The organism is Silicimonas lutimaris (genome assembly GCF_047314965.1).
In the GTDB taxonomy this organism is placed as follows: domain Bacteria; phylum Pseudomonadota; class Alphaproteobacteria; order Rhodobacterales; family Rhodobacteraceae; genus JAVJUV01.
The window spans coordinates 111463-165607 of record NZ_JBLBVK010000051.1 but is presented as its reverse complement, the minus strand read 5'-3'; the positions used below and the strand labels follow the sequence as shown (position 1 = coordinate 165607).

Annotated in this window: 58 protein-coding genes and 1 riboswitch (2 of these 59 running past the window's edge); of the genes, 32 read left to right on the top strand and 26 right to left on the bottom strand. The window is 63.6% G+C overall.

The window, feature by feature from the left end:
• From ACKLNI_RS13105 to ACKLNI_RS13095, 3 genes are all read left to right on the top strand, one after another.
• Nucleotides 1–88, top strand: partial view of a DMT family transporter gene (locus tag ACKLNI_RS13105; protein WP_413719523.1) — the 3' portion only. The gene continues 851 nt to the left of window position 1, outside the view; 88 of the gene's 939 nt are visible here — the last part of the coding sequence; its start codon lies beyond the left edge, outside the window; its stop codon occupies nt 86–88.
• Between the two features lie 85 nt (nt 89–173).
• On the top strand, nt 174–602 hold the full coding sequence (locus tag ACKLNI_RS13100; RefSeq protein WP_413719522.1) for a hypothetical protein: 429 nt from the start codon (nt 174–176) through the stop codon (nt 600–602).
• A gap of 1 nt (nt 603) precedes the next feature.
• Nucleotides 604–897: a DUF1294 domain-containing protein gene (locus ACKLNI_RS13095; protein ID WP_413719521.1), complete on the top strand. Its 294-nt coding sequence runs from the start codon at nt 604–606 to the stop codon at nt 895–897.
• A gap of 12 nt (nt 898–909) precedes the next feature.
• Here ACKLNI_RS13095 and ACKLNI_RS13090 read toward each other — a convergent pair whose 3' ends face one another.
• Nucleotides 910–1779 (bottom strand): branched-chain amino acid aminotransferase, encoded by an 870-nt coding sequence (locus ACKLNI_RS13090; protein WP_413719520.1) that lies wholly within the window; start codon nt 1777–1779, stop codon nt 910–912.
• A gap of 141 nt (nt 1780–1920) precedes the next feature.
• Between ACKLNI_RS13090 and ACKLNI_RS13085 the strand changes: the two genes are divergently transcribed.
• Complete coding sequence (locus ACKLNI_RS13085) at nt 1921–2427, top strand: MarR family winged helix-turn-helix transcriptional regulator (protein WP_413719519.1); 507 nt, start codon at nt 1921–1923, stop codon at nt 2425–2427.
• Nucleotides 2424–3125, top strand: coding sequence for a response regulator (locus tag ACKLNI_RS13080; protein WP_413719518.1), 702 nt, complete (start codon nt 2424–2426; stop codon nt 3123–3125). Before ACKLNI_RS13085 ends, ACKLNI_RS13080 begins: the two co-directional genes overlap by 4 nt.
• Here ACKLNI_RS13080 and ACKLNI_RS13075 read toward each other — a convergent pair.
• Nucleotides 3122–3631: a hypothetical protein gene (locus ACKLNI_RS13075; RefSeq protein ID WP_413719517.1), complete on the bottom strand. Its 510-nt coding sequence runs from the start codon at nt 3629–3631 to the stop codon at nt 3122–3124. The genes ACKLNI_RS13080 and ACKLNI_RS13075 overlap by 4 nt on opposite strands.
• A gap of 82 nt (nt 3632–3713) precedes the next feature.
• Nucleotides 3714–4328, bottom strand: coding sequence for a LysE family translocator (locus ACKLNI_RS13070; RefSeq protein WP_413719516.1), 615 nt, complete (start codon nt 4326–4328; stop codon nt 3714–3716).
• A gap of 64 nt (nt 4329–4392) precedes the next feature.
• Here ACKLNI_RS13070 and ACKLNI_RS13065 point away from each other — a divergent pair, with 64 nt between their 5' ends.
• From ACKLNI_RS13065 to ACKLNI_RS13045, 5 genes are all read left to right on the top strand, one after another.
• Nucleotides 4393–5319 (top strand): histone deacetylase family protein, encoded by a 927-nt coding sequence (locus ACKLNI_RS13065; protein ID WP_413719515.1) that lies wholly within the window; start codon nt 4393–4395, stop codon nt 5317–5319.
• A complete protein-coding gene (locus tag ACKLNI_RS13060; protein ID WP_413719514.1) occupies nt 5316–5558 on the top strand; it encodes an exodeoxyribonuclease VII small subunit in 243 nt (80 codons plus the stop codon). Before ACKLNI_RS13065 ends, ACKLNI_RS13060 begins: the two co-directional genes overlap by 4 nt.
• Nucleotides 5555–6427 carry a polyprenyl synthetase family protein gene (locus tag ACKLNI_RS13055; protein WP_413719513.1) on the top strand — a complete coding sequence of 291 codons (873 nt, stop codon included), beginning with the start codon at nt 5555–5557 and terminating at the stop codon, nt 6425–6427. Before ACKLNI_RS13060 ends, ACKLNI_RS13055 begins: the two co-directional genes overlap by 4 nt.
• A 13-nt stretch (nt 6428–6440) precedes the next feature.
• Complete coding sequence (gene dxs / locus ACKLNI_RS13050; protein ID WP_413719512.1) at nt 6441–8366, top strand: 1-deoxy-D-xylulose-5-phosphate synthase; 1926 nt, start codon at nt 6441–6443, stop codon at nt 8364–8366.
• Nucleotides 8367–8441: 75 nt separating this feature from the next.
• Entirely contained in the window at nt 8442–9110 is a 669-nt protein-coding gene (locus ACKLNI_RS13045; protein WP_413719511.1) for an ankyrin repeat domain-containing protein, read from the top strand.
• Here the strand turns inward: ACKLNI_RS13045 and ACKLNI_RS13040 are convergent.
• Together ACKLNI_RS13040 and ACKLNI_RS13035 are read right to left on the bottom strand one after the other, a co-directional pair.
• Nucleotides 9107–9877: an ion transporter gene (locus ACKLNI_RS13040; RefSeq protein ID WP_413719510.1), complete on the bottom strand. Its 771-nt coding sequence runs from the start codon at nt 9875–9877 to the stop codon at nt 9107–9109. The genes ACKLNI_RS13045 and ACKLNI_RS13040 overlap by 4 nt on opposite strands.
• Nucleotides 9878–9931: 54 nt before the next feature.
• Complete coding sequence (locus tag ACKLNI_RS13035; protein WP_413719509.1) at nt 9932–10777, bottom strand: SDR family oxidoreductase; 846 nt, start codon at nt 10775–10777, stop codon at nt 9932–9934.
• A gap of 159 nt (nt 10778–10936) precedes the next feature.
• Here ACKLNI_RS13035 and ACKLNI_RS13030 point away from each other — a divergent pair, with 159 nt between their 5' ends.
• The 7 genes from ACKLNI_RS13030 (at nt 10937) to ACKLNI_RS13000 (ending at nt 17985) form a co-directional block, all read left to right on the top strand.
• Nucleotides 10937–11875 carry a PLP-dependent cysteine synthase family protein gene (locus tag ACKLNI_RS13030; RefSeq protein ID WP_413719508.1) on the top strand — a complete coding sequence of 313 codons (939 nt, stop codon included), beginning with the start codon at nt 10937–10939 and terminating at the stop codon, nt 11873–11875.
• Between the two features lie 74 nt (nt 11876–11949).
• A complete protein-coding gene (locus ACKLNI_RS13025; protein WP_413719507.1) occupies nt 11950–13749 on the top strand; it encodes an adenine deaminase in 1800 nt (599 codons plus the stop codon).
• The gene (locus ACKLNI_RS13020) at nt 13746–15227 is read left to right on the top strand and encodes an AMP nucleosidase (protein WP_413719506.1); all 1482 of its coding nucleotides are present in this window, start codon (nt 13746–13748) and stop codon (nt 15225–15227) included. The genes ACKLNI_RS13025 and ACKLNI_RS13020 overlap by 4 nt, the downstream gene beginning before the upstream one ends.
• Nucleotides 15228–15498: 271 nt before the next feature.
• Nucleotides 15499–15786 (top strand): HU family DNA-binding protein, encoded by a 288-nt coding sequence (locus ACKLNI_RS13015; protein ID WP_413719505.1) that lies wholly within the window; start codon nt 15499–15501, stop codon nt 15784–15786.
• Nucleotides 15787–15915: 129 nt separating this feature from the next.
• Nucleotides 15916–16782, top strand: coding sequence for a DMT family transporter (locus ACKLNI_RS13010; RefSeq protein ID WP_413719552.1), 867 nt, complete (start codon nt 15916–15918; stop codon nt 16780–16782).
• A gap of 67 nt (nt 16783–16849) precedes the next feature.
• Nucleotides 16850–17563, top strand: a complete 714-nt coding sequence (locus ACKLNI_RS13005; RefSeq protein WP_413719504.1) for a cytochrome c biogenesis CcdA family protein — start codon at nt 16850–16852, stop codon at nt 17561–17563.
• 11 nt (nt 17564–17574) lie between these two features.
• The gene (locus tag ACKLNI_RS13000) at nt 17575–17985 is read left to right on the top strand and encodes a thioredoxin family protein (protein WP_413719503.1); all 411 of its coding nucleotides are present in this window, start codon (nt 17575–17577) and stop codon (nt 17983–17985) included.
• Here ACKLNI_RS13000 and ACKLNI_RS12995 read toward each other — a convergent pair.
• Nucleotides 17982–19109, bottom strand: coding sequence for an MFS transporter (locus ACKLNI_RS12995; RefSeq protein ID WP_413719502.1), 1128 nt, complete (start codon nt 19107–19109; stop codon nt 17982–17984). The genes ACKLNI_RS13000 and ACKLNI_RS12995 overlap by 4 nt on opposite strands.
• 148 nt (nt 19110–19257) lie before the next feature.
• Nucleotides 19258–20358: a chorismate synthase gene (gene aroC / locus ACKLNI_RS12990; RefSeq protein WP_413719501.1), complete on the bottom strand. Its 1101-nt coding sequence runs from the start codon at nt 20356–20358 to the stop codon at nt 19258–19260.
• Between the two features lie 115 nt (nt 20359–20473).
• Nucleotides 20474–20575, top strand: a riboswitch (TPP riboswitch).
• A 36-nt stretch (nt 20576–20611) separates the two neighbouring features.
• Between aroC and thiB the strand changes: the two genes are divergently transcribed.
• Genes thiB through ACKLNI_RS12975 form a run of 3 tightly spaced genes read left to right on the top strand, consistent with a single transcriptional unit; the run spans nt 20612 to nt 23818 of the window.
• Nucleotides 20612–21601 carry a thiamine ABC transporter substrate binding subunit gene (gene thiB / locus ACKLNI_RS12985; protein WP_413719500.1) on the top strand — a complete coding sequence of 330 codons (990 nt, stop codon included), beginning with the start codon at nt 20612–20614 and terminating at the stop codon, nt 21599–21601.
• Nucleotides 21577–23145, top strand: a complete 1569-nt coding sequence (locus ACKLNI_RS12980; protein WP_413719499.1) for a thiamine/thiamine pyrophosphate ABC transporter permease ThiP — start codon at nt 21577–21579, stop codon at nt 23143–23145. Before thiB ends, ACKLNI_RS12980 begins: the two co-directional genes overlap by 25 nt.
• Nucleotides 23132–23818, top strand: coding sequence for a thiamine ABC transporter ATP-binding protein (locus tag ACKLNI_RS12975; RefSeq protein WP_413719498.1), 687 nt, complete (start codon nt 23132–23134; stop codon nt 23816–23818). The genes ACKLNI_RS12980 and ACKLNI_RS12975 overlap by 14 nt, the downstream gene beginning before the upstream one ends.
• On the opposite strand, the gene arfB is transcribed toward ACKLNI_RS12975, so the two are convergent.
• The 6 genes from arfB to ACKLNI_RS12945 all read right to left on the bottom strand — a co-directional run bounded on the left by arfB (nt 23815) and on the right by ACKLNI_RS12945 (nt 28827).
• Entirely contained in the window at nt 23815–24228 is a 414-nt protein-coding gene (gene arfB / locus ACKLNI_RS12970; RefSeq protein WP_413719497.1) for an alternative ribosome rescue aminoacyl-tRNA hydrolase ArfB, read from the bottom strand. The two genes, ACKLNI_RS12975 and arfB, sit on opposite strands and share 4 nt — an antisense overlap.
• Nucleotides 24229–24481: 253 nt before the next feature.
• Nucleotides 24482–25102: a queuosine precursor transporter gene (locus ACKLNI_RS12965; protein ID WP_413719496.1), complete on the bottom strand. Its 621-nt coding sequence runs from the start codon at nt 25100–25102 to the stop codon at nt 24482–24484.
• 74 nt (nt 25103–25176) lie between these two features.
• Nucleotides 25177–26040, bottom strand: a complete 864-nt coding sequence (locus ACKLNI_RS12960; RefSeq protein ID WP_413719495.1) for an esterase-like activity of phytase family protein — start codon at nt 26038–26040, stop codon at nt 25177–25179.
• The gene (gene mepA / locus ACKLNI_RS12955) at nt 26016–26879 is read right to left on the bottom strand and encodes a penicillin-insensitive murein endopeptidase (protein WP_413719494.1); all 864 of its coding nucleotides are present in this window, start codon (nt 26877–26879) and stop codon (nt 26016–26018) included. The genes ACKLNI_RS12960 and mepA overlap by 25 nt, the downstream gene beginning before the upstream one ends.
• Nucleotides 26876–28243, bottom strand: coding sequence for an MFS transporter (locus ACKLNI_RS12950; protein ID WP_413719551.1), 1368 nt, complete (start codon nt 28241–28243; stop codon nt 26876–26878). The genes mepA and ACKLNI_RS12950 overlap by 4 nt, the downstream gene beginning before the upstream one ends.
• A 50-nt stretch (nt 28244–28293) precedes the next feature.
• Nucleotides 28294–28827, bottom strand: a complete 534-nt coding sequence (locus ACKLNI_RS12945) for an acyl-CoA thioesterase (RefSeq protein ID WP_413719493.1) — start codon at nt 28825–28827, stop codon at nt 28294–28296.
• A gap of 136 nt (nt 28828–28963) precedes the next feature.
• Between ACKLNI_RS12945 and ACKLNI_RS12940 the strand changes: the two genes are divergently transcribed.
• The 3 genes from ACKLNI_RS12940 (at nt 28964) to yaaA (ending at nt 32283) form a co-directional block, all read left to right on the top strand.
• The gene (locus tag ACKLNI_RS12940; protein ID WP_413719492.1) at nt 28964–29257 is read left to right on the top strand and encodes a YggT family protein; all 294 of its coding nucleotides are present in this window, start codon (nt 28964–28966) and stop codon (nt 29255–29257) included.
• Nucleotides 29258–29368: 111 nt separating this feature from the next.
• Nucleotides 29369–31423 (top strand): DNA helicase RecQ, encoded by a 2055-nt coding sequence (gene recQ / locus ACKLNI_RS12935; RefSeq protein ID WP_413719491.1) that lies wholly within the window; start codon nt 29369–29371, stop codon nt 31421–31423.
• Nucleotides 31424–31497: 74 nt separating this feature from the next.
• Nucleotides 31498–32283 carry a peroxide stress protein YaaA gene (gene yaaA, locus ACKLNI_RS12930; RefSeq protein ID WP_413719490.1) on the top strand — a complete coding sequence of 262 codons (786 nt, stop codon included), beginning with the start codon at nt 31498–31500 and terminating at the stop codon, nt 32281–32283.
• 3 nt (nt 32284–32286) lie between these two features.
• Here yaaA and ACKLNI_RS12925 read toward each other — a convergent pair whose 3' ends face one another.
• From ACKLNI_RS12925 to ACKLNI_RS12915, 3 genes are all read right to left on the bottom strand, one after another.
• Nucleotides 32287–34647, bottom strand: a complete 2361-nt coding sequence (locus ACKLNI_RS12925; protein WP_413719489.1) for an ATP-binding protein — start codon at nt 34645–34647, stop codon at nt 32287–32289.
• Between the two features lie 74 nt (nt 34648–34721).
• Nucleotides 34722–35213: an asparaginase domain-containing protein gene (locus ACKLNI_RS12920; RefSeq protein ID WP_413719488.1), complete on the bottom strand. Its 492-nt coding sequence runs from the start codon at nt 35211–35213 to the stop codon at nt 34722–34724.
• Between the two features lie 87 nt (nt 35214–35300).
• Complete coding sequence (locus tag ACKLNI_RS12915) at nt 35301–36476, bottom strand: acetyl-CoA C-acyltransferase family protein (RefSeq protein WP_413719487.1); 1176 nt, start codon at nt 36474–36476, stop codon at nt 35301–35303.
• 193 nt (nt 36477–36669) lie between these two features.
• On the opposite strand from ACKLNI_RS12915, the gene ACKLNI_RS12910 reads away from it, so the two are divergent.
• Nucleotides 36670–37851 carry a glycine C-acetyltransferase gene (locus ACKLNI_RS12910; RefSeq protein ID WP_413719550.1) on the top strand — a complete coding sequence of 394 codons (1182 nt, stop codon included), beginning with the start codon at nt 36670–36672 and terminating at the stop codon, nt 37849–37851.
• An 85-nt stretch (nt 37852–37936) separates the two neighbouring features.
• Nucleotides 37937–38974 carry an L-threonine 3-dehydrogenase gene (gene tdh / locus ACKLNI_RS12905; RefSeq protein ID WP_413719486.1) on the top strand — a complete coding sequence of 346 codons (1038 nt, stop codon included), beginning with the start codon at nt 37937–37939 and terminating at the stop codon, nt 38972–38974.
• On the opposite strand, the gene ACKLNI_RS12900 is transcribed toward tdh, so the two are convergent.
• Entirely contained in the window at nt 38971–39936 is a 966-nt protein-coding gene (locus tag ACKLNI_RS12900; RefSeq protein WP_413719485.1) for a LysR family transcriptional regulator, read from the bottom strand. The two genes, tdh and ACKLNI_RS12900, sit on opposite strands and share 4 nt — an antisense overlap.
• Nucleotides 39937–40074: 138 nt before the next feature.
• Between ACKLNI_RS12900 and ACKLNI_RS12895 the strand changes: the two genes are divergently transcribed.
• From ACKLNI_RS12895 to ACKLNI_RS12885, 3 genes are all read left to right on the top strand, one after another.
• Entirely contained in the window at nt 40075–40512 is a 438-nt protein-coding gene (locus tag ACKLNI_RS12895) for a cupin domain-containing protein (RefSeq protein WP_413719484.1), read from the top strand.
• Nucleotides 40513–40538: 26 nt separating this feature from the next.
• Nucleotides 40539–40922: a hypothetical protein gene (locus tag ACKLNI_RS12890; protein WP_413719483.1), complete on the top strand. Its 384-nt coding sequence runs from the start codon at nt 40539–40541 to the stop codon at nt 40920–40922.
• A 412-nt stretch (nt 40923–41334) separates the two neighbouring features.
• A complete protein-coding gene (locus tag ACKLNI_RS12885) occupies nt 41335–41901 on the top strand; it encodes a DsbA family protein (protein ID WP_413719482.1) in 567 nt (188 codons plus the stop codon).
• A gap of 30 nt (nt 41902–41931) precedes the next feature.
• Here the strand turns inward: ACKLNI_RS12885 and ACKLNI_RS12880 are convergent, their stop codons facing one another.
• The 6 genes from ACKLNI_RS12880 to ACKLNI_RS12855 all read right to left on the bottom strand — a co-directional run bounded on the left by ACKLNI_RS12880 (nt 41932) and on the right by ACKLNI_RS12855 (nt 48449).
• Entirely contained in the window at nt 41932–42492 is a 561-nt protein-coding gene (locus tag ACKLNI_RS12880) for a DUF2585 domain-containing protein (RefSeq protein ID WP_413719481.1), read from the bottom strand.
• An 85-nt stretch (nt 42493–42577) separates the two neighbouring features.
• Nucleotides 42578–43384: a crotonase/enoyl-CoA hydratase family protein gene (locus ACKLNI_RS12875; RefSeq protein WP_413719480.1), complete on the bottom strand. Its 807-nt coding sequence runs from the start codon at nt 43382–43384 to the stop codon at nt 42578–42580.
• A 23-nt stretch (nt 43385–43407) separates the two neighbouring features.
• Nucleotides 43408–44511: a dimethylsulfoniopropionate demethylase gene (locus tag ACKLNI_RS12870; protein ID WP_413719479.1), complete on the bottom strand. Its 1104-nt coding sequence runs from the start codon at nt 44509–44511 to the stop codon at nt 43408–43410.
• 232 nt (nt 44512–44743) lie between these two features.
• Nucleotides 44744–45493, bottom strand: a complete 750-nt coding sequence (locus ACKLNI_RS12865; protein WP_413719478.1) for a metallophosphoesterase family protein — start codon at nt 45491–45493, stop codon at nt 44744–44746.
• Between the two features lie 133 nt (nt 45494–45626).
• Complete coding sequence (gene serA / locus ACKLNI_RS12860; RefSeq protein WP_413719477.1) at nt 45627–47222, bottom strand: phosphoglycerate dehydrogenase; 1596 nt, start codon at nt 47220–47222, stop codon at nt 45627–45629.
• Between the two features lie 72 nt (nt 47223–47294).
• A complete protein-coding gene (locus ACKLNI_RS12855) occupies nt 47295–48449 on the bottom strand; it encodes a phosphoserine transaminase (protein WP_413719476.1) in 1155 nt (384 codons plus the stop codon).
• A gap of 139 nt (nt 48450–48588) precedes the next feature.
• Here ACKLNI_RS12855 and serB point away from each other — a divergent pair, with 139 nt between their 5' ends.
• Nucleotides 48589–49452: a phosphoserine phosphatase SerB gene (serB, locus tag ACKLNI_RS12850; RefSeq protein WP_413719475.1), complete on the top strand. Its 864-nt coding sequence runs from the start codon at nt 48589–48591 to the stop codon at nt 49450–49452.
• 3 nt (nt 49453–49455) lie between these two features.
• On the opposite strand, the gene ACKLNI_RS12845 is transcribed toward serB, so the two are convergent.
• The gene (locus tag ACKLNI_RS12845; protein WP_413719474.1) at nt 49456–50448 is read right to left on the bottom strand and encodes an asparaginase; all 993 of its coding nucleotides are present in this window, start codon (nt 50446–50448) and stop codon (nt 49456–49458) included.
• A gap of 198 nt (nt 50449–50646) precedes the next feature.
• Between ACKLNI_RS12845 and ACKLNI_RS12840 the strand changes: the two genes are divergently transcribed.
• Both ACKLNI_RS12840 and rlmN read left to right on the top strand, forming a co-directional pair.
• Nucleotides 50647–51132: an invasion associated locus B family protein gene (locus ACKLNI_RS12840; protein ID WP_413719549.1), complete on the top strand. Its 486-nt coding sequence runs from the start codon at nt 50647–50649 to the stop codon at nt 51130–51132.
• A gap of 123 nt (nt 51133–51255) precedes the next feature.
• A complete protein-coding gene (rlmN, locus tag ACKLNI_RS12835) occupies nt 51256–52446 on the top strand; it encodes a dual-specificity RNA methyltransferase RlmN (RefSeq protein WP_413719473.1) in 1191 nt (396 codons plus the stop codon).
• 16 nt (nt 52447–52462) lie between these two features.
• Here rlmN and ACKLNI_RS12830 read toward each other — a convergent pair whose 3' ends face one another.
• The gene (locus tag ACKLNI_RS12830) at nt 52463–52699 is read right to left on the bottom strand and encodes a GlsB/YeaQ/YmgE family stress response membrane protein (protein ID WP_413719472.1); all 237 of its coding nucleotides are present in this window, start codon (nt 52697–52699) and stop codon (nt 52463–52465) included.
• A 45-nt stretch (nt 52700–52744) separates the two neighbouring features.
• Nucleotides 52745–53590: an LOG family protein gene (locus ACKLNI_RS12825; RefSeq protein ID WP_413719471.1), complete on the bottom strand. Its 846-nt coding sequence runs from the start codon at nt 53588–53590 to the stop codon at nt 52745–52747.
• Nucleotides 53591–53661: 71 nt separating this feature from the next.
• Between ACKLNI_RS12825 and ACKLNI_RS12820 the strand changes: the two genes are divergently transcribed.
• Nucleotides 53662–54145, top strand: partial view of a threonine/serine dehydratase gene (locus tag ACKLNI_RS12820; RefSeq protein WP_413719470.1) — the 5' portion only. The gene runs 440 nt beyond the window's last position; the window shows 484 of its 924 coding nt (coding positions 1–484); the start codon lies at nt 53662–53664; its stop codon lies beyond the right edge, outside the window.

Genomic DNA, 54145 nt, shown 5'->3' with positions numbered 1-54145 from the left:
CGGCGCCGGCGTGCTGGTGATCCTGCGCGAACGGTATCTCCATATCCAGCGCGGCAAGGCCCGGAAGATCGTCACCAAGTACGGGTGATGAGCGGTGGTAGCTTCGCGGTGGATTAATTGCCGGGTTCGGGGCAGACTGAAGACATTGAATCAGGGGTATTCCGGGGGATGGCATGGGATACGACCTCTATATTACGCGCAAGGAAGACTGGTCGGATAGCGAAGGTCCTGAGATTTCACTTGATGAATGGGCGTCGTATATTCTGGCCGACAAGGATCTGGAGATCGACCGGGACAGGGCGGCCGCGGTTGATCCTCGGGTTGCATCCGAGGCCAAGGAACCGACGCATGCCCGCTGGCTTCTTTGGCCGGATCGCGAACCGGGAGCGAGGGAGGCTTGGGTCTGGCTGGAACGCGGCAATCTCGTCGCGGCGGAACCCGACGCGGCTTTCCGGCGCAAGCTGTTCCTGATCGCTGATGGGCTGAATGCGCACCTGATGGGGCAGGAGGGCGAGGTTTACAACTCGAATGGTGATCCGGAAAAGGGCCGATCCCGCCTTGCCCCAGATGGGCGGAAGCGACCCTGGTGGAAGTTCTGGTAGGGTGGGCGGACTTGGACTGGGCGCCGCCGCGCTCCTTCTGATCAACCTGCTGACCTACGGCGCCTTCGCCTGGGACAAGAGGTGTGCAACCACCGCCCGCCGCCGGGTGCCCGAGGCGACTTTGCTGCAACTGGCGCTTATCGGCGGGTCGCCGGCGGCGAAGCTCGCGCAAAGACACTTGCGGCACAAAACCCGGAAAATGCCATTCGCCGCTCGATTGAACGGTATCGTCGCTGTTCAGGTGTTTCTGCTGGTCGCCACCGCGCTCTGGACTTTGATTTCGGCGAGCGCGTAACGGGCTGGTCCGCTATGCGCGGACCAGTTTCTCGTAGCCTTCGGCGATGTCGCGCGCCAGCGCACCCACCTCGAAGTTATAGTCGCCGATCTGGCCGACCGGCGTGACTTCGGCCGCCGTGCCGGTCAGCCAGCACTGTTGGAAGCCCTCCAGTTCCTCGGGCATGATGTGGCGCTCGTGGACCTTGATCTGGCGATCCTTCAGCATGCCGACCACGGTCTGGCGGGTAATGCCGTTGAGAAAGCAGTCCGGCAGTGGCGTATGCACTTCGCCGTCCTTGACGAAGAAGATGTTCGCGCCTGTCGCTTCGGCGACATAGCCGCGATAGTCGAACATCATTGCGTCCGCGCAGCCCTTGGCCTCGGCGGCGTGCTTGGAGAGCGTACAGATCATGTAGAGACCGGCGGCCTTGGCGTGGCTGGGAATGGTCTCGGGGCTGGGACGCTTCCACTTGGAGATGTCCAGCTTGGCGCCCTTGAACTTGCTGTCGCCATAGTAGGCGCCCCACTGCCACGCGGCGATGGCTGTGCGCACGGGGTTGCGGACCGAGGAGACACCCATGTCTTCGCCCGAACCACGCCACGCAACCGCGCGCACATAGGCGTCCGTCAGTCCGTTGGCCTTCATGACCTCGTATTTCGCGGCTTCAAGCTCGTCGACCGTATAGGGGATCTTGAAATCCAACTGGCCTGCCGAGAAATGAAGCCGTTCCGAATGCTTGCGGCTTTCGAAGATCTTGCCGGCGTAGGCCCGCTCGCCCTCGAACACCGAAGAGGCATAGTGCAGCGCATGCGTGAGAAGATGCACGTTCGCGTCCCGCCATGGCACCAACTTGCCGTCCATCCAGATCCACCCGTCGCGATCGTCGTATGCGCCAGCCATGCCAGGCCTCCGTTTGCAAAAGTTGCGCGATTAAGTCCGCATCGGTCATAAAGTTGCGGAAAATCTGGGAATCGCTACCAGTTGCATCTTGGAATGTCAACAAGGCTGACATAAAGTCCGCAAGGAAAGCAGGGAGGTTCCATGCCAGACAGCGGAAGCGGTTCCAGCGGCGAAAGTCTGCTGTTCCTGACGGACGATCAGTTGCGGAAAGGTATCGAGGCAATGTTCTTTGCCTATCGTGGCTTTACCGCCGATCCGGACCGGATCCTCGCTGAAAAAGGATATGGACGCGCACACCACCGCGCCATCCATTTCATCAACCGGTCACCGGGAACCACAGTGAACAACTTGCTGTCGATCCTCGGTGTGACCAAGCAATCGCTCAATCGTGTCCTGCGCGCCCTGGTCGAGGATGGTCTGGTCGAAAGTCGGGTCGGTGCGCGGGACAAGCGCGAACGTCACCTGTTCCTGACAGAGGTTGGCGAGGCTCTGGAAAGAGAACTGTCGACGGCCCAGCGTGACCGCATGCGCGCGGCGTTTCGCGAGGCCGGCCCCGAGGCGGTTGCGGGATTTCGGCAGGTTCTGGAAGCCATGATGGACAAGGACCTTCGCCGTCACTACACCCGCCTCAAAGAGAGCAACGGATGAACGAACCCGACGCACACCTGCTGATCGTCGACGACGACGAGCGTATCCGGAGCTTGCTGCAAAAGTTTCTGATCCGGAACGGCTTTCTTGTCTCTGCGGCGCGTGACGCCGCCCATGCGGAGCGTATCCTGTCCGGTCTGGATTTCGACATGATCGTCCTGGACGTGATGATGCCCGGCGAGGATGGCGTGAGCTTCTGCAGGCGACTGCGCGAAAAGCGCGACCTGCCGATCCTGCTGCTGACTGCCAAAGGCGAAACCGAGGACCGCATCAAGGGGCTTGAGGCAGGCGCGGACGACTACCTGGCAAAACCGTTTGAGCCCAAGGAACTGCTGTTGCGGATCAACTCGATCCTGCGCCGCGTTCCGCCCAGCGAACCGCAGACCATCGCGCCGAAGGTACTGTCCCTCGGACCGCTTCGCTACGATATCGAGAAGGGCGTGATGTGGAGTGGTGACAAGACCGTCCGCCTCACCGCCACGGAAGCGCACCTGATGCGCATTTTCTCGGCATGCCCGGGGAAAGCTCTGTCACGCACCGAGCTTGTCGAGAAACTGGGTCGCGACGGGGGGCAGGCGCAGGAGCGCGCCGTGGACGTCCAGATCACGCGCCTGCGCCGCAAGCTGGAAGCCGACCCCAAACAACCGCGCTATCTGCAGACTGTGCGCGGTGCAGGATACATGCTGGCGCCGGACTAACTGTTTGTCTCGACCAGGCGGATGTTGGGATTGGCCCGGCGAAGTGACGCGGCGAACCTCTCGTATTTTTCCGATACATCTGGACGCCAGTTGCCCTGCGCAAAAGCGAACGACCGTCCGTCGCGCAGGACAAGACATGCCGTGTACCAGAAGCCGTCGTTGTCGGTCGTGTTGAATTCGATGCGGTCAACCTCGCCCACATCGGCGCGCGTGTGGTCTCGCCGTCCCGGCCGGCTTTCGATCACATGCAGGACGCCGGTCGCCGGATCAAACGAGATCTGCCGTGTCCGTGCCGCTCTCAACCGACCCGCCATGAAGGGAACCGCGACAAGAAAGACTAATGTGAAGGGAAGTGCGAAATAGACCGGCACCACCTCCGAACCCAGACGCCACAGGGCAACGATGGCGAATGGGAAGGCGATCAGGAAGACCAGAAAAATTGCTGCCTCAGGCCAATCCTTGCCATCGCGAAAGATGATTGGAGTGCGATCCGAATGCTCTGTCATGGCTCGCGTGATAAATCCCAACCATGACAGTTTCGTGACAGCCGGCGCGCAGCATAAAACGCGTGTGGCGCCGAAACCGCATTCAGGTCAGTGCCAGCTTCAAGCCCAAGAGAGCAAGGATACCCCCGAAAACCCGGTCGATGGCGCTTTTCATTCCGGCGTAGATCGCGCGGCTGCGTTCAAGCGAGAATATCCGGGCTACGCCGGCGGTGCACACGATCTCGTTCATGAACATGGTAAAGAGCAGCAGCGCGATGGCTTGGGGCGAGGCGTCCGGGGGCACGGTTCCCAGGAAGACGGCCCCGAAGAACAGGGCGGGTTTGGGGTTCGACAGCTGTGTCGCAAGGCCAAGCCTCAGGGCCGATAGCGGCGTACGCGCCGCGCCGCTGGCGGTGGCTTCAGGCAGCGGCTCAGAAGCGTGTCTCCACATCTGAAGGGCGATCCACATCAGGAACAGGCCGCCGGCGATCTTGAAGGTCCAGAACAGTGCTGGCGCCGCCTGGAACAGCAGAGCCAGTCCCGACAGCGCAGCCAGAGCCCAGACCATGATGCCGATCCCGAAGCCCAGGGACAGGAAGGCGGCCGAGCGCATCCCGTCTGTAACGCCAACCCTGGCGGCAAGAAGAATGGTGGGGCCGGGTGAGGCGGCGGCCAGAAGATGAATGAACCATGCGGCCAGGAATGCGCTTGCGGTCATGCGGCATCTCGGATCTTGGTTTGAAACACCTTGCTTTGCCCCGGCGATTTTGTGAACACAAGACATGACCCTTATCTTTTCCCATGATGCCGCGCTTTCCCATGTGACGCCTCCGGGCCATCCGGAACGCGTGGCCCGGATCGAAGCTGTCTGGACCGCTTTGCGACAGTTGGACGGTCTGGACTGGCGCGAGGCACCTCTTGCTGACCGTGCCGAAGTGCTGCGCTGCCATCCCGAAAGCTACCTGGAGCGAATCGAGGCGGCGATACCCGAGCAGAGTTATGTCTCGCTCGATGCTGATACCCATGTCTCGCCCGGTTCGCTGGACGCGGCGCTGCGCGCGCTTGGCGGATGCGCGGCCGCCGTGGATGCGGTCATCGCGGGCGAGGCGCGAAACGCCTTCGTCGCTATGCGTCCGCCCGGTCACCACGCCGAGACCGAGACGGCCATGGGTTTCTGCCTGTTCGGCAACGCCGCGATCGCGGCCAAGCGGGCGCTGGATCACCACGGACTGTCCCGCGTCGCCGTTCTGGATTTCGACGTGCACCACGGAAACGGAACGCAGGACCTCCTCTGGAACGAGGAACGGACGCTGTTCTGCTCGTCCCACCAGATGCCGCTTTATCCCGGCACGGGTGGCCCGCACGAGACAGGGGCGCACGACAATGTGGTCAACGCCCCGCTTGCGCCGATGACGGGCGGTACCGAGATGCGCCGAGCCTGGGGTGACATCATCCTGCCCGCCGTCGACGACTTCGCGCCCGAACTCATTATCGTCTCGGCCGGCTTCGACGCCCATGCGCGCGATCCTCTCGCAAACCTGAACTGGCTTGAAGAGGATTTCCGCTGGATCACCGAGGCGATCTGCGATGTCGCAGAGGCCCACGCCGGCGGGCGCGTGGTCTCGACTTTGGAAGGCGGCTATGATCTTGAAGCTCTCGCCGCCAGCGCGGCCGAGCATGTGCGGGTTTTGATGGAGCGAGAGGCATGAGCGACAAGGCAGTCAAGGACATGAGCTTCGAGGAAGCCATGAAGGAACTGGAATCGGTCGTGGCAAAACTCGAATCCGGTGACGTACCGCTGGAAGATTCGATCAAGCTCTACGAGCGCGGTGCCGCTCTGAAGGAACATTGTCAGGCAAAGCTGTCCGAAGCCGAGGAGAAGGTCGCCCAGATCACGCTCGACAGCGATGGCAACCCGAAGGGAACCACCCCGGTCGATATCCAGTGAGTTTCGAAAGCGATCTGAAGACCCACGCCGCCCGCATCGGCGCGGCGCTGGACGGCTATCTTGGCGTCTTCGGCGACGATCCGGTGGCGCAGGGCATGCGCTATGCCACAAATGGCGGCAAACGTTTGCGTGGTTTCCTCGTGATGTCCTCTGCCCAGCTCTTCGACGATCCGCGCGAAGGGCATCTTCTGGCCGCTGCGGCGATTGAGTGCATCCACGCCTATTCGCTGGTGCATGACGATTTGCCCTGCATGGATGACGACGACCTCCGGCGCGGTCAGCCGACCGTTCATCGCAAGTGGGACGAGGCGACGGCGGTTCTGGTGGGCGACGCGCTTCAGACCTTTGCGTTTGAACTGCTGGCGCGTGATGCGGTGCACCCCGACCCGCGTGTCCGGCTCGACCTTGTGTCCAGCCTTGCCAAGGCATCGGGTGCGCAGGGGATGGTCCTAGGGCAGGCGCAGGATATCGCAGCCGAGACGGCGGGACGTCCATTGACGTTGGACGAGATCACCGAACTGCAGGCGAACAAGACCGGGGCGCTGATCCAGTGGTCGGCCGAGGCGGGCGCAGTCCTTGGCGGTGCCGATCCCGGGCCCTTGCGGGCCTATTCCACGGCGCTTGGACTTGCTTTCCAGATCGCGGATGACATTCTGGATGTCACCGGCGACGAGACCAAGACGGGCAAGCGCGTCGGAAAGGATTCAGATGCCGGTAAGGCGACGTTCGTATCCTTGCTGGGCCTTGATGGCGCGCGTCGGAAAGCGCGGGATTTGGTCGCAGAAGCCGTTGACGCGCTCTGCTTATATGATGCACGAGCGGACAACTTGCGTCAGGCAGCTATGTTTGTAGTTTCGCGCGAGTTCTGAGACCGGAGTAGGCATGTCCGAGAGACCGACAACACCAACGCTGGACCGGGTCGTTTCCCCGGCCGACATGAAGCGTCTTTCGGACGACGAGTTGCGGCGTCTGGCCGATGAACTGCGCGCCGAGACGATCAGCGCCGTCAGCGAGACCGGCGGCCATCTTGGCGCGGGTCTGGGCGTGGTCGAACTGACCGTTGCGCTTCACGCGGTGTTCGACACGCCGCGCGACAAGCTGATCTGGGACGTCTCCCACCAGTGCTATCCGCACAAGATCCTGACCGGACGGCGCGACCGCATCCGGACCCTTCGCCAGAAAGGTGGTCTCAGCGGGTTCACGAAAAGGTCGGAAAGCCCATATGACCCCTTTGGCGCAGCGCATTCCTCGACCTCGATCAGCGCCGCGCTTGGTTTTGCTGTCGCGCGTGACCTGGGCGGCACGACCGAGACGGGTCTCGGAGACGCCATCGCGGTGATCGGCGACGGGGCCATCTCGGCTGGCATGGCATATGAAGCGATGAACAATGCCGGACATCTCGGCAAGCGGCTGATCGTCATCCTGAACGACAACGAGATGTCCATCGCCCCGCCCGTCGGCGCGATGTCGTCCTATCTTTCGCGGCTATATGCGGTCGACCCGTTCCAGGAACTGAAATCGGCTGCGAAAGGTGCGGTTAGCCTGCTTCCCGAGCCGTTCCGTGAAGGCGCCAAGCGGGCGAAGGATCTGCTGAAGCACACCGTGGTCGGCGGGACGCTCTTCGAGGAACTGGGGTTCAGCTATATCGGACCGATCGACGGGCATGACCTCGACCAGCTTCTGCCGGTCCTGCGCACGGTCAAGGCGCGCGCCACCGGGCCGGTTCTGATCCACGTGCTCACCAAGAAGGGCAAGGGCTATGCGCCGGCGGAAACGGCCGACGACAAGGGACATGCGACGGCCCGGTTCGATATCGTTACCGGAGAGCAGAAGAAGGCCCCGTCGAACGCGCCCTCCTACACCAAGGTTTTCGCCAAGGCTCTGATCGACGAGGCCAGCCGCGACGACAAGATCGTCGCCGTGACCGCCGCGATGCCCGATGGCACGGGGCTCGACCTGTTCGCCAAACAGTACCCAAGCCGGTGCTTCGACGTGGGTATCGCGGAACAGCACGGCGTCACCTTTTCGGCGGGACTTGCCGCGGGGGGCATGAAGCCCTTCTGCGCGATCTACTCCACCTTCCTCCAGCGCGGCTACGATCAGGTCGTCCACGACGTTGCGATCCAACGCCTGCCGGTGCGCTTCGCCATCGACCGGGCGGGACTGGTCGGCGCGGACGGGGCGACCCATGCCGGCGCGTTTGACGTTGCCTTCATGGCGAACCTGCCAGGCATGGTCGTGATGGCCGCCGCCGACGAGGCGGAACTGGTGCACATGGTCGCGACGGCAACAGCGCACAACGACGGCCCGATCGCCTTCCGTTATCCTCGGGGCGAGGGTGTGGGCGTCGAGATGCCCGAACGGGGCGAGGTGCTGGAAATCGGCAAGGGCCGCATGATCCGTAAAGGCTCGGGCGTGGCGATCCTGTCGTTCGGAACCCGTCTTCAGGAAGTCGAGAAGGCCGCCGAGGCTCTTGGCCAGAGGGGGATCAACCCAACCATTGCCGACGCGCGCTTTGCCAAACCGCTGGATCGCGAGCTGATCCTGTCGCTTGCCGCCGAGCATGAGGCGCTGATCACAGTCGAGGAAGGCGCGGTTGGCGGGTTTGGCTCTCATGTCGCGCAGCTTTTGGCAGACGAAGGCGTTTTCGACACCGGCCTGAAGTTCCGCTCGATGGTTCTGCCCGACATCTTCATCGACCAGGCCAGCCCGCACGATATGTACGATGTCGCGGCCATGAACGCCGAGCATATCGAGGCCAAGGTTCTTTCGGTTCTCGGCGTGTCGGACATCTCGAAGCGGGCTTGACGTTTGGGGCATCTGCCCCTTCTCCGGGCGCGCCGAGCTTGACCCAGAGGGGCATTGTCCGGAACAATCGATGCCATGAAACCGCTCGCGCTTTTCCTGGCATTCGCTCTCTCGACGCTGCCCCTCCACGCGCAGGTCGCCCCGTCGGCCGCGCAAATCGCCGCCTATTCCGGCCTGCATCGCGCGGCGCATGAAGATGACACCGCAGAGATTGCGCGCCTGGTCGCGGCGGGTGCGGACCTGGAGGCGCGGGACGGCCGGGGCAGAACCCCGCTTCATGTGGCGGCCTTCGCATCGAACGACGCGGCGCTTCGGGCATTGGCCGAAGCGGGTGCTGACATGAACGCGCTCGAGGGCCAGGCTTATGACGCGGTCACCATAGCTGCGGTCGCCGACGACCCCGAGTTGATGTCACTGGCCATCGAACTGGGTAACGATCCGGGCCTGACCACCAGCCCCTATGATGGAACCGCCCTAATCGCTGCCGCGCACCTGGGGCATGACGAGGTGGTACGCCGGCTGATCGCGGCGGGTGCACCGCTGGATCATGTGAACAACCTTGGCTGGACGGCGCTTATAGAAGCGGTCATCCTTGGCGATGGCGGCCCCCGTCACCAGCGCGTGGTCAAGGCGCTTCTGGACGCCGGAGCGGACCGCGAACTGGCTGACCGGCAGGGGCGCACGCCGCTGGATCTCGCCAATATGTCCGGGTACGCCGCTATAGCTGAAATGTTGCGTGACTAGGACCGGTCCAGTTTCTTCTCGATCGCTTCCAGCCGCCGGAGGATCTCCTCGCGGTACTCGCCGGTCGCGGCGACCTCTTCTTCGGCATGGGCGTCCTGCATCGAGTTCACGATCAGACCGACAACAAGGTTCACAACCGCGAATGTCGTGATCAGGATGAACGGGACGAAGAACGCCCAGGCGAAGGGATAGACCTCCATCACAGGGCGCACGATCCCCATCGACCAGCTTTCCAGCGTCATGATCTGGAACAGTGAATAGGCCGACAGGCCCAGCGTTCCGAACCAGTCCGGGAACGAGGCCCCGAACAGCTTGGTCGCGATGACCGAGGCGATGTAGAAGATCAGCGCCATCAGCGCAAAGACCGAGGCCATGCCGGGCAGGGCGTTGAACAGGCCCTCGATCACCCGGCGCAGGCGCGGCACTGCCGACAACAGGCGCAGCACCCGAAGGATCCGCAAGGCCCGCAGCACCGACAGGCCGCCGCCTTCCGGCACATAGGATATGCCGACCACCGCCATGTCGAAGATGTTCCACCCGCTTCGGAAGAACGAGGGTCCGCGTGCGTAGAGCTTCAAGAGCAGTTCGACCGTGAAGATCGCAAGGCAGAGCCGGTCCAGCGCGATGATCGCCGGTCCGGCCATCTCCATCGCCGAGGACGAGGTCTCGAGCCCGAGGATGATGGCGTTGAAGACGATCACGCCGATGATCACGGCCTGCACGTCGCTGCGGTCAAGAAAGGTCCCGAGGCGGGATCGGAATGTCATCTGGCTGTCCCCTTTGCAGCCCAGATAGGTGCAAGGGGCGCGCGAACAAGCGGCCTAGCCCTGTTCCGCCGCCAAAACCGCCGCCAGACCCTCGCGGAACGTCGGATAGAGCAGCTTTACGCCCAGTTCTTCCTTGATCCGGTCATTCCTGACGCGTTTCGATTCCGCGTAGAAGGACCGCGCCATCGGTGACAGCTCTGCATCTTCGAAGTCGACGGCGGGGGGAACAGGAAGGTCCAGCAGTTCCGCGGCATGCGAGATGACATCCTGAGGCGGGGCCGGATCGTCGTCGCAGAGGTTGTAGATCGAACCGGGGTTCGGGCGTTCGATGGATGCGGCCAGCACCTGTGCGATGTCGTCCACGTGGATGCGGCTGAAGACCTGGCCGTCCTTGATGATCCTACGGGCGGTGCCATTGCGTACCTTTTCGAACGGGCCGCGGCCGGGGCCGTAAATTCCGGCAAGCCGGAAGATGTGAAGCGGCAAGCCCAGCGCCTGCCAGGCCGCTTCGGCATCGACACGCGCCTGTCCCCGCCGTGTCGAAGGCAGCAGTTCCGAGCCTTCGTCCACCCAGTCGCCCTCCCGGTCGCCATAGACGCCGGTTGTGGAAAGATAGCCTACCCATTCAAGATGGGTCGCCGCCCTCAGCGCCTCGCCCGCCTCGGCCAGAACCGGGTCGCCGCCGTCGTCGGGCGACACCGAGCTCAGCACATGTGTGGCGCGGTTCAGTGGCAGTGGATTGCCTGGCCAGATCACTGGCTCCACCCCCTCGGCGGCCAGCTGCATGGCCTTCTCACTCGAACGGGTGGTGCCGATGACATGCCAGCCTTCGGCGATCAGCAGCCGCGCCAGCGCGCGGGCGGAAAAACCGTGGCCGATGGAAAGAAGTGTCGGGGTCATGGGGCCAAGACTTGGCATGAGGTGGCCGGGACGCAAGAGCCTTTCGCGGGTTTTGCGTCGATTTTCAACGCGCCTCCCGGCAGGACGCGAATGCGTGCGGAACGAATCCATGCCCGGTTTCGGGCCAAGCGGTGCTAGGCTGATATCGGAGGACTTGCCATGGACATGCTCGGCGGAGGGTTGGCGGCCATCGGAAACACGCCACTGGTCCGGCTTGGACGGCTCGTGCCGGATGGTGCAGCAGAGGTCTGGGTCAAGCTCGAAGGCGGAAACCCCACAGGCTCCTACAAGGACCGGATGGCGGTGTCTGTCCTGATGAGCGCACTGGAGCGGGGCGACATTTCCGCTGGCGACACGATCGTCGAATTCACCGGCGGCAGCACCGGCACAGCGCTGGCCTTCGTCTCGGGCGTGCTTGGCATGAAGTTCACGGCGGTCTTTTCCGACGCCTTTTCGCATAGCAAGCAGCAGGCGATGGAAGCGTTCGGCGCGACGGTTCTGATAGAGAAAAGCGTGGATGGCGCCATCACCCACGAGCTTGCCGAGCGGATGAAGCAGCGCTCTCTCGCCATTGCCGATCAGCCGGGTCATTACTATGCCGACCAGTTCGGATCGCCGGATGTCCGCGCGGGCTACCATCCGATGGGCCGGGAAATCGCGGCGGCTCTGGAGGGTGGCCTGGACGTCTTCTGTGCCGCCGTCGGCACCGGGGCCGCGATGATGGGCACGCTCGATGGCCTTCACGAAAGCGGTCTTGCCCCGGATGCCATCGCGCTCGAACCGGCGGAGTCTCCGCTGCTGACCACCGGCGTGTCGGGCGGGCACAAGGTGGAAGGCATCGCCGTGTTCCCCGATCCGCCGTTTCTCGACCGCTCCGTCATCCGCGAGGTGCGCACCGTCGCGCAGGACCGCGCCTTCGAGATGTGTCGAAGGCTGGCCCGCGAAGAAGGCATCTTCGGCGGCGGTTCGACTGGGCTGAATGTCGCGGCCGCGATCGATATCGCCGTTGAGCTGGGCGCGGGTCACCGGGTCGTCACGCTCGGATGCGACAACGGCGCCAAATATATTGGCGGTCACATCTATTCGCCGACGGCGTGATTGCCTCTCCGGCACCTGGTCGGAGGACGCTGACGGGGGTTGCAGCTTCCGCGCGTTCGGGGTCATTTGCTGGCATGGAAACGCCGATCAAATCCTGGTCCGAAGTGGCCCCCGTCCTTGTGGCCGTGGCGGCAGGGCGTCAGGCAGCCGACAGCGTCATTCGCGGTGGGAAGCTGGTGAATGTTCAGTCGCGCGAAATTCTGGATGGCTGGCAGGTAGCCATTTCCGAAGGGCGCTTCGCCTATGTCGGACCCGACGCCTCGCATTGCATAGGCCCCGACACCGAGGTGACCGAGGCCGGCGGGCGCTACCTGATCCCCGGCCTCTGCGACGGACATATGCACATCGAGTCGGGCATGCTGACCCCGGCCGAGTTCGCCGCCGCCGTGATCCCGCATGGCACGACCACGATGTTCACCGATCCGCACGAGATCGCCAACGTGCTGGGCCTGCGCGGTGTCCGGCTGATGCATGACGAGGCGCTGATGCAGCCGGTCAACATCTTCACGCAGATGCCATCCTGCGCGCCCTCGGCGCCGGGTCTGGAGAAGACCGGATACGAAATATCGCCAGACGACGTGGCCGAGGCGATGACCTGGCCGGGCATCATCGGTTTGGGCGAGATGATGAACTTTCCCGGCGTCATCAATGGCGATCCCAAGATGCTGGCCGAAATCGCGGCGACGCAGGATGCGGGCAAGACCGTCGGCGGGCATTATGCCAGTCCCGACCGCGGCATTCCTTTCCATGCGTATGTTGCGGGCGGTCCCGCCGACGACCACGAGGGCACGGCGGAGGCCGACGCCATCGCCCGCGCGCGGCAAGGCATGCGCTCGATGCTGCGGCTGGGCTCGGCATGGTACGACGTCGAAAGCCAGATCACGGCGGTTACGGAAAAGGGCCTCGATCCGCGGAACTTCATTCTCTGCACCGACGATTGCCACTCGGGCACGCTTGTCAATGACGGCCACATGAACCGCGTTGTCCGCCATGCGATTGCCTGCGGCTGCGACCCGCTGATCGCACTCCAGATGGCGACGGTGAACACCGCCACCCACTTCGGGCTTGAGCGAGAACTGGGTAGCATCGCCCCGGGCAGACGGGCTGACCTGATCCTGACGTCGGATTTGCACAACCTGCCGATCGAACTCGTGATCGCCCGGGGCGTCACGGTGGCGAAGGATGGCGAGATCACCGTCGAGTGTCCGCATCTCGACTGGCCCGAGGACGCACGCGCGACGGTGCATCTGGGCAAGGCGCTTGCGGCGACCCATTTCGAGGTTCCCGCCCCTGATGGCCGGAACAGGGTGACGGCCCGGGTGATCGGGGTGGTGGAAAACCAGGCCCCGACCGAAGCGCTGACCGCCGAACTTCCCGTCATTGACTGTGTGGTCGAAGGCGAGAACGGAGTGGCCCAGATCGCGCTGGTCGAACGGCACCGGGCCACCGGTGAGGTGGTCAACGGTTTCGTCTCAGGCTTCGGATATGAAGGTCGCATGGCGATCGCCTCAACGGTCGCCCACGACAGCCATCACATGATCGTGGTCGGTACCGACCGAGCCATGATGGCCGCGGCCGCCAATCGCCTGGGCGAGGTCGGTGGCGGCGTGACCGTCTGGAAGGACGGCGCCGAGATCGCGCTTGTGGAGCTGCCGATCGCGGGCCTCATGTCCGACAGCCCGGCGCGCGATGTCGCGGCCAAGGCGCAACGCATGGTCGAGGCGATGGCCGAGTGCGGCTGCACCCTGAACAACGCCTACATGCAGCATTCCCTCCTGGCGCTTGTCGTCATCCCGTCCCTAAGGATCTCCGATCTGGGGCTTGTGGATGTCGATCGCTTCCAGCTGACCGACCTGTTCGAGGAACGATCATGACCGCCGACGGCCGCCTTGCCATTCACTCCCCGGACACGCCGGAACACGAGACGTTCTCGGACCCGGACGCCGCGGTCGGCCGACTTATCGAGCTCTACGACATGGCGGCGAACTATCTGTGCACGACCTTTTCTGACGTCCTGTCAAAGGGCATGCCGACCAATCGCTTCCGCGCCTTCTATCCCGAGATCCGGCTGACGACGACGACCTTCTCGCCGACGGACTCGCGCCTGAGCTTCGGGCATGTGGCCGAGCCGGGGCGGTATTCGACGACCGTGACACGGCCACGGCTTTTCGCCAATTACCTGCGTCAGCAGATCGGGCTCCTGATCCGCAACCACGGGATGCCGGTTCAGATCGGCGTGTCGCAGACACCGATGCCCGTGCATTTCGCCGTTGCGAACGATTCCGCGCTGACGGTTCCGCAGGAAGGCGCAATGGAATTCACGCTGCGCGACGTGTTCGACGTGCCGGACCTCTCGTCGATGCATGACGACATCGTCAACGGCTACGGCTACACCCACGAGGATGGTTCGCATCCTCTCGCGCCCTTTACCGCGCAGCGCGTCGATTACTCGCTGGCGCGCCTCAGCCACTACACGGCAACGGACCCGTCGCATTTTCAGAACCACGTGCTGTTCACGAACTACCAGTTCTACGTCGAGGAGTTCGAAGCCTTCGCCCGCAAGATGCTGGCGGATCCGTCAAGCGGCTATACCGCCTTCGTCGGACCGGGGAATGTCGAGATCACCGAGGCCGACGCGACTTTGCCCACCCCGTCGAAACTGCCGCAGATGCCGACCTATCATCTGAAGCGCGCCAATGACGGCGGGATCACGCTGGTCAATATCGGCGTCGGTCCCTCGAACGCGAAGACGGCGACCGACCACATCGCGGTGTTGCGTCCGCACGCCTGGCTGATGGTGGGCCATTGCGCCGGTCTCAGGAATTCCCAGCGGCTGGGTGATTTCGTTCTGGCGCATGGCTATCTTCGCGAGGATCACGTTCTGGACGACGATCTTCCGGTCTGGATGCCGATCCCGGCCCTGGCTGAGATCCAGGTCGCGCTGGAAGAGGCCGTCGCCGATGTGACCGAGTACGAAGGCTACGAATTGAAGCGGATCATGCGGACGGGAACCGTCGCTACGATCGACAACCGGAACTGGGAGCTTCGTGACCAGTCCGGGCCTGTCCAGCGTCTCTCCCAGTCCCGTGCCATCGCGCTGGACATGGAGTCCGCCACCATCGCCGCGAACGGCTTCCGTTTCCGTGTTCCCTACGGCACGCTTCTGTGCGTCTCGGACAAGCCGCTGCACGGAGAACTCAAGCTGCCGGGCATGGCGTCCGAGTTCTACCGCACCCAGGTTGCCAAGCACCTGCTGATCGGCATCCGCGCGATGGAGAAAATCCGGGAGATGCCGTTGGAACGGATTCACTCTCGGAAACTCAGAAGTTTCGAAGAGACGGCGTTCCTTTGACCACTTGTTTCGTCCTTCGTTATAAGGAAGAATCGCAAAAATGGGATTGAATGGGTCGCGCCGACGTGATCGGGGATCATAGCCGAATTTTGGGGAAAAGTCCCGTCCCCGGCAGAATGGACGGCGATTTCCGCCAGAATCAGCCGAAAAACGCCCACGAAATGCGCTGTGGCCCTTATTTTACTGACACAAAGCGTTGTGTCCCGACCCCAAATCCAGTTAAATTGCTCGAATGAGCCACAATAACGGGGCCAGAACGAGGAGATTCAACATGGCAAAACCAATGACCAAAACCCAGCTTGTCGCCGCTCTGGCCGAAAAGATGGATAGCGATAAGAAATCCGCAGGCGCTGCGCTGGACGGGATCATCGCGATCATCACGGAAGAAGTTTCCGGCGGCGGTGCCGTGACGCTTCCGGGTGTTGGCAAGATCTATTGCCGCGAACGTCCGGCTCGCATGGTCCGCAACCCCGCCACGGGCGAGCAGATCAAGAAGGATGCCGACAAGGTCGTGAAGATGACCATCGCGAAGGCACTGAAGGACAGCGTCAACGACTGATCCGAACCAGGATACGCGACAGGGCCGCCTTCGGGCGGCCTTTTTGTTTCTCGATGTCCGGTCCGCCACGCACCTCTGGTCCCGCCCGACAAGTCCTGCTAGGCGATGCGTAAAGACGACGGGGCGGGAATGGACATCAAGGCGATACTGGGCGGGCTGGCATTTGCCTTCATGTGGTCGTCCGCATTCACATCGGCGCGCATCATCGTCACCAACGCCCCCCCGCTCACGGTCTCGGCCTTCAGGTTTCTGGTCGCCGGTGTGATCGTGCTTCTCCTGGCCAGGGTATTCGGACAGTCGCTTCGGCTGAATGCGCAGCAGTGGAAGCTGACCATCGTGTTCGGCATCTGCCAGAACGCCCTTTATCTCGGCCTGAACTTTGTCGCCATGCAATGGGTCGAGGCCTCATTGGCGGCGATCATCGCCGCATCGTTGCCCCTTTGGGTCGGGGTTTCAGGCTGGCTGATCTGGGGTGAGAGGGTTCCGGCGCTTGGTACGGCGGGCCTGATCGCGGGCATCGCAGGGGTGATGCTGATCATGGGCACACGCATCAGCGCCGGTGTCGATCCCCTTGGCGTTGTGCTGTGCGTTCTCGGAGCGCTGGCCCTGACCTTCGCGACGCTTGCCGTCCGGGGCGCATCGTCGGGCGGCAATCTGCTGACGGTGGTCGGGTTTCAGATGCTTATCGGGTCCGCGGCCCTCTGGGTGCCGGCTTTGAGCTTCGAGACATGGCAGGTCAACTGGTCGCCCCTCGTGATCGGCGCGTTCCTTTACACGATCTTCGTTCCCGGCATCCTCGCAACGATCCTCTGGTTCTGGTTGGTGGGCAGGATCGGAGCGACCCGGGCGGCGACCTTCCATTTCCTCAACCCGTTCCTGGGCGTGGTCATCGCCTCGGCGCTGCTCGGCGAGTCCCTCGGTTGGCTGGACGCAGTCGGCGTCGCCGTGATTACCGCGGGTATCCTTGCGGTACAGATGTCGAAAGTGCGCGTCTGACGTCCTTGTGATCGTCTGTCACCTTCTTTTTGATGACAGGGCGGACAAGGCCCGCTCATAAGGCAGCATGGATTTGCTCCTTGGATACCTCGCCGGACTGCTGACGCTGATCAATCCCTGCGTTCTGCCGATCCTGCCAATCGTTCTGGCGACGGCCCTTCAGGCCGGGCGGGGAGGGCCGCTGGCGCTTGCCGCCGGGATGAGCCTGTCTTTCGTCGCGCTGGGCTTGCTGGTGGCATCGGCCGGCCGTGTTCTTGGGATCACCGAAGAAACGGTTTCGAACGCTGCCGCGGTTCTCATGATCCTCTTCGGTGCGGTCCTGCTTGTCCCCAGGTTCTCGGCGGTTTTCGCGACCGCCACCGCAGGCGTCTCGCAAGGTGCGGATCGTTCGATGGATACGATTGCCAACGACAGCCTGACCGGCCAATTCGTCGGAGGTATCCTGCTTGGCGCAGTCTGGAGCCCTTGCATCGGCCCGACACTCGGCGGAGCGATCGGCCTTGCCAGCCAGGGCGGTAGCCTCGCTACGGCTGGATCCATCATGGTGGCCTTCGCGCTGGGCGTGTCTTCGATCGTTCTTGCGCTGGCCTACGGCGCGCAGTCGGTGATCCGCCGCCGTCAGGCGCTCTTGCGCCGAGTGGCCGAAGTGAGCCGCCCGGTCATGGGCGCTGTCTTTGTGGCCGTGGGCCTGGCCATCCTTTTCAAGCTGCATCATGTCGTCGAGATCTGGGCGCTCGACAACCTGCCCGAATGGTTCACAGCCCTGTCTGTTTCGATCTGAAGGAGTCACTCATGCGTCGTCGTACCTTTGTTGCTTCCACTCTGGCCGCCGCGATGGCCGCGCCCGCTTTTGCCGCGAATGGGCAGTCCTATCGGCAAGGCCTTGTTGAAGAAGAACTGGCAGCGGGGAGAACGGTGTTTCTGGATTTCTATACCGACTGGTGCACGACCTGCCGCGCACAGGGCAAGGCGATCCGAGACCTGATGGACGAGAACCCGGCTTACGAGGCGAATGTCAGTTTCATCAAGATCGACTGGGATCAGCACGCGCAGTCGTCTATCGCCACCCGATTGAACATTCCCCGCCGCTCTACCCTGGTGGTTCTCAAGGGCGACAAGGAGCTTGGCCGGATCGTCGCAGGTACGCGCAAGGCCGACATCAAGGCTCTGATGGACACCGCTTTGGCGGCGGCGTCGGCCTAACGCGGGGCAAGCTGCCGGGACAGGAGCAACGTCAACAGTATCGGCGGGATGAAGGCGGCGAAAGCCGCGCGAAGGCCCGCCGTCTCAGCGATCCAGCCCATAAGCGCCGGCGCGGCAAGCATTACCAGACCCGTCAGGAAGATCACGGCGGATACGCTTTCTGCCGCGGGACGTGCGCCAAGCCGCGCCGCCGCACTGATCATCAGCGGAAACAAAACCGAGGTGCCGAGGCCGATCAGGGCGAAACCTGCAAGCGCCACGGTCACGCCGGGTGCTGCCGCCACAAGAACTGCACCAGCAAGGGCGAAACCCGCCAGGCTGAACGCCACGACAACCGGACCGAAGCGCTCTGTCAGCCGGTCGGCGAACATCCGTCCCAGCGTCATGCTGACCAGGAAGGCCGGCAACGTCAGTGTGTCGACCCAATCCGGGGCAGAGAAGGTGTCCCGCATGAAGATCACCGAGAAATTCTGTGTCCCGACCTGGCATATGCCGCCCGAGAGACCGAACAGGACAAGAAGAAACGTGCGCCGCGAGGGCAGCGCGATGCCCGGCCGTGTGCTACGGTCTCCGTCGGTTTCGGGGCAGGGACTCATGGAGACGGCAATCGTCGCGGCCAAAAGGCCCACCAGCGGCACGAACGCCATCAGGTGCAGCCCGGCCGGAACAGCCCATCCCCGCGCGCCCACGCCCAGAACGGCAGCCGTCAGCATCCCTGCGCTCCAGATCCCGTGACAGCGGTTCATCACGCGCCGGCCCGATGCGGTTTCTACCCGGTCGGCCTCTACGTTCATCGCAACGTTCGTCAGCGAGAACGAGACCCCCATGCCGAGGATCACGGCGAAGAGAACCGGTACGGTCGGCGCATAGGCGGTCAGTGCGGACAGAAGGGAAAGAAGGGGAAGCCCGATCACGAGGATCGGCTTGACGCCCAATGACCGCACGATGCGTCCTGACACGAGATTGATCGCCAGACCGCCCAGCGAGGCGGTCGTCAGAGCGAGGCCAAGCATGGCCTCGGACATCGCAAGGCCCTGCTGAATGTCGGGGATGCGGGTAAAGATACCGCCGCCGGCCACGGCATGTGCAAAAAAGACCAGAAGAATGATTTGGGTTCGACTCACGCGGCGATCATCCGACGAAAAACTGTCCTGCGCGACAGGAGAATTCTGGTTCCGCGTTTTTGCGTAATCGTCTCCAACCGCAGACCTGCATCTGCCAAGGCTCCGAGCTTGGGATCCGACAGAATGACAATCGGGACTGGGCCGGAGCTCAGCCGATTGGACCGCGAACGCCGCCAGTCTGAGCGCGGTCGAGCAGCAGGTGATCCAGCACCACCGCCGCCGCCATGGCCTCGGCCACCGGCACGGCACGGATGCCGACGCAGGGATCGTGCCGGCCCTTGGTGACAATCTCGGTTGCCTCGCCGGACTTGGTGATCGTCTTGCGCGGCGTGAGGATCGACGAGGTCGGCTTGACCGCGAAGCGCACGACGATGTCCTGCCCGGTCGAGATGCCGCCAAGGATGCCGCCCGCGTGGTTCGATGAATAGACCGGTCCGTCCGGTCCCATGCTTATCTCGTCGGCATTCTGCTCGCCGCGCAGCCGCGAGGCGGCCATGCCCTCGCCAATCTCGACGCCCTTGACCGCATTGATCGACATCATCGCCGCTGCAAGGTCGGTGTCGAGCTTGCCATAGACCGGCGCGCCCAGACCGGCCGGGCAGCCGCGCACGGTGACTTCGATCGTCGCACCCACGGACGAGCCGGACTTGCGCAGTCCGTCCAGGTATCCCGCCCATTCGGTCGCCGCTTCGGCGTCAGGTACCCAGAAGGGATTGCGTTCGATCTCGTCCCAGTCGAACCGGGCACGGTCGATATCCTTCTCGCCCATCGCCACCATGTAGCCTGTGATGGAAAGGCCGGGGACAAGGTGCGCCAGCGCGGCGCGGGCGACGCCGCCTGCGGCCACGCGCGACGCCGTCTCGCGTGCCGAGGATCGTCCGCCGCCGCGATAGTCGCGGATGCCGTACTTCTGCCAGTAGGTGATGTCGGCATGCCCCGGACGGAACTTCTCGGCGATCTCGCCATAGTCCTTCGACCGCTGGTCGGTGTTCCGGATCATCAACTGGATCGGCGTGCCGGTCGTGACACCCTCGAATACGCCCGAGAGGATCTCCACCTCGTCGGCTTCGCGGCGCTGGGTGGTGTACTTGTTCTGGCCCGGCTTCCGCTTGTCCAGCCAGACCTGGATATCCTCTTCCGAGAGCGACACGCCCGGCGGGCATCCATCGACGGTCGCGCCCAGTGCGGGCCCGTGGCTTTCACCCCAGGTCGTCACCCGAAAGACATGTCCGTAGCTGTTGAAACTCATGGGCCGCGCTCCTTTCGACCTCCTTAACCGCAGAGCGCGCCAAGGAAAAGACGGAGCGGGAAGATTGAAGCCGGCGGATTCGGCCTTGCCCTCTGCTCCCTCGCGCCCTAGTTTTCGCGTCACCTCGGGGTGCCCGAAAGGGCTGAGATGCTGATCCAGCGAACCCGTTGAACCTGAACCGGCTAATACCGGCGGAGGGAAGGTCGAGATCATCTCACCCCGATCCCCCGTCCGGCCAGACAAGGAGTGAGAGATGCGTTTTTCCATTCTTCTTGCGGCAGGGCTTTTGACGACCACCCAGGCGGTGGCGCAGGAAAAGCCAGTCCTGACCGTTCTGACCTATGACAGTTTCGTCGCCGACTGGGGGCCGGGCCCTGCCGTCGAGGCGGCTTTCGAGGCAACCTGCGGATGCGATCTGCAATTCGTGGCGGCCGGGGACGGTGCGGCGCTTCTGGCGCGCGTGCGCCTTGAAGGCACGCGCAGCGATGCCGACGTGGTTCTTGGCCTCGACACCAACCTCACCGCCGCCGCCGCCGAGACCGGCCTGTTCGCGGCGCATGACCTCGCAGTCGAGGGTCTCAGCCTGCCCGATGCCTGGGAGGACACGACCTTCCTTCCCTACGACTGGGGCTATTTCGCCTTTGTCCATGACAGCGACTTGGCGGAAGTGCCTTCCGATTTCCGCGCTCTTGGCGACAGCGGGCTATCGATCGTCATCCAGGATCCGCGCTCCTCGACACCCGGTCTCGGCCTGCTTCTCTGGGTCAAGGCGGCGTATGGAGACGACGCGCCGGCGATCTGGGAGAGCCTCTCCGACAATATCGTCACCGTGACGCCGGGCTGGTCCGAAGCCTATGGCCTCTTCCTCGAAGGTGAAGCCGACATGGTTCTCAGCTACACGACCTCACCCGCCTATCACCTTATCGCCGAAGAGGACGCCAGCAAGACCGCCGCCGCATTTGACGAAGGGCACTACATGCAGATTGAAGTTGCGGGCAAACTGGCGTCCACCGACCAGCCGGAACTGGCGGATGCCTTCCTGAAGTTCATGCTGACCGATGACTTCCAGGAGGTCATCCCGACGACCAACTGGATGTATCCCGCCAAAACCCCTGCAAAAGGCCTGCCGGAGGGCTTCGAAACCCTGATCACACCTGGCAAGTCCCTGATCTTCCCGCCGGCGGAAGCAGCAGCCATCCGTGATGAAGCTCTGGAAGAATGGCTGAACGCGCTCAGCCGCTGACCCCATCTGTCTGGGTCGGGATTCTTGCCGCATCCGCGGTCCCGGTCCTGATCCTGCTGACGGGCAGCATGGTTCTCATGACCGCCGAGCCGGGCGAAGGTCCGCGTCCAGCGGACTGGGCGGCGATACGCTTCACGCTTTGGCAGGCGGCTCTGTCGGCGGGCTTCTCCGTCCTTCTTGCCATTCCGGTGGCGCGCGCGCTGGCGCGCCGGCGATTTCCCGGCCGCGGCCTCCTGATCACCCTTCTCGGCGCGCCGTTCCTCCTGCCGGTGATTGTCGCCATCTTCGGCCTTCTCGCCGTGTTCGGACGAAACGGTATCGTCAACGCTGCCCTCGGCTGGCTTGGCCTGCCGCCTGTCTCGATCTACGGGTTGCACGGGGTGGTCCTTGCCCATGTGTTCTTCAACATGCCGCTTGCCACACGCCTGATCCTGCAGGGCTGGATGGCCATACCCGCCGAGCGCTTCCGCCTTGCCGCAAGCCTCGGGATGGGACCGTCTGCTGTCAGTCGGCATCTGGAGTGGCCGATGCTGAAGCAGGTCGTTCCCGGAGCGGCGCTTCTTGTCTTCGTGATCTGCACCACCAGTTTTGCGGTCGCGCTCATTCTCGGCGGCGGGCCGCGCGCCACGACCGTGGAACTGGCAATCTACCAGGCGATCCGGTTCGATTTCGACCTTGGCCGCGCTGCACTCCTGTCGCTTGTCCAACTGCTGATCACCGGTGTTGCGGCGCTTCTTGCGCTCCGCTACGCGGGCATTCCGGGGGTAGGCACCGGGCTTGATCGCCCGGTGCGCCGCTGGGATGCGGACCGGCTGGACTTGCGCCTGATCGACGTCGCGGCCATCGTCGCCGCCACCGCTTTCCTTATCGTCCCAATGGCGATGGTCGCCCTGCGCGGCCTGCCGGCCGTCGCCGGCTTGCCTCCTGTGGTCTGGTCCTCCGCGCTGACGTCGCTTGGCGTTGCCGCCTCCGCGACCGTTCTGGTGACGGCCTCTGCCCTCGTCATCGGCCTTGCGGCGGTCAGGCTCGGCGCGACCGGGCGATACCTCGAGACCGCGGCGCTTCTTGCCGTCGCGGCCTCTCCGCTTGTCGTCGGAACCGGGCTGTTCCTGCTGGTTTTTCCCGCCGCCAACCCGGCCCGGTTTGCGCTTCCCGTCACGGTCCTTGTGAACGCCATGCTGACGCTGCCTTTTGTCCTGCGCGCCTTGATCCCGGCGATCCGGAATGCCGAGGCGGATTATGGCCGCCTGGCCGACAGCCTTGGCCTTTCGGGCTGGGCGCGGCTCCGTCTGGTGATTCTCCCGCGCATCCGCCGCCCCCTGGCCTTCGGTGCTGGCCTGTCCGCCGCGCTGTCGATGGGCGATCTCGGTGTGATCGCCCTGTTCGCCGATCCTGAGACGGCTACGCTGCCGCTACAGGTTTACCGGCTCATGGGAGCCTACCGCATGGAGGATGCGGGCGGCGCTGCAGTTCTCCTGCTGGCGCTGACCTTCGGAGCGTTTTACCTGTTCGATCGGGGGGCTGGCCGCGATGCTGACGCTTGAGAAGATTCTCTTCGAACGGGACGGGTTTTCCCTCACGGCCGACTGCGCCATGGAAGCGCCGGGCCTCGTTGCGGTGATCGGGCCATCCGGCGGAGGGAAGTCGACACTTCTTTCGCTTATCGCCGGCTTCGACCTTCCCGACAGCGGACGGATCCTCTGGCAGGGCCGCGACCTGAAAGACGATCCGCCCGGGAAACGCCCGGTGGCGGTCCTGTTCCAGGACCACAATCTCTTTCCGCATCTGGACGTTCTGACCAATGTGTCGCTTGGGGCCGATCCCTCGGCGCGACCCTCCGAGGAAAGCCGGGCGAGGGCGCGCGACGCCCTCGCACGTGTCGAGCTTGACGGGTTCGAGGCAAGGCGTCCCGCAGAACTGTCCGGTGGTCAGCAAAGCCGGGCCGCGCTGGCGCGTATCCTTCTGACTGACCGTCCCATAGTGCTGATGGACGAAGCGTTCTCGGCGCTGGGTCCGGCGCTCAGGGGCGAAATGCTGGCCCTCGTGCAGGAGCTTCTGTCAGACGCACTGGTCCTTATGGTCACCCATGATCCGCAGGATGCGCTTCAACGGGCGCCCAGGACGATTTTCGTCGAGGATGGCCGTGTCCACCCGCCGATGCCGACGCAGGAGCTTTTCGCCGACCCGCCCGAAGGGCTTTCAAGGTATCTCGCCTAGTCTTCGACCTTGCCCCGAAGCGCCTTGACCTCGCCGCGTTTCTTTTTCTCGGCGACGCGTTTGCGTTTCTGGTTCAGAGATACCCGCGTCGGAATCCGGGACTTCGGCTTTTCGGCCGCCTTTCGGATCAGCTCCGCCAGTCTCTCGCGCGCGATTTCCCTGTTGCGTGCCTGACTGCGCTCCTCGCTCACCTGAAGCACGATGGCGCCTTCCTTTGTCCAGCGCCGCCCGGCCAGACGTTTCAGCCGCCGCTTCACGGGCTCGGGCAGGTTCGGAGACCGCTCGGCCTCGAACCGCAACTCGACCGCCGAAGACACCTTGTTGACGTTCTGGCCACCCGGACCGCCCGAGCGCACGAACTGCTCGGTGATCTCCCAGTCGGCGATCTCGATACTTGGAGTGATCTTCATTGCGAATGCATGGGCCCGAAATCGAAGAAGGGTCGCCTGCCGTGGCGACCCTTCCGAGTTTCTCAGAGATGGGCCAGTTAGGGAACTGAATGCCCAATCAGGAGTGTTCTGTCCTCGGGTCTGCCCTCAGACGACGGCCCCCCTGACTGTTCCGACACCTCTCTCCAATATCACTCTAGACACTGGACCACCTCCTTTCATTGCGTTGCCGATATCTTGAGGTTGGCACAGATTTTGTGTCTGTCAAATTAATTTACGCAATCGTTGTGGTCATGCGCTTCACGATAAGGCGAAATGGCACCAAAGCGATCAAAGCAAGGGCAAGTTTCACACCCCAGTCAGCGACGGCTAGGGAAACCCATAGCGGGACGATCGGGCCTGCGCCCAGAAGGGGCAGGGCTTCTCCGGCCCAGGAAACGTCGTTCGCCGGTTCGATCCAAGACAGCGATGCCGAAAACGCGATGGTGAAGAATAGCGCCGTATCGACTGCCGATCCCACCAGCGTCGAGACGAGAGGCGCGCGCCACCAGTTGCCCTCGCGCAAACGATCGAAGATCGACACGTCCAGCATCTGCGCGGTAAGGAAGGCCAGCCCGGAGCCAAGCGCGATGCGCCACGTCACCAGGGGGCCGAACTCGCCCATGATCTGCGTACCGACGACCGAACAGGCGACGCCGGTCAGGAAGCCGGCAAAGACGACCTTTCGGGCAACCGAAGCTCCATAGACGCGATTCATCACGTCGGTGACCAGAAACGCCAGTGGATAGGTGAAAGCGCCCCACGTCAGCCATTGGCCGAAGAGGAACTGGACGAGGATGTTGGAGGCCACGACGATAGTGGCCATGGCAAGGATGCCGGGAAGAATGCGGGTCATGTCATGGTTCCGTTTTGACAAGGTGGCCGGAGACTTGGTCCCGTCACGGGACGCGGCGCTCTAACGCTCCTGCGTCACTCGGTCAAGCGGAACTCGACGAATTGCGCCGGCTCATTCTCTTCCCCGTTGTTGTCCGAGACGAGTGTCAGGCGAAGTCCCGAGTTATCCCGCCAGACCGCGATCCCTTCGAGGTTCAGGTACTCACCCCGCTCGCCCGTCCAGAGAACCCGGTCCTCGCTTCCGTCAAGGCGCACCCTGCGAATGCGGTTCTGCCACCAAAGCCCAACAACCAGCTTGCGCTCCAGGATGTAGAGGTCGCCATTTTCGTCGAAATCCGCCCCGACGATCGCAAAAAGATCGTTTTCGGGCAGGTATCCGTCAATCGTCCAGGTATCGCCGTCGAGCCGATAGATCGGGAAGCCTGCATTCAGGGGCTTCTCCGAGAAAGCATACAAAATGCCGTCCGGTGACAGGGCCACCGCTTCAAGCTCCCAGTTGTCCGCCAGATCGTAGAAGGTCGGGTGATCCTTGATCCACTGAGGAACGGCGTGCAAGCCGCCCTCGTAGCGTGAAACGCGCGCCCACCGCTCGAACGAAACCCAGGCCGTCCCGTCAGGCGCGATCGCCAGGCCTTCCGCGTCCGACCAGTCCCCGACCCGACGCGCACTGACAGGATACCCGTTCTGACCGTAAAGCGCCTCGAGCCGGTCGAGCTCGATGTCGACGATGACCTCTCCATCCCGCTCGAAGCGGCCCGTCATCCAGAAGCCGCGATCCCCGACCGCGTGAAAACGGCTGCCGTCCTCGGAAACCTCAAGCCCGGACAGTCCGACGATCAGATCCGTGTCCCAGTCATAGCGGCCGATCGGAACGAGTTCTTCCGCGAATACCTGCTGAGCACCTGCCGCGAGGATCAGCGCGACAAGACTTGCGCGCATTGCTTCGGCAAATCGGCCAGAACGTACTCGCGGCGTGGTTTCGGAGGCGGTGCATTCGGGTCCGGAGGCGGCGGGTTGAGGATGTCCTGCACCCATTTTTCCGCGTCCGCACACCCATCCCCGGCTGGCGGCTCCGACTGGTTTTCGCAGCCTCGCGTACCCCGCGGACAGGTCAGCCTCACATGAAAATGATAGTGATGCCCCCACCAGGGACGGATCTTTCTCAGCCAGCTCCGGTCACCTTTCTCATCCTTGCACATCTGCACCTTGGCGCCGGGGAAAACAAAAATCCGGGCGACGGCAGGATCCTTTGCCGCCTGTTTCAAAATGCGATGATGCGCAATGCTCCAATTCCCGTTCACATAGGCGCCGTTTGCCCGGCGCATAGAGACGGACGAGATCTTTTCCCGCTCCGAACGCGTAAGGTTCAGATTCCCTGCAGGCAACATCCATATATCGACATCGAGGCCCAACTGATGGCTGCTGTGCCCGCTCAGCATCGGTCCGCCCCGCGGCTGAGAGATGTCCCCGATGTACAGCCCGTTCCAGCCCGGCTGCGTTGCGGCAAAGCTTGAAAGCCGCTCGATGAACTCGATCGTTTCCGGGTGTCCCCAGTTCCGGTTCCGGCTCAGCCGCATGGCCTGCCAGGTGGGCCCGGTCTCGGGTAATTGCTCGGCTCCGGCCAGACACCCCTTGGCGTAACCGCCAAGAGGCGCGGGCTTGTGCGGCGAAGCCGTGCGCTCCGATCCGAAAAGCTCTTTCGCCAGAGGTTGGCTAAACGCTGGCGTACAGGCCAGCACTGCCGCAGTCAAAGCGGCTGCTATCAGACGCAGGTTCATTCTTCTGCTCGATCTCCGTCCGGTTTCACCCAGAATAGCAGAACCAGCCCCAAAAGAAACAAAAGGATCAGCGGCGCCACTCCAAGTCGGACACTGTCGGTCGCGACCGTGACGGCGCCGATCAGCATCGGCGCCAGAAAAGCAGTGGCGCGCCCGGACAAGCCATAAAGACCAAAGCTTTCCGTCGGCCTCTCGGGATCCGCGTGGCGCACCATCAGCGACCGGCTGGCGGCTTGCAGGATTCCGCCGAGACCGCCGATGAACACGCCGCAGACCAGAAAGACGACGTCGGGAAGGGACGAGCCCGGCGCGATAGGGACACCTGCGATCGAGACAGGCGTCATCGACAGGATCAGCGCGCAGACCGTCGATAGCCCAATGATGCATCCCACGATCACCGGCTTGGGGCCGAATGTCCTGTCGAGGCGACCGCCGAGGAACGAGAAGGCGGCGGCGGCAATCACGCTGATCACGCCGAAAACGCCCACCTTCGCGATCTCCCAGCCCAGCACCAGTGTGGCATAGGTGCCTCCGAAACCGTAAAGCCCGTTCAGCGCATCACGGTACAACATCGATCCGCCCAGATAGGCAGCAAGGCTGCGCCGTTCCGCGACGGATTTGAGTGACCGGCCAAGGCCCGCCATGGCGTCGGCCATGGTGCCGTGCGTCGGCGGCGGGGCGACTTCCCGGACCCAGAGGAAATAGGGGACCATGAAGATGGCGAACCAGAGTGCGACGAAGGGTCCGACGAAGCGCGTGCCCTCGCGCGCCTCGGGATCGAGGCCGAAAACGGGTTCCAGACCCGCGACGGTCAGCCCGTTCGGCTGTTCGACCAGGAGAACAAGTGCGATGATCAGCGAAACCAGCCCGCCGAGATAACCGAACGCGAAGCCCGAGCCCGAGATGCGCCCGATTTCCTTTCTCGGTCCCAGCGTCGGAAGCTGGGCGTTGGTGAAGATCAACGCGTATTCGGCGCCGATGAAACCCAGCCCGAAGAAGATCAACGCCCACCCCAGGTTCGACCCGTCCGGCATGACCCACCAAAGGCCGGTGGCGCCGGTGGCGCACATGACTGAGAACCCCACGACCCACGGCATGCGCCGGCCGGCGGTATCGGCCAGCGCACCCAGCAGGGGCGCTCCGAAACCGATCATCAGGCCCGTGGCGAGAAGCCCGAACGACCACATCCCCTGCGCGTCGGCCTTGGCGACCTCTTCGGCCAGACCCTGTTCCCGAAAGGCGTTCTGGGCAACGGATACGAAATACGGGCCGAAGATGAAGGTGACGAGAAGCGTGTGATAAGGCTGGCTTGCCCAGTCGAAAAAGTACCAGCCCCAAAGTCTCTTTCGTGTCACGCGGCTGATCCCCTGTCGCCCGTGCACACTAAGACAGCCACAGTGGCCAAGGGCAATGGTCAACGCCGTTCCGGTGGCCACGTCCGCTGGATTTCTGCATCCCGCCAGTGGAGAATCCACTCCGGCAGGGGCGGGCTTTCCGCCGGCATCCCAAGCGCCTGGGCCGCCTCGGCCGTCGGGATGATCCCCTTGCCGCCGGTGATCGCCGTCCGCAGCACGGCATGGGCCATGCAGGTCTCTCCGCGCCAGAAGGACTGTTCGAAATAGGTGAACCGTTCGTCCCAACCCGTCACGCGTGTCCGCATCTCCAGTTTCTGGAACACGGTGATGCGCTTGCGGTACCGGATCGCCGTGCCCGCGACCGTGCCGTACCAGCCCTTGCGCTTCAGCGTGTCCAGAATGCCCATGCGCCGGAACAGCCCAAGACGTCCGATGTCGAACAGGGTCAGAACCCGGCCGTTGTTCAGCTCCAGGAACACGTCCAGATCCCAGGGCCAGACGATCAGCGAGGTGACATGGTCATGGCCGACCGCGACCGTGCCGGCCCTGCGCGTCGACCAATACTCTTTCGCAGCTCGGATCGCGGGATACATGGCGGCACCTCCTGGGTGCGGTGCTTTCGATGAAAATGCCCCGTGCTTCAAGCACGACGCTGCGGCAGCTTGGACTTGCACTGCGGGCCTCCCGGGCTTAGGTCGATGCACAGCAAAAAATACGGATCGGCAGAGCATGATCACCATTCTGAAAATTCTTCAGCTTCTCTTGGACGTGGCCTTCTTCATCATGCTGGTCCATATCGTCATGAGCTGGCTGATCAACTTCAACGTTCTGAACCTGCGTCAGCCGATCGTCGCCCAGATCTGGGACGGGCTGAACAGGCTGCTGGAGCCGATCTATACGCCCATTCGCCGGATGCTGCCGAACACGGGCGCGCTCGATCTCGCGCCGCTGGTCCTGTTCATCATCATCATCATCCTGCGCGACATCGTGATCCCCGATCTCGCGCGTGCCGTCCTGATGTGATCCTCTCCCGCGCGATCTGTTCCGTCTGACACAGCGCCTTCGGCTTGTTCACGCCCCGTTCACGTGCGAAGGTATAGCCAACAAGAGCAGGCGACATAATCGAGGCACTTCATGGACGGGTCGCAGCCGACCGCCCAATCCCTTCTGTCCGACATCTTCGGGTTCAACGCGTTCCGCCCTATGCAGGCCGATATCGTCGATGCGGTGTCCGGCGGCGAAGACGTATTGGCGATCCTGCCCACCGGCGGAGGCAAGTCGCTGTGCTTCCAGTTGCCGGCGCTGCTGCGTCCCGGTGTAACGGTGGTGATCTCCCCCCTGATCGCGCTGATGCGCGATCAGGTGCGTGCGTTGCGCGAAGCGGGGGTCGCGGCGGGTGCCCTGACCTCCGGAAATACGGATGACGAGACAAACGCCGTTTTCGACGCTCTGCACCGGGGCGAACTCAAGCTCCTCTACATGGCGCCCGAGCGTCTGGCGTCCGGTGGCACAGAGCGGCTGCTGAACCAGGCCGGCGTGACGCTGATCGCCGTTGACGAGGCCCATTGCGTCAGCCAGTGGGGCCATGATTTCCGGCCTGACTACCTGCGGATCGGGGCGCTCCGCCGCGCGCTTGACGTGCCGCTGGCGGCCTTCACCGCCACGGCGGATGCCGAGACCCGGGACGAGATCGTCCAGCGTCTGTTCGGCGGCGGCGCGCCGCGTATCTTTCTCGGGGGCTTCGACCGCCCGAACATCCATCTGGCCTTCGAACCCAAGAACAAGCCTCGCGACCAGATCCTGGCCTTTGCCGCCGCGCGAAAGGGGCAATCCGGCATCGTCTACACCGGCACCCGCGCCAAGACCGAAACGCTCGCCCGCGCGCTGGTCGAGGCGGGTCACGAGGCGCTGGCCTATCACGGCGGCATGGAAGCCGATCAGCGCCGCGAGGTCGAGCGCCGATTCCAGACCGATGACGGGCTGATCGTCTGCGCGACCGTGGCCTTCGGCATGGGCATCGACAAGCCCGACATCCGCTGGGTCGCCCACGCGGACCTGCCGAAATCCATCGAAGCCTACTACCAGGAAGTGGGCCGCGCGGGGCGTGACGGCGCTCCGGCCGAGACTCTGACGCTCTACGGCGCCGACGATATCCGGTTTCGCCGAATGCAGATCGACGAAAGCCTCGCGCCACCCGAACGCCGCATGGCCGATCACGGCCGTCTGAACGCGCTTCTCGGCCTTGCCGAGGCGCAGTTTTGCCGCCGCCAGACCCTGCTGGCCTACTTCGGCGAAACCATCGAGCCCTGCGGCAAGTGCGATCTCTGCGACAACCCGCCCGAGACCTTTGACGGCACCGAAGCGGTCATGAAGGCCCTGTCAGCGGTCCTGCGGACCGGCGAAAGCTTTGGTGCCGGGCACCTGACGGATATTCTCGTCGGCACGGCCACCGACAAGGTGTGCCAGCGCGGCCATGATGCGCTGCCCACCTTCGGTGTGGGGCAGGACATCGATCGCCGCCAATGGGCCGCGATCTTTCGCCAGATGATGGGGTTCGACCTCGTGCGACCAGACCCCGAGCGTCACGGCGCACTGCGCATGACCGAGCGGGCGCGACCGGTCCTGCGCGGCGAGCAGGCCATCACTCTGCGCCGTGACACTCTTGTCGCCGCCGCCGCGCGCCGCCCCTCTGCCCGGGCGCTTGTTTCGGAAGAAGACGCTCCTCTTCTCTCTGCCCTGAAGGCCAAGCGCCGCGCGCTGGCCGAAGCCGCCCGCGTTCCGGCCTATGTCATCTTCAACGACCGCACGCTGATCGAGATGGCCGAAAAGCGGCCGAATACGCTGGACGAGATGGCGGCGATCGGTGGTGTCGGCGCCAAGAAGCTTGAACGCTACGGCGCGGCTTTTCTCGAGGTCATCTCGGGCGAGGCGGCCGCACCCGCGCACCCGGCGCGCCGCAAGCTGGCGGGCCGTGCCGCTGGCGCGGTTTACGACCGCCTGCTGGCCGCGCAGGCCCGGCTTCAGCGCGGCGAAGACGGCACCGGAAAACCGATGAGCTGCTCCGCCGCGCTGCTGGCCAAGGTCGCGGCGCTTGGGCCGGATGCACGCGAACAACTGGACCGCATCCTTGGCGATCGTCTTGCCGACCGGTTCGGCGACGCCTTTGCCGAGGTGCTGGCCGAGGGCTGATTGTCGCGTCTGCGGGTGCTGGACGCGCCGCCGCGACATGCTAGTTGGGGAGGTCAAGGAAAAGGGGGACCGAAATGCTTCTCGTCGTATCACCTGCCAAACGCCTGGACTGGTCCGAGCGGCCGTTCGCCACCACTGATCCCGCCTTCACGGACGAGGCCGCCCGCCTTGCCGCTCACGCGCGTCAACTGACGCTTGGCAAGCTCAAGTCTCTGATGGACCTGTCCGATGACCTGGCGAAATTGAACCGCGACCGCTTTCGTGACTTCAGCGAGACGCCCGCCCCCGAAGCGACCCGCCCGGCGCTCTATGCCTTCGCCGGGGACACGTTCCAGGGATTTGACGCCGCATCTCTCGATGACGAGGGCCGCGAACGGGCCCAGACCTACATGCGCATCCTGTCCGGCCTTTACGGCGTCCTGCGCCCGATGGACGCGATCCAGCCCTACCGGCTGGAAATGGGCAGCCGTCTCAAGACACGCCGGGGCAACAATCTCTACGATTTCTGGGGCGACAGCATCGCCCGCGCCCTGAACGAGGCCGCCGAGGAGGCGGGCACGGATATCCTCGTGAATTGCGCCAGCCAGGAATACTTCGGCGCGGTCGATATGAAGGCGCTGAAGTTGCGGGTGGTCACGCCGGGCTTCTACGAAGTGAAGAACGGTACACCCAAGATCGTCAGCTTCTTCGCAAAGAAGGCGCGCGGCGCCATGGCGCGCTTCATCGTCGAAAACCGGGTCACGACCGAAGAGGGACTGCGCGATTTTGATCTTGGCGGGTACCGTTTCGTCGAAGCCAGCGAAGACGGGGCACACCTGACCTTCCATCGCGATGCCGAGGCCGCCGAGCGTGCCGCGTAAAGGCTAACCTGTCGCCGCGATATCGTGGGCCGGTTCAGGGTTTTGGACATGATCATCCGCAACGGCGGCGATATGCGCGATCAGTTGTGCTTTCTTGACCGGTTTTGACAGGTAGTGGTCGATCCCGGCGTCAAGGATTTCCTCCGCATCGCCCTCCATCGCATGCGCGGTGATCGCTATGATCGGACAGCGTACCAGTCCCTCTGAGGCTTCCAGCATCCTGATCCGGCGCGCCGCCTCCTTTCCGTCCATCTTCGGCATCGAGATGTCGGTGAAAAGGATGTCGGGCTGGCGCCACTGGTACTGATCCAACGCATCCTTTCCGTTCTCGGCAAAGGCCAGATCGATATTCATGTGCTTCAGCATCTTCTCGATGACCAGCCGGTTCGTCCGGTTGTCCTCGGCGACCAGCACGCGCAGGCGCCGAAGTGGAGATGTCACCGGCAACCCCCAGCCGTCGTCCGCTTCCGATGTTGGTATAGGTCCGGCCTGCGTATCGACGATTTCAGCGCCGACATGCTCCTCCGCCACTGGGGCGAACATGCCCGTCCCGATTGCGTTGTGAAACTCAGACGCATCCGTCGGTACGGAAATTTTCCCGCCGACGAATGCCACGTCGGCTTTCGGTTCCGGGATCGAGCGAAGGCAGTTGCTCAGCCCTGCGCGCAAAACCGGCCGTTGCAGTACCACATCATACGGCAAGCTGCCCCGCGCCTGACCTGTCGGAGCTGTGGCCAGCAGGATCATGGCAGCGGGGGTGAACCTGTCTCGCACAACTCTGGCCGCGACCCGCTCATCGCCGCCCAGAACCGATGGATCCAGGAAGATCAGGTCGGCTGGGCCTGCCCGGTGCAGCGCCAGTTCCTCGATCGACGAGACCGGGACCGGCCGCAGTCCCATCAGGTTCAGTTGCTTCTCGATGATCGAGCGGTTCAGGCCCTCGCTTTCCATGACGAACGCCCTGTTCATCCAGGCCGGAGCTGCGATATCGTCTCCTTCGACCTGCTCGACCGATTGCATTGTAACCGTGAACCCGAAGCCAGACCCGTCGCCTTCGCTGGAATCGACCCAGATCTCGCCACCCATCAATTCGACCAGCCGCTTGGTTATGGCAAGGCCAAGCCCGGTGCCGTCATGTGTCCGGTCCCTGTCGTTCTCGACCTGGTGGAACTCGCGGAAGATATCCTCCAGCTTGTCCTTGGGTATCCCGATGCCGGTGTCCTCCACGGTCACATGGACGCGGTATACCTCGTTGTTTTCGCCCGGCAGGCCTACTACTCGGATCACCACGTGGCCCGTCTCGGTGAACTTGATGGCATTGCCCACGAGATTGGTCAGAACCTGTCGCACACGCCCGGCATCGCCGATGTAGGTGGTGGGCATGAACAGGTCATAGTCCACCGCCAGCTGCAGACCCTTGTCATAGGCACCGGGACCAAGAAGCGTGACCACCTCGTGGATGCACCGCTCCAGATCGAAGGGCTTGGTCTTGAAGCTGATCTTCTCGGCCTCGATCTTGGAGTAGTCCAGCACATCGTTGATGATCACCAAAAGCGCTTCGCCCGAGGACCGGATCGTGTCGATGAAGACGCGCTGCTCTTCTTCCAGAGGCGTCTCCGCCAGCATGTCGGCCATGCCAATGATTCCGTTCATCGGCGTCCGTATCTCGTGGCTCATGTTCGCCAGAAAGGCAGACTTTGCCCGGTTCGCGGTCTCGGCCCTCTGTCGCGCGTCCTGCAACTGCTGCTCGCGCGCGATCTGATCGGTGATGTTCAACGCAAGGGTGACAAGGTCGCCGTCGCGGGTGCGCCGGTCGATCAGCTTGACGTACTGCCCGTTCCAGATCTTCAGCACGGAGGATTCGATGCGTGGCGCCTGCAAACGCTTCAGCATCTTGGCCTGCCAGTCGCCCGCTTTCAGACCGCCGGTGTCAACGATGCCCTCTTCGGCCAGAAGCAGCAGAAGCTCGGTCATCGCGATGCCCGGCCGCACCATCTCCAGCCCGTCGAAAATGGCAAGGAAGGCGCGGTTTGCGGCGATCAGAACGTCACCGGGATCGAAGACGGCAAACCCGTCCCGGATGGTTTCCAGAGAGTCCCAGAGACGCCGTTCGGCGATCATGATCGCGCTTTCGGCATGCGCAAGGCGCTGCTGCGCCGTATCGAACCGTGCCCGAAACTCGGCCGCTTCGTGCCGGGCGGTGACAAGGCCCTCCTGCGTCGTCGCGATTTCCTTCGACAGCGAGCGGGCATGTATCGAAAGTTTCTGGTTGGCCTCGTAAAGCTCGGTCCTGTTCTGCTCCAGCAACCGTTCGGCGGCCAGTCGCGCGCGCCGCTCGGCGGCAAGCTGTTCGGCAAAATCCATTTAGAGGCGCTCCGGATGAACCAGCGCCTTATGGCCAGTATGAGGTAAATGGTGCGTTAAGAAACGGACGCCTCTCAGGCGTCGAAGCGGCCCTGCTCGGTGTTCTTGTTCAACTGTCCGGCCTCGAAGACGCGGCCGTTCATCACGCCATAGATACCTTCGGGCAGGGTCTGCGCGGCAATGATCGCGCCGCCCAGGTTGAAGGGACCGTCCGAAAAGCTCAGAGAGTGCGGCCGCATCGCGCCGGTCAAGACCACCGTCTTGCCGCTGACGCGCCGGGCCAGCCAGCGCGCGCTTTCGCCCATGGTGCCGGTTCCGTGGGTCACCACGATGGCGGTTTCCTCCGCCGCCAGCACGGCAGCGGTGATCGCATCCCGGTCCGTATCGTCGAAGTCGAGACTGTCCTTCAGCATGATCCGTTCGACCTTCGGAAAATCGCAGCGTCCGATCGACAGGATCTCGGGGATATGCGTAGACTGATCCTTGGCAAAGGCCAGCCCTTCGGTCATCGGGTCGTGCACCTTGTCGATGGTGCCGCCCGTCACGATGATACGCACGTCTTTCATGAAGCCTCCCCTGTTTTCGGGCACCCGCGATCTTCGCGGATGCCCGGCGTTGCGGTCATGTTCGAAGCACCGACCGGAGCCTCGGCGTTACACCCGCTCGATGGCCAGCGCGATGCCCTGTCCGCCGCCGATGCACATGGTGATCAGCGCCTTCGAGCCGCCGGTCCTCTCCAGTTCGTAAATCGCCTTGACCGCGAGGATCGCGCCCGTGGCGCCCACGGGATGTCCCAGCGCGATGGCGCCGCCGTTCGGATTGACTTTGGCCGGATCGAGGCCAAGCCCCTTGTTCACCGCGAGTGCCTGGGCTGCAAAAGCCTCGTTCGACTCGATCACGTCGAAATCGCCAACCGACAGTCCGGTCCGGGCCAACAGGTTCTCGACTGCGGGAACTGGGCCGATCCCCATGACCTCGGGCCGGACACCGGCATGGGCATAACCCAAGACGCGCGCGCGGGGCGTCAGACCTGCCGCTTCGGCGGCTTCCGCCGTCGCCAGAGCCAGCGCGGCGGCACCGTCGTTGATCCCGCTGGCATTGCCTGCGGTCACGGTTCCGTCCTTTTGGAACACCGCGCGCAGACCGGCCAGCTTGTCCAGCGAGGTTGCCTTCGGATGTTCGTCCGTGTCGAAGGGAACCATGTCGCGCTTCACGCGCACCTCGACCGGAACGATCTGGTCCTTGAACCGGCCCTCGGCGATCGCCTTCGCCGCCCGTTCCTGGCTCTCCATGGCAAAGGCGTCCTGCGCTTCGCGGCTGATGTCGTGCTCCGCGGCGACATTCTCGGCGGTCACACCCATGTGCCCGGTGCCGAAGGGGCAGTTCAGTGCGCCCAGCATCATGTCCGCGCCTGATGTGTCGCCCATCTTCTGCCCCCAGCGGGCGGCCGGAAGGATATAGGGAGACCGGCTCATGCTTTCCGCGCCGCCGGCCAGACCGAACTCTGCGTCGCCCATCGCCAGCGACTGGATCACGCTGACGATCGCCTGCGCGCCCGATCCGCAGAGCCGGTTGACGTTCATCGCCGGCGTCGTATCCGGGATACCGGCTTCCATGGCGGCCACCCGGCTCAGGTACATGTCGCGCGGCTCGGTGTTGATGACATGCCCATAGGCAACATGACCGATCTGGCCGCCGTCCAGGCCTGCGCGCTCCAGCGCCGCCCGTGCGACGGTCGCAGCAAGCGTGATCGGCGCGGTGTCCGCCAGCGATCCCCCAAAGGTTCCGATCGCTGTGCGTGCGCCCGAAAGTATGACGATGTCTTTCATGCCTATTCCTTCCAAAATCTGCTAATCGTGGACAAAGCCACAAATCTGGCCGACCTTCCAGTTGCAAAGCCCGAGCCGGCGCGCTTTGACGCGGGTTTCGCCTGCAAGTCCGGTTGGCAGGATGGCCGGTCGGACCGCTTGCACGTCGGGCACTGTTCGGGCGATGCTGGACCTGCTCGGAGCGGAGTACACCATGGCCGATTTCGAATCTCATCTCGACGCGACGCTCGCCGACATCGAGGCGCAGGGCCTGATGAAGCGCGAGCGACAGATCACCTCTCCGCAGGGCGCGCACATCCGTGTCGGGGATCGCGAGATGCTGAACTTATGCGCCAACAACTACCTCGGTCTCGCCGATCATCCTCGCCTGATCGCGGCGGCAAAGGCGGCGATGGATGACCACGGCTTCGGCATGGCCTCGGTGCGGTTCATCTGCGGAACGCAGGACCTCCACCGTCAGTTGGAAACCGAATTGGCGCGCTTCCTCGGCATGGACGACTCGATCCTCTTCGCCGCCTGCTTCGACGCCAATGGCGGCGTGTTCGAGCCGATTCTTGGACCCGAAGACGCCATCGTCTCGGACGCGCTCAATCACGCGTCGATCATCGACGGTATCCGACTCTGCAAGGCAAAGCGCTATCGCTATGCGAACAGCGACATGGACGATCTCGAGGCGCAACTGAAGCAAGCCCGCGCAGACGGCGCCCGCTTCGTCATGATCGCAACTGATGGTGTCTTCTCGATGGACGGGTATCTCGCGAAGCTGAGGGACATCCGGTCGCTGGCCGACCGCTATGACGCGCTGATCATGGTCGACGACTGCCATGCCACCGGCTTCATGGGGCCAAAGGGTGCCGGCACCCCGGCCCACGCGGGAGTGAAGGTCGATATCCTGACCGGCACCCTCGGCAAGGCGATGGGCGGTGCCATCGGAGGCTATGTCGCCGCCAGCCGGCGCATCGTCGATCTCCTGCGCCAGCGCGCGCGGCCCTATCTCTTCTCGAACGCCCTGCCGCCCATGGTGACCGCCGCCGGGATCGAGGCGATCCGGCTGGTCGAGGAAGGCGACAGCCTCCGCGCCCGGCTTTTCGGAAACACCGCCTACTGGCGGGGCAAGCTGGAAGCGGCGGGTTTCGATCTTCTGCCCGGCGAACACCCGATCGTGCCCGTCATGCTGGGCGACGCGCGCCTTGCGCAGGACATGGCCGCAGCCCTCGACAAACTCGGAGTCTACGTGGCGGGGTTCTTCTTCCCCGTGGTCCCCAGGGGGCAGGCTCGAATCCGGACCCAGATGAACGCGGCCCTGACGAAAGACGACCTCGACCATGCTGCTTCCGCCTTCGCCGAGGCCGGCCGCGAAACAGGTGCAATTTGACCGAAAACCAGCTTCTTCTTTTCCCAAATACTCCTGGGGGAGCGCAGCGGGGGGCGGAGCCCCCCTCCATCAGGGACATCACGCGATGACCAACGAAATGAAAGCTCTCGCCAAGACCGCGCCCGCGCCGGGCCTCGACATGATCCGCGCGCCGGTGCCGGAGATCGGCCCGGACGACGTGCTCATCAAGATCAACAAGACCGGCATCTGCGGCACCGATATCCATATCTGGGACTGGGACGACTGGGCGGCGCGCACTGTGCCCGTCCCCCTGATTACCGGCCATGAATTCGCGGGCGAGATCGTCGAACTGGGCAAGAACGTCGACGATCTGCACCTCGGCCAGCGAGTCTCGGGCGAAGGACACCTGATCGGCAAGCACTCGCGCCAGTCCCGCTCCGGCAAGTTCCACCTCGATCCGGAAACGCGCGGCATCGGCGTGAACGAGCAGGGCGCCTTCGCCGAATACCTGCGCCTGCCCGCCTTCAATGCCGTCCCCTTGCCCGACGCCATCGACGACGAGATCGGCGCGATCCTCGATCCACTTGGCAACGCGGTCCACACGGCACTCAGCTTCGACCTCGTGGGCGAGGATGTACTGATCACCGGGGCGGGCCCCATCGGCATCATGGCCGCCGCCGTCGCCCAGCATGTGGGTGCGCGCCACGTGGTCATCACCGACGTGAACCAGGCGCGCCTCGATCTTGCCGAGAAGGTGACCGAGGTCGTCCCGGTCAACGTGGCGACCGAGGATCTCAAGGACGTCATGGCGCGGCTGAAGATGAAGGAGGGCTTCGACGTGGGCCTCGAGATGTCGGGCAACCAGCGCGCTCTTGACCAGATGGTCGAAGCCCTCGTCATGGGCGGCCGCATCGCGCTCCTTGGCATCCCGCCAGGCAAATCGCCTGTCGACTGGTCCCGCATCGTCTTCAAGGCGATCACGATCAAGGGCGTCTATGGCCGCGAGATCTTCGAGACCTGGTACAAGATGATCGCCATGCTGGAAGACGGGCTCGATATCCGTCGCGTCATCACCCACCGGATGCACGTCGACGACTACCGCAAGGGCTTCGAGATCATGAAGTCCGGCCTGTCCGGCAAGATCGTTCTGGACTGGACCTAGCCTTCGTATCCCCTTGGCAGCGCCGGCTCGCCTTCGTTCAGCCATGCCAGTTCCTCGAACACTGTCTCGCGGAACCAACGATGTGCGGGATTTGAAGACGAGGTCGCTTTCCAGACCATGATCAATAGGACAAGCGTCACCTTGATCGGCGGACGATAGACGTCGAGACCAACCCGGTCCGCGACCTTTTCCGCCAGCTTCGTCGGCAGAAGCGCGACGAGGTCGCTCTCCGACACCGCGTGATAGATGGACGAGAAATAGGGCATCGACATCACCACGCGCCGGTCGCGTCCCATCGCCCTTAGCGTTTCGTCGCTCAGCGTCTCCAGTCGTCCCTCGGGTGACATGACGATGTGACCGAGATCGCAAAACAGGTCCAAAGGGACTTCCTCGCCGGGCCTTACCCCCGCGCGCGCCAACCGGGGATGCCCCTTGCGGGCAACAAAGACAAAACTGGCCCAGGCGAAGGGCCGCCAGTGGAAGCGCTCGGGAATGTCGCCGATCTTTGGCATCAGGGCGATATCGACCCCGTGGGTCTCGATCGACTCGATATAGGCCTCCGTTACCAGGTCCACGAGAATGGTCTTCACGCCCGGCGCCTCATGCGACAGCCGGTCGGCAAGGCGCGGCATCATCAGTTCCGCAAAGAAGTCGGTGCCCGAAAGCCGGAACACGTCCCTCGACAGGGCGGGATCGAAGTTCGGTACGGTCAGGGTCTGTTCGATCTTCTCCAGAAGCGCGCGAACATCGGGCGCGATCCTGCGCGCGAAGTCGGTAGGCTCCAGCCCGCTGCCGCTTCGGATGAACAGGGGATCGCCAAGCGCCCCGCGCAGCCGGCCAAGCGCCGACGAAACGGCTGGCTGCGACAAGCCGATCCGCTGCCCGGCGCGCACCGTCGAGCCTTCTTCGAGAAGCGCGTCCAGCACGCGGAGCAGGTTCAGGTCGAAGCTTTGTAAATTCATTCTGTCAATATGAATAATACAATCAATCGATTTAACAAATTCAATTATCCATGGCAGGTTCCAAACGCGTCCGGAAGGTCACAACAAACTGAAACTAAAGGAAAGAACGGCTCTGGCCAAACAGGAAAGGTTTGCCCGATGAAGGATACTCTCAGCCGCGAAACGCTGCACTGGAACGGTACCACCTATCGCACGATCCTCGATGCGTCCGAAACCGGGGGCGCGATGTCGATCTTCGATAGCGTCTCGCCACCCCGTAGCGGCCCACCCCGCCATGTCCACGACGCGGAGGATGAAACCTTCATCATCCTCTCGGGCGAAGTCGAGCTTTGGATGGAGGGCGAAAGCTTCACCCGCGGGCCCGGCGAAACCGCCTTTATCCCGCGCGGAGCCGAGCATACGTTTCGCGTGATTTCCGATCATCCCTGCCGCCACCTCGTCATTCTCACGCCGGGCGGGTTCGACGCCTTTTTCACAGAAATGGCTGAAGGCGGTTACGCGATCCCCGCAGATATGGCCCAGATCGTCGAGATCGCCGCGCGCCACAACCTGCGCTTCACCGGCCCGCCGCTTTGACACCGGAAACCAAGGAGGACCATCCCATGAAAGGTATCGCATTCGCCTTCTTCGCAACCGCCACCCTTGCCGTCACCCTCGGCATGGGATGGGGCATCCAGATGTCCGCAAGCGGCGACCACAGCCTGTCGGCGGCCCACGCCCATCTCAACCTCGTCGGGTGGACGACGATGGCGCTCTTCGGCATCTACTACGCGATGACCCCGCAGGCGGCGCGGGGCACGCTTCCGAAGGTGCATTACGCGATTGCACTGGCCGGCCTCGTTGCCATGGTGCCGGGCATCGTGATGGCCGTGACAGGGCAGGGTGAGGCGCTGGCCAAGATCGGATCGGTTTTGACGATCCTGTCGATCCTGATCTTTCTCTTCTCGGTCCTGCGCCACGGCTTCGGCGCAAGTCAGCCCGCCTAGAGGCGTCCGGCAAAAGCGCAACGCGCCGGGACATCCGTCCCGGCGTTATCGCTTTATTCTCGTCAAGCCGCCGGACCATGGCTAGGTACGCCGGCAGGCAAACGCGGAGACCCCATGAGCGACCTCATTTTCTGGATCGTCGTCCTTGTCGTCCTGTTCATCCTGTTCCGCTGGCTGCAGAACCGGAAGAAATAGAATGCAAGGCGCCCGGGAGCCGGAACAGGCACCCGCGAGCAGTCGGGCGATGGCGCACGGAACGGCGTGCCCCGGGTTAAGGAAGACCGGTTTCGCCGAAAAAGCAGGTGGTCAAACCGGGCGTTCATTGCTTTGATTTGAGAGAGATTCTCTGACGGCCAAAAAACGCGGGTCTGCTGCGCTCAGTGTGGCTCGGCGACCTTGGATAGGACGTGAAATGACTGTGGACACAAAAAGTGAGTGGCATGCTGATCCTTTGATCTGGGGGCACGGACCAAGTCTGTTCGAAGTCTTTCTGGAACCCACTTGCCCGTTCTCCAAGATCGCATTCGGAAAACTGGACAATCTTCTGGATCGCGCTGGCCGAGACAGGATCACCGTCCGCATCTGGCTTCATTCGCAGCCGTGGCACCTTTTTTCAGGTATCGTGACCCGCTCTGTCATCGCTGCTTCGACCGCGCCGGAAGGGAAGGAAGCCGCAAGGAAAGTGCTGGCAGCCGTGTTCGCCGCACGCGAGGAGTTCGAGTTCGAGGATCATTGCTCGGGTCCGAACCTCGATACCTCTCCCAACCAGCTGATCGCGAGGATGGAAGCGGCAAGCGGCATCGATCTGGCCGACAGGTTTCGGATCGCGGGCCTTGATCGGATCGTCAAGCAGCACACCCGCTACGCACGGCAGAACGGGATCCATGTCTCGCCGAGCTTCATGGTCGACGGATTGGTGAACGACAGGATGTCGAGCGGGGACAGTGTCGATGACTGGGCGCGGATGATCGGCGTCTAGCCATCGACCAGACGGCTTCCGGCGTCTGGCCTAGACGCCCGACTGCCACTCCATCACGCTTTCCAGCGGCCAGAGCAGCATCAGCACGTTCAGCGCCAGCCCGTCCCGGATCACGATGCCCGTGCCGATCTCGAAGGCCAGGGCCAGAGCGATGCTGGCCCAAACCGGCAGCACCCGCGCCAGCCAGAACCCAAGCAACATGGCCAGCACATCCATTACCGAGTTCAGAACGCTGTCGCCAAAGTAATCCAGGCTGATCGTCACTGACCGATAGCGCTCGATGATCGCTTCCGAGTTCTCGATGATCTCCCAGACACACTCGATGGTCGTCGCAATGGCAAGCCGCCAGCCCACGGGTACACGCCGGGCGACCAGCCAGAGACCGGCATAGAACAGAAGACCGTGGATGATGTGGCTGGGCGTGTACCAGTCGGCGATGTGCTGACTGTTCTCGCTCGACATGGTCTCGCCGTGCCACAGCTTTATGGTGCCGCAGGTGCAGATCGGAACCCGCCCGATCCACAAAAGCCAGCTGGCCGTCAGAAGGATCAGAAACCCGGTCAGGACATATGGCGTATGGCTGCGCTGCATGTCGCGAACGCAATCATGCGGAAAGGCATCTGTCCATCAGCTGTGGCAGCCGGGCGGCGCATTGCCGAAATGCGTACCCGGAAAGCTACTCTTTGTTGGGACGGATCCGTGCGGCGGTCTTGTTGGCGAAGGCCTCCAGGCGTTCCCGCGCGGCGGGCTGCGTGTTGACCACGCCGGCCACCACGGCCTCGGCATAGGCCGCGTCCAGACCCGACATGTTCTGCATATGGCTGATCGCCGAGCAGATGGCGAAGTTCGTCAGCGGCAGGTTCGCCGCCGCGTGCCGCGCCAGTTCCTTGGCCTTGTCCATGCTGGAGCCTTCGACAAGGTACTGCGCCAGCCCGATGTCGATGGCTTGCTGCCCCTGGTAGACCCGCCCCGTCAGCATCATGTCGATCATCCGCGCCTTTCCCACCAGGTCGGCGACCCGGATCGTCGCACCCCCGCCGGTGAAAATCCCGCGCTGACCCTCGGGCAGGGCGAAATAGGTCGTCTGGTCGGCCACGCGGATGTGCGCCGCGCTGGCCAGTTCCAGCCCTCCGCCCACAACCGCGCCATGCAGGGCCGCAATCACCGGCACGCCGCCATATTCCATCTTGTTGAAGGCCTCGTGCCAGCGCAGGCACAATTGCCAGAACTCGGCCGGCGAGCGGTCGGCCTCGTGATGCTCGACAAGATCGAGCCCTGCGCAGAAATGGTTGCCGGCCCCCGCCAGAACGATGGCCCGCGCCCCGTTGCGATGCGCGTTCGAGAACAGGTCCACCAGTTCCTCGACACCGGCCGCGTTCAGCGCGTTGCGTTTCTCGGGACGGTTCAGGGTGACGATCAAGACCCCATCTTCCTCCTCGGCGACGGCAAGTGTCTCGAAGCGGTTGAAATCGCGGGTCGTCATCAGGCAAGCACTCCGTTACGGTCTCAGGTCCAGAATTTCTCGTGCACGATGGCCCGTCGCGTCCCGTCAGGCAACTCGATATCCACCTCGGTGCCCTCGTCCCAATGGGTCATCCGCACCATGCCGATCGCCACGTTCGTCCCGAAGTCCGGCGACCATGCAGCGGAACTGACGCGCCCCACCGTCTTGCCCCGCGACGTCACCGGCCACCACCGGTCGCAGGGCGGCACCCGATCTCCCTCGATTGCGATGGCCCGAATCTGTTGAACCGGGCCTTCCTTCGCCACCCGCAGCAGCGCGTCGCGGCCGATGCAGCCGATCGCTGTCTGCGTGTTGCAGAACCGGCCCAGCCCGCATTCGTGCGGCGTGTTGTCGTCGGTCATGTCGTTGCCATAGCTCAAGAGCCCGCCCTCGATCCGCTCGATCAGGTTGGGACATCCCGCTTGGACATCCAGATCGCGCCCGGCCTCGAACAGGGCGTTCCAGAGCGGCATCCCGATATCGCCGCCCTCGACGTAGATCTCGAAACCGCCCTGCTTGGAATAGCCCGAACGGGCAATGACCAGATCGCGACCCTGGAAATCGAAGATCCCGTAGCGGAAGAACCGGATATCGCGCACCCCGTCGCCAAAGACCCGTGCCATCAGGTCGTCCGACTTCGGCCCCTGGATCGCCAGCGGCGACACGTCCGGCTCGTCGATCAGCACGTCCAGCCGCCAGCCGTTCGCTATGCCCTTGATCCAGTACAGAAGATCGGAGTCCGCAATCGATATCCACCAGCGGTCATCCGCCAGCTTGACCGCGACCGGATCGTTCAGCATGCCTCCGGTCTCGTCCACGATGGGCACGTAGTAGCACTGACCGGGCAGCATCCCCCTCAGGTCGCGCGGCGTCAGCATCTGCATCAGCCGCCCAGCATCCGGCCCGCGCAGTTCTACCTGCCGCTCGCAGGCGACATCCCACACCTGAACGGCGTTCTTGAGGTGATGATAGTCCTCCTCGACGCTCCGGAAGACGGTCGGCAGAAGCATGTGATTGTAAACGGTATAGCCCTTGACGCCCGCGGCTTCGACGCCGTCCGAAAACGGGGTCCGGCGCAGGCGGCGCGAGATCGACAGAGTGGCCATGGGGATTCCCTTTCGTGCCAGGGCTGGAAGTATCTCCGCGCGCATAGCTGTGACGCCTCGAATGAAACCACTCCGATTGCGTCACACCGGTTCGCTTTCGCGACATTCCCGCAAGAATTGAAGAATGACGGCTCTGATCTCGCCGCCGCTGGATACCGCCCCGCGAACCCTCGTGGGGTGTGCCGCCAGTCGCCCCGAGCTGCCAGAACAACCGGACGCCGCGAGGGGAAGCTTATTGGTAGTACTGGTCGGGAGCCTTGACGGGAACCCGCCCATCGGTCGTCAGCGCGAAACAGGCACCGTTGTCCAGGACGACGGGCACCAACTCGTTACCCCAGCCGGCGCCGCAATCGATGTTGATGCGGTTGCCATAGTGGGTTGGCTCCTCGACCGGGGTATGCCCGTGAACGATCAGCGTCTCGTGCGGCCCCATATGCCAGAGAAAATCGTTCCGGATCCACATCAGGTCGTCCTCGTCCTGCGCCTCGATCGGAAAGCCGGGCCGGACCCCCGCATGGACGAAAAGAAGGCCGTCGGCCCTGAACCAGAACGGCAGGCTCCCGAGGAAGTTGCGGTGGGCCTCGGGAACTGCAGCCCGCGCCCGAGCCTCGTAGGCCGAGCGGCGCTCGATCATCCGTTTGGCAACACCGTACGAGGACAACGTCGCCTCACCGCCCATCACGTTGCTTTGCCATGTGACGCCCGGTTTCAGATGCGGGTCGTCACCGTCCGATCCTTCAAGGAAGTCGAGGAACAACTGGTCGTGATTTCCGCGCAGAACCACCCAGTCCTCACCGATATCGCGGCCCCGGATCAGAAAGTCTAGCACGCCGCGGCTGTCCGGCCCCCGGTCCACGAGATCGCCCAGATGGACCACCGCCGCATGGGGCACGCCATGCGCGGCCTTGTCGGCCGCGATCAGGTCATGCGCATGCTGAAGTCCGGCAAGCTGACCGTGGATATCCCCAATGGCATATATCATGGGCCTGCAATAATGCCGTTCTGATTCCGTCGCCAGAGTGAAGCGGTGAAAATTGGAAATTTGCTCCCGAAACGGTACTGCGCGCCACCCGGCTGGGGAAGCGCGCAGTCGGGAAATCGTCTCCCGGGGATGATCAGGCCATGTCGAAACTCAGCGGGCGCACCTGCTGGAACAGGCCCGTCGCCTTCAACGCTTCGATCGCAACGGCCGGCACCGGTTCGTCGACATACAGGAGCGCGATGGCATCACCGTTCTTGGCGCTGCGCCCCAGCGTGAAGTTCGCGATGTTCACACCGTTCGACCCCATCGTCTGACCAAGCGCGCCGATAATGCCGGGCACGTCCTCGTTCGTGGTGTAAAGCATGTGCTCGCCGATTTCGGCATCGATCGTGATGCCCTTGATCTGGATGAACCGCGGCTTGCCGTCGCTGAAGACCGTCCCGGCGATGGAGCGCTCGCGCTGGTCCGTCACGACGGTCAGCTTGATGTAGGCGTCGAACACGCCGCTCTTTTCCTGCGTCGTGGTCGAGATCTTCACTCCACGGTCTTTCGCGATGACCGGGGCCGAGACCATGTTCACGTCCGGGTTCGTCGCCTTCATGATCCCCGCGACCGCAGCGGCATTCAGGGCGGCGGTATTCATCTTGGATACTTCGCCGTTGTAGAGGATGTTGATCGCCCGGATCGGCTCGTCGGTGAGCTGCCCGACGAACGACCCCAGATGCCCCGCCAGCTTCACCCACGGTCCCATGACCTTGGCTTCTTCGGCGGTGACCGACGGCATGTTCAGCGCGTTTTGCACGGCCCCCGTCAGCAGGTAGTCCGCCATCTGCTCGGCCACCTGCAGCGCCACGTTTTCCTGGGCTTCGGTCGTGGATGCGCCAAGGTGCGGCGTGACCACGACGTTCGGCAGGTTGAACAGCGGGCTGTCCGTTGCGGGCTCCACGGCAAACACGTCAAACGCGGCTCCGGCGACCTTGCCTTCCTTCAGTGCATGGGCAAGGGCCTCCTCGTCCACGAGGCCGCCGCGCGCGCAGTTGATGATCCGGACGCCCGGCTTCAGCTTGGCGATGGCCTCGGCCGAGAGGATGTTCCGCGTCTTGTCGGTCAGCGGCACATGGAATGTGATGAAATCGGAACGGCCGAAAAGCTCGTCCAGTTCTACCTTCTCTACGCCCAGCTTGTCGGCGCGCTCTTCGGACAGGAACGGATCATAGGCGATCACCTTCATATGCAGGCCGTGCGCCCGGTCGATGACGATCGAGCCGATGTTGCCCGCTCCGACCACGCCCAGTGTCTTGCTGGTCAATTCCACGCCCATGAAACGCGACTTTTCCCACTTGCCGGCGTGAGTGGAGGTGCTGGCCTCGGGGATTTGCCGGGCCACGGCGAACATCATGGCAATGGCGTGCTCGGCGGTGGTGATCGAGTTGCCGAACGGCGTGTTCATAACGATCACGCCCTTCTTCGAGGCAGCGGGGATATCGACGTTGTCGACTCCGATCCCGGCCCGGCCGATCACCTTCAGGTTCGTCGCGGCGGCCAGCACCTTGTCGCTGACCTTGGTGGCCGAGCGAATGGCAAGGCCGTCGTACTCGCCGATCACTTCCAGCAGCTTGTCCTTGTCTTTGCCGATGGAGGGGTCGAACGTCACGTCGATGCCGCGATCGCGGAAGATCTGAACGGCGGTTTCGGAGAGTTTGTCGGATACAAGTACCTTGGGAGCCATCTCAGGCAATCCTTCTCAAATGGGGGAAAGGCGGGGCCAAGCGCGGCCCCGGAATGTCTTGCAGGATCGGTGTCAGGCGGCTTGCGACTGCGCGGCGATCTCGGCTTCGAAAGCCCAGTCGATCCAGGGGCAAAGCGCCTCCAGGTCCGAGGTCTCGACCGTGGCGCCACACCAGATGCGCAGGCCGGCGGGGGCATCGCGATACGCGCCGATGTCCAGCGCCACGCCTTCGGCCTCCAGCCGCTTGGCGACAGCCTTGGCAAAGGCCGCGCCGTCCACGATCCGGGGATCGGTGAACTTGAGGCAGACGCTCGTGTTCGACCGGATTGCATCCTCCGTCGCCAGGTTCGCGATCCAGTCGCGCGCGGCGCAGAAATCCCAAAGCACCTTCGCATTGGCATCCGCCCGGGCGATCAGCCCGTCGAGCCCGCCCACGCTTTCCGCCCAGTCCAGTGCAACGAGGTAATCCTCGACACACAGCATCGACGGCGTGTTGATCGTCTCGCCCTTGAAAATGCCCTCGATGATCTTGCCGCCCTTCGTCATGCGGAAGATCTTCGGAAGTGGCCAGGCAGGGGTATAGCTTTCAAGGCGTTCCACGGCACGGGGGCTGAGGATCAGCATCCCATGCGCCGCCTCGCCGCCCAGCACCTTCTGCCAGGAGTAGGTGACGGCATCCAGACGGTCCCATGGCAGGCGCTGCGCGAAGGCGGCGCTGGTCGCGTCGCAGATCGTGAGGCCCTCGCGGTCAGCGGGGATCTCGAACGTGTCAGGTACGCGCACGCCAGAGGTCGTGCCGTTCCAGGTGAAAACCACGTCGCGGTCCCAGTCCACTGCGGCAAGATCGACGATCTCGCCGTACTCGGCGGTGGTGACCTTGGCATCCAGCTTCAGCTGCTTGACGACATCCGTCACCCAGCCCGCGCCGAAGCTTTCCCAAGCCAGCATCTCGACGGGCCGCGCGCCCAGAAGATTCCACATCGCCATCTCGACCGCGCCGGTGTCCGACGCCGGCACGATGCCGATCAGGTAATCGGCGGGAATGCCGAGGATATCCCGCGTCCGCTCGATCGCGGCGCTCAGCTTGGCCTTGCCGACAGCGGCGCGATGCGACCGGCCCAAAGGCGCGTCGGAAAGAGACTCAAGCGTGAAAACGGGGGGTTTGGCACAGGGGCCAGAAGAGAACCGGGGATTGACCGGCCGCGATGCCGGGGTGTTCGTAACCATCGATGCTATCCTTCCAGATAAGCGCCCCTCGTTGGGGAGGGGTGTCCCACCGCCGCCAATACTCTCGGCGAAGGGCTTTCGCAAGTGCAGAAATGACGGTAAGGCGCTTGAAACCGTCGCTTTCGAACTTTCGGGTCCCATGTACGTCATTTCACTCATCGCGCCGCCCTCGGCACTCGATCCCGCGCTTGTCGCCAGCCTTCAGGGCGCCTGGGGCGCCGTTGGCGATGCAGTCTGGTTGTCTCCCGACGAGGCGGCCGAATTTCCGGTTGCCGCCCGGCCCGGAAATCTGACGCAGGTTCAGGCCGATCTCGCCGGCATGCGTGTCGATGTGAACTGCCTTGCGGCCGATAACCGCCGCAAGTCGCTTCTGATCGCCGACATGGATTCCACGATGATAGAACAGGAATGCATTGACGAACTGGCCGACGAGGCTGGAGTGGGCGCCCGAGTCGCCGACATCACGGCCCGCGCGATGAACGGCGAGCTGGATTTCGAGGCGGCGCTGACCGAACGGGTCGGGCTTCTCCGGGGTCTCTCGTCGTCAATCATCGACAAGGTGATCGAAAGCCGGATCACCCTCGCACCGGGCGGAGAAGCTCTGGTGCGCACCATGAATGCCAACGGCGCACGGACGGCGCTCGTCTCGGGCGGTTTCGTTCAGTTCACCGGCAGGATCGCCCAGCGGCTTGGCTTCCATGAGACCCGCGCGAACACGCTCATCGAAGAAAACGGCGTCCTGACCGGCGAGGTCGCGCGGCCGATTCTCGGACGGGAAGCGAAAGTGCAGGCGTTGCAGGAGCTTTCGCCAGACCCGGCCGACGCGATCGCGGTCGGTGACGGCGCCAACGACCTCGGCATGATCGAACTGGCAGGTATCGGCGTCGCTCTGCACGCAAAGCCTGTTGTCGCGGCCGCCGCGCCTGTGCGCATCGACCATGCCGATCTGACGGCGCTCCTGTTCCTGCAGGGTTACAGCCGCGACGAGTTCGTCGCCGGCTGACCGTCAGCTCAGCATGCCGGGAGCCGCTCGTTCGAACCCGGTGGTCAGCCCGGCCCAGTTGAGCACGGGGCGCTGCATGTAGCGAGAGACGACGGGATGGTCCGCGTCCAGAACCCCGAGGCGCACGAGGAGTCCGACGATGGCCAGCTCCGAGGCGCGTCCCGCGCCGTCGGCGATCTTCAGCGCGATCCCGAGCCCAAGCTCTGGCAGGATGGCGATATAGACGCCCTCCGCACCGGTCTTGACCACCGCGCGCCCGTCGGCGGCGGTGATGATCTCGGCGCAGGCCTTGCCCTTGCCGGACATCCATTCCGGGTGTTTCATCATCGCGTCGCGCAGAGTCGCCGCCGCCCTGTCCCGCGCGCCACTGCCCTTGCCCGAATCGGCGAACCGCGCCATGGCGCGCGCGAGCCCGGCCAGCGTGGTCGCATAGTTCGGGGCCGAACAGCCGTCGATGGCGAAACCTGGACTTGGCTGCCCGGTCACGTCCTCGAAGGCCTCCTTTACGGCTTTCTGCACCGGGTGCTCCGGATCGACATAGTCGAGCCCCGCGCCCAGGTGCCGCGCCAGGGTCAGGAAGCCCGTGTGTTTGCCCGAGCAGTTGTTGTGCATCCGTGTCGGCGCTTCTCCCCGGCGAATCATTTCTTCGAACAAGGCCGGGTCACGCGACGGCTGAGGTCCGCAGCACAGCGCATGTTCGTCCAGCCCCAATGCCTCCAGCCACGCGGCAACGGTCTCCACATGGCGTTTTTCGCCGGCATGCGAGGCACAGGCCAGCGCCAGTTGCTCGCCCCGCAAGTTCGCCCCGGCGCCGCTCTCCATCAGCGGTAGTGCCTGGATCATCTTGATCGAAGACCTTGGCAGAACCACCAGATCCGGGTCTCCCCAGACCCGTTCGAGGCTTCCGTCAGCGCGTGCGACAACGGCATGGCCAAGGTGTACGGACTCCAGAAAATCGCCTCTATGGACTTCAGCCATGGGGACGGGACGTGTCATGGGTTCGACCTCTTTTGCGTTCACGGCGATTTTCCGCCAGAGGGGGGTTTCATCCATCCGCTCAGATACGTTATTCATCTGCGGAGGGACAGGGGCATCATCCGCCCCGGCAGCGTGCGAAGACAGGGCGCCGGGTCAGAGGTAAAAGGCAGGAAGATGACGAAAGTAGCAGGGGTTTACACAGCACTGGCAGCCTTGATGCTGGGCACCGGCCCGGTTTTGGCCCAGGAAGAAACCAACCGCGTTGCGGCGGATACCGATTGGGCCGTGTTCGAGGGAAATGATCCCAAGGAATGCTGGGCCGTCACGGCGCCGAAAAGCACGGTCAACACGCGCGACGGGCGTGAAGTGTCGGTCCGTCGAGGCGATGTTCTTCTTTTCGTGACCTATCGACCCCAGCAGAACATTGCCGGTGAGGTCAGCTTCACCGGGGGCTATCCGTTCGCCGACGGGTCTACGGCGACGATGGAAGTGGGTGGTACGACGTTCGAACTGTTCACCGAGGGCGAGTACGCCTGGCCGGCGACGCCCGCCGACGACGCCAAGATCGTGACTGCGCTCAAGCGTGGCTCGGACGCAGTGGTCACGGCGCGCTCTTCGCGCGGCACCCAGACCAAGGACACGTTCTCGCTTCTCGGCGCGACCGCGATGATCGAAGACGCCGAAGCGCGCTGCGCACAGTAACGCGCGCCTCGAGGCGGAGAACCTTTCTGGAACCATGGGAACGGCAGAACTTTCTGCCGTTTTTCTTTGGCAATTCCTGCGTGATCGCCTATATCCCGCGTCTGATCCATGAAAGCCAGGCCGATGACCGCATCCGCACCGATCACACAGGACGTAGTGACCATCCCGCGCAAGGACGCGCCGGGCGATGGCCGGGTCAACCTTGTCGGCCTGACGCGCGAAGGTCTGCGCGACGCCCTGATCGCGGCGGGTACGCCCGAGAAGCAGGTCAAGATGCGCGTCAACCAGGTCTGGCAGTGGGTCTATTTCTGGGGTGTCCGCGACTTCGCCCAGATGACCAACCTGTCGAAAGACTATCGCGCGATGCTGGCCGAGAAATTTTCGATCTCGCTGCCCGAAGTCGTTTCACGGCACGTCAGCGCCGACGGCACGCGCAAATATCTCGTCCGGATCGCCGGCGGGCACGAGGTCGAAACCGTCTACATCCCTGAAGAGGATCGTGGCACGCTCTGCATCTCCAGCCAGGTCGGATGCACGCTGACCTGCTCGTTCTGCCATACCGGAACGCAGAAGCTGGTGCGCAACCTGACCGCGGCCGAGATCATCGGACAGGTCATGCTGGCCCGCGACGATCTGGGCGAATGGCCCGAACCCGGCAAGGGTACGGGCGAGACGGGTCCGCGCCTTCTGTCGAACATCGTGCTGATGGGGATGGGCGAGCCGCTCTACAACTTCGAAGCGGTGCGCGACGCGATGAAGATCGCGATGGACGGCGAGGGCATCGCGCTCTCCCGCCGCCGCATCACGCTGTCGACTTCCGGCGTCGTCCCCGAGATCGCCCGCACCGCCGAGGAAATCGGCTGCATGCTGGCGGTCAGCTTCCACGCCACCACGGACGAGGTGCGCGACAAGCTCGTGCCGATCAACAAGCGCTGGCCGATCGCCGAACTGCTTGATGCGTTGCGCGCCTATCCCAAGGCGTCGAACTCCGAGCGGATCACCTTCGAATACGTGATGCTCAAGGGCGTCAACGACAGCGACGACGATGCGAGACGACTGGTCAAGCTGATCCAGGGCATCCCTGCAAAGATCAACCTGATCCCGTTCAACGAATGGCCCGGCGCCCCCTATGAGCGCTCTGACTGGTCGCGGATCGAAGCCTTCGCCGACATCGTCTACAAGGCCGGCTATGCCTCGCCCATTCGCACGCCCCGTGGCGAGGACATCATGGCCGCCTGTGGCCAGCTCAAGTCCGCCACCGAGCGCGCTCGCAAGAGCCGCGCCGAAATCGCCGCCGAGGCCGGGCTCGGCTGACCGGGCGGCAGGGTCCCTAGGTTCTGACCTTGCCCAGAACCCACAACAGTATCACTGCGCCGATCGTCGCCATGACAATGCTGCCGACAAAGCCAGTTGCCGTCAGCCCGATCGCGCCACCAAGAAATCCGCCGATATAGGCACCGACGATCCCGACCACGATGTTCATCAGGATGCCCTGACTCTTGTTCATGAAGATCGACGCCAGCCATCCCGCGATGCCGCCGACGATCAGAAATGCGATCAGTCCCATCTTTCAAATTCCCTTTGCAGTTCTGGTTTGTTTCGGTCTTCCGGGTCAGCGTCCCGGGATGCCCCCGCGCTTGGTCCTCGGGTGATGCCAGTCATCCATGGCCGCCAGCGCCTCCTCGGCCGTCTCGACGAAGCGGAACAGGTCCAGATCGTCCTCGGAAATCGTGCCCGCGTCGGCAAGCGCGTCCCAGTCGATGATCTTCTCCCAGAACGCGCGCCCGAACAGCAGGAATGGCACCCTGTGCATCCGTCCGGTCTGGATCAGCGTCAGGCTCTCGAACAGTTCGTCCAGCGTTCCGAACCCGCCAGGGAAGACGACGATGGCCGAGGCGCGCATCAGGAAATGCATCTTGCGGATGCCGAAATAGTGGAAGTTGAACGACAGGTCCGGCGTGACATAGCCGTTCGGCGCCTGCTCATGCGGCAGGACGATGTTCAGGCCGATCGACACGCCGCCCGCATCGGCTGCTCCACGGTTGCCCGCCTCCATCACCCCGGGACCGCCTCCGGTCACGATGATGTTCTCGCCCTTGCCTTCCTTCAGTGACCGCTCGGTGACGATCCGCGCGAAGGTCCGTGCTTCATCGTAGAACTGGCTCAGATCTGCCAGCGTCTTGGTCCGGGCGGAGGCCTTTTTGTCGGGCGCTGGAATGCGCGCGCCTCCGAACAGAACCACCGTCGACTCGACGCCGTACTCGGTCATCAGCATCTCGGGTTTCAGCAACTCAAGCTGAAGCCGGACGGGCCGCAACTCGTCCCGGCACAGGAAGTCCGGGTCGGCAAAGGCAAGGCGATAGGCAGGTGACCGCGTCTGCGGCGTGTCGGGAAGTTCCCGCGTCTTCTCGATGTCCTCGTGGGCGTCCGGGAAAATCCGGTGGCGATCGTCCTTCATACGCATGCTCCTTGTCGTCGCAGGTATTTGCATGGCAGGAAGGCCACGATTTGTCCAATCCCGGAGGCGTGATGATCGATCCAGCAGAGATAGCTGTGGCCCATGAGCGCGTCCGAGACCGCATTCACCGCACGCCTGTCTTGATCGCGCGTGATCTCGGTCTCGATGCGCCGCTCGAGGTCAAACTCGAAAACACGCAACTGACTGGCAGCTTCAAGGTCCGTGGCGCGTTCAACTCGCTTCTCTCACGCGCCGTTCCCCAAGCGGGCATCGTCGCCGCATCCGGCGGCAACCACGGCGCGGCCGTGGCATATGCGGCGCGCGCGCTGGGTCATCCGGCCCGGATCTTCGTGCCAGAACTCGCCGGTCCGTCGAAGATCGCCCTGATCCGCAGCACCGGCGCCGATCTCGTCGTGGTGTCCGGCACCTATGCCGAGGCCCTGGCAGCCGCGCGCGAACACGAGGCCCGGACCGGGGCCATCCAGGTTCACGCCTACGACGATCCTGCGACGGTCACGGGGCAGGGTACGCTCATGCGCGAATGGGAAGAACAGG

What these genes read in the sequence shown, in the direction of transcription:
- ACKLNI_RS13100 (WP_413719522.1), top strand. Translation starts at nt 174, where the DNA reads ATGGGATACGACCTCTATATTACGCGCAAGGAAGACTGGTCGGATAGC.
- ACKLNI_RS13090 (WP_413719520.1), bottom strand. Translation starts at nt 1,779, where the DNA reads ATGGCTGGCGCATACGACGATCGCGACGGGTGGATCTGGATGGACGGC.
- ACKLNI_RS13085 (WP_413719519.1), top strand. Translation starts at nt 1,921, where the DNA reads ATGCCAGACAGCGGAAGCGGTTCCAGCGGCGAAAGTCTGCTGTTCCTG.
- ACKLNI_RS13080 (WP_413719518.1), top strand. Translation starts at nt 2,424, where the DNA reads ATGAACGAACCCGACGCACACCTGCTGATCGTCGACGACGACGAGCGT.
- ACKLNI_RS13075 (WP_413719517.1), bottom strand. Translation starts at nt 3,631, where the DNA reads ATGACAGAGCATTCGGATCGCACTCCAATCATCTTTCGCGATGGCAAG.
- ACKLNI_RS13070 (WP_413719516.1), bottom strand. Translation starts at nt 4,328, where the DNA reads ATGACCGCAAGCGCATTCCTGGCCGCATGGTTCATTCATCTTCTGGCC.
- ACKLNI_RS13065 (WP_413719515.1), top strand. Translation starts at nt 4,393, where the DNA reads ATGACCCTTATCTTTTCCCATGATGCCGCGCTTTCCCATGTGACGCCT.
- ACKLNI_RS13060 (WP_413719514.1), top strand. Translation starts at nt 5,316, where the DNA reads ATGAGCGACAAGGCAGTCAAGGACATGAGCTTCGAGGAAGCCATGAAG.
- dxs (WP_413719512.1), top strand. Translation starts at nt 6,441, where the DNA reads ATGTCCGAGAGACCGACAACACCAACGCTGGACCGGGTCGTTTCCCCG.
- ACKLNI_RS13045 (WP_413719511.1), top strand. Translation starts at nt 8,442, where the DNA reads ATGAAACCGCTCGCGCTTTTCCTGGCATTCGCTCTCTCGACGCTGCCC.
- ACKLNI_RS13040 (WP_413719510.1), bottom strand. Translation starts at nt 9,877, where the DNA reads ATGACATTCCGATCCCGCCTCGGGACCTTTCTTGACCGCAGCGACGTG.
- ACKLNI_RS13035 (WP_413719509.1), bottom strand. Translation starts at nt 10,777, where the DNA reads ATGACCCCGACACTTCTTTCCATCGGCCACGGTTTTTCCGCCCGCGCG.
- ACKLNI_RS13030 (WP_413719508.1), top strand. Translation starts at nt 10,937, where the DNA reads ATGGACATGCTCGGCGGAGGGTTGGCGGCCATCGGAAACACGCCACTG.
- ACKLNI_RS13025 (WP_413719507.1), top strand. Translation starts at nt 11,950, where the DNA reads ATGGAAACGCCGATCAAATCCTGGTCCGAAGTGGCCCCCGTCCTTGTG.
- ACKLNI_RS13020 (WP_413719506.1), top strand. Translation starts at nt 13,746, where the DNA reads ATGACCGCCGACGGCCGCCTTGCCATTCACTCCCCGGACACGCCGGAA.
- ACKLNI_RS13015 (WP_413719505.1), top strand. Translation starts at nt 15,499, where the DNA reads ATGGCAAAACCAATGACCAAAACCCAGCTTGTCGCCGCTCTGGCCGAA.
- ACKLNI_RS13010 (WP_413719552.1), top strand. Translation starts at nt 15,916, where the DNA reads ATGGACATCAAGGCGATACTGGGCGGGCTGGCATTTGCCTTCATGTGG.
- ACKLNI_RS13005 (WP_413719504.1), top strand. Translation starts at nt 16,850, where the DNA reads ATGGATTTGCTCCTTGGATACCTCGCCGGACTGCTGACGCTGATCAAT.
- ACKLNI_RS13000 (WP_413719503.1), top strand. Translation starts at nt 17,575, where the DNA reads ATGCGTCGTCGTACCTTTGTTGCTTCCACTCTGGCCGCCGCGATGGCC.
- aroC (WP_413719501.1), bottom strand. Translation starts at nt 20,358, where the DNA reads ATGAGTTTCAACAGCTACGGACATGTCTTTCGGGTGACGACCTGGGGT.
- thiB (WP_413719500.1), top strand. Translation starts at nt 20,612, where the DNA reads ATGCGTTTTTCCATTCTTCTTGCGGCAGGGCTTTTGACGACCACCCAG.
- ACKLNI_RS12980 (WP_413719499.1), top strand. Translation starts at nt 21,577, where the DNA reads ATGGCTGAACGCGCTCAGCCGCTGACCCCATCTGTCTGGGTCGGGATT.
- ACKLNI_RS12975 (WP_413719498.1), top strand. Translation starts at nt 23,132, where the DNA reads ATGCTGACGCTTGAGAAGATTCTCTTCGAACGGGACGGGTTTTCCCTC.
- arfB (WP_413719497.1), bottom strand. Translation starts at nt 24,228, where the DNA reads ATGAAGATCACTCCAAGTATCGAGATCGCCGACTGGGAGATCACCGAG.
- ACKLNI_RS12965 (WP_413719496.1), bottom strand. Translation starts at nt 25,102, where the DNA reads ATGACCCGCATTCTTCCCGGCATCCTTGCCATGGCCACTATCGTCGTG.
- ACKLNI_RS12960 (WP_413719495.1), bottom strand. Translation starts at nt 26,040, where the DNA reads ATGCGCGCAAGTCTTGTCGCGCTGATCCTCGCGGCAGGTGCTCAGCAG.
- mepA (WP_413719494.1), bottom strand. Translation starts at nt 26,879, where the DNA reads ATGAACCTGCGTCTGATAGCAGCCGCTTTGACTGCGGCAGTGCTGGCC.
- ACKLNI_RS12945 (WP_413719493.1), bottom strand. Translation starts at nt 28,827, where the DNA reads ATGTATCCCGCGATCCGAGCTGCGAAAGAGTATTGGTCGACGCGCAGG.
- ACKLNI_RS12940 (WP_413719492.1), top strand. Translation starts at nt 28,964, where the DNA reads ATGATCACCATTCTGAAAATTCTTCAGCTTCTCTTGGACGTGGCCTTC.
- recQ (WP_413719491.1), top strand. Translation starts at nt 29,369, where the DNA reads ATGGACGGGTCGCAGCCGACCGCCCAATCCCTTCTGTCCGACATCTTC.
- yaaA (WP_413719490.1), top strand. Translation starts at nt 31,498, where the DNA reads ATGCTTCTCGTCGTATCACCTGCCAAACGCCTGGACTGGTCCGAGCGG.
- ACKLNI_RS12925 (WP_413719489.1), bottom strand. Translation starts at nt 34,647, where the DNA reads ATGGATTTTGCCGAACAGCTTGCCGCCGAGCGGCGCGCGCGACTGGCC.
- ACKLNI_RS12920 (WP_413719488.1), bottom strand. Translation starts at nt 35,213, where the DNA reads ATGAAAGACGTGCGTATCATCGTGACGGGCGGCACCATCGACAAGGTG.
- ACKLNI_RS12915 (WP_413719487.1), bottom strand. Translation starts at nt 36,476, where the DNA reads ATGAAAGACATCGTCATACTTTCGGGCGCACGCACAGCGATCGGAACC.
- ACKLNI_RS12910 (WP_413719550.1), top strand. Translation starts at nt 36,670, where the DNA reads ATGGCCGATTTCGAATCTCATCTCGACGCGACGCTCGCCGACATCGAG.
- tdh (WP_413719486.1), top strand. Translation starts at nt 37,937, where the DNA reads ATGACCAACGAAATGAAAGCTCTCGCCAAGACCGCGCCCGCGCCGGGC.
- ACKLNI_RS12900 (WP_413719485.1), bottom strand. Translation starts at nt 39,936, where the DNA reads ATGAATTTACAAAGCTTCGACCTGAACCTGCTCCGCGTGCTGGACGCG.
- ACKLNI_RS12895 (WP_413719484.1), top strand. Translation starts at nt 40,075, where the DNA reads ATGAAGGATACTCTCAGCCGCGAAACGCTGCACTGGAACGGTACCACC.
- ACKLNI_RS12890 (WP_413719483.1), top strand. Translation starts at nt 40,539, where the DNA reads ATGAAAGGTATCGCATTCGCCTTCTTCGCAACCGCCACCCTTGCCGTC.
- ACKLNI_RS12885 (WP_413719482.1), top strand. Translation starts at nt 41,335, where the DNA reads ATGACTGTGGACACAAAAAGTGAGTGGCATGCTGATCCTTTGATCTGG.
- ACKLNI_RS12880 (WP_413719481.1), bottom strand. Translation starts at nt 42,492, where the DNA reads ATGCAGCGCAGCCATACGCCATATGTCCTGACCGGGTTTCTGATCCTT.
- ACKLNI_RS12875 (WP_413719480.1), bottom strand. Translation starts at nt 43,384, where the DNA reads ATGACGACCCGCGATTTCAACCGCTTCGAGACACTTGCCGTCGCCGAG.
- ACKLNI_RS12870 (WP_413719479.1), bottom strand. Translation starts at nt 44,511, where the DNA reads ATGGCCACTCTGTCGATCTCGCGCCGCCTGCGCCGGACCCCGTTTTCG.
- ACKLNI_RS12865 (WP_413719478.1), bottom strand. Translation starts at nt 45,493, where the DNA reads ATGATATATGCCATTGGGGATATCCACGGTCAGCTTGCCGGACTTCAG.
- serA (WP_413719477.1), bottom strand. Translation starts at nt 47,222, where the DNA reads ATGGCTCCCAAGGTACTTGTATCCGACAAACTCTCCGAAACCGCCGTT.
- ACKLNI_RS12855 (WP_413719476.1), bottom strand. Translation starts at nt 48,449, where the DNA reads ATGGTTACGAACACCCCGGCATCGCGGCCGGTCAATCCCCGGTTCTCT.
- serB (WP_413719475.1), top strand. Translation starts at nt 48,589, where the DNA reads ATGTACGTCATTTCACTCATCGCGCCGCCCTCGGCACTCGATCCCGCG.
- ACKLNI_RS12845 (WP_413719474.1), bottom strand. Translation starts at nt 50,448, where the DNA reads ATGACACGTCCCGTCCCCATGGCTGAAGTCCATAGAGGCGATTTTCTG.
- ACKLNI_RS12840 (WP_413719549.1), top strand. Translation starts at nt 50,647, where the DNA reads ATGCTGGGCACCGGCCCGGTTTTGGCCCAGGAAGAAACCAACCGCGTT.
- rlmN (WP_413719473.1), top strand. Translation starts at nt 51,256, where the DNA reads ATGACCGCATCCGCACCGATCACACAGGACGTAGTGACCATCCCGCGC.
- ACKLNI_RS12830 (WP_413719472.1), bottom strand. Translation starts at nt 52,699, where the DNA reads ATGGGACTGATCGCATTTCTGATCGTCGGCGGCATCGCGGGATGGCTG.
- ACKLNI_RS12825 (WP_413719471.1), bottom strand. Translation starts at nt 53,590, where the DNA reads ATGAAGGACGATCGCCACCGGATTTTCCCGGACGCCCACGAGGACATC.